Below are 57,671 nucleotides of genomic sequence, written 5' to 3' on the forward strand. Positions count from 1 at the left end.
TATTGGTCCCACGAACCTTCAGGTCCATTAGGAATAACTACTTTGTTTGCCGAAGTCCAAGGTCCATCGGGAGAATCAGCATAAGAAACCGCCACAGGACAAAAATCACCTCGTAAACCGCTAGCTTCCATAAATGCTTGGTAATACAAATAATATTTTCCTTTGAACTTCAAAATGTCTGATGTAGTTACCGAGCGCCAACCCGCTTGAGGTTTTGGAGGACGCGCTACTGCAATCCCTTGTTCTTCCCAAGTAAATCCGTCCTTGCTAGTGGCATACCAAATATCCGCCAAATCCCAATCGGAAGATGGAATAACGTCTGTAGCTTCTTTAGCTCTCGACATTCCAACTGCTTTTACTGCTGTCTTGCGACCTGTATACCAAACGTAATACTTACCATTTTCGAAAATAACTTTGGATGGGTCACGTCGTGTAATCGTTCCGTCTCCGCCATTATAATCAAACCCTTTTAATTCGGTGTATTTAAATTGTGTGTACAATTCATTTTGTTCTGGCCGAATGGCTTCGTATGCGTCATAATTACGCGCTACTGCTGCACTCAAAGGGCGATTGGGTTTTTCTTTAGGAATAAAATATGGGAATTCTTCGGTTGTAACTTGCGATTTTTCTTTCCCGTTTTTTTCCTGTGCTTGGATTTGCCCTATATATAGAACGAAACCAATTGCTACTAAAAATATATTTTTCATCTGTTTTTCAAATTACTTTTTATCTTTTCGATTTAGCCTTATTAATAAATTCTAACTTTTCATAGTCATTTCCTGGAATCCACGCAAAACCTTCGGGAGTCCAATCTACACCAGCAGTCCATGCTTTTCCGCCAAATTCATAGGCACCCAAATCTGGTGCAGCTCCTATAAATCCGTCCGTTATTTTTTTGATTTTATTGGCTTTATCAATTATTGGAGAATCTTTTAAAGGCATAAAAAGAGTATTCTTTTCGATCGAAAATGGCAAAGTAGAAAACTGAACATTGTTTTTGAAATCATTGTCTGCTTCTGTTCCTTCAAACTCTTTTTCGTCTACTCTATATTTAGTTCCATCACCAGAATGCCACCAAGGACGTACATCTGAAATATTGTTGTACAAGGTATTTTCTGCTACATTGGTTTGGACACCGTCTCTTTTTGGTACCCAACTATCAATAAGGGCTTGTTCTGCATGACCTACATTCCAAAAAGTATTGTTGTAAATTTCATTTTTAACGGCATTCCAATTCAAATGCAAACCACCCCATTCTATATCCCAAACTACATTGTGGTGCACAATATATCCCGCTGCATTGTTGTCAAGATAAATACCCACTGCTTTTTTACCCGCATGTTTTGCGCCATACGCATCATGAAACCAGTTGTGATGTACTTCCACATTTACAGGAATACTTCTTCCGGTGACATAAAACAATCCTCCATCGGCTCCCGAAATCAAACATTTTTGAACGTGATTATACCCAAACTCACTATCATCACCCGTAACTTTCACTCCATCACGAGCGGAACCATAGAAGGAATTTTTTAAAATTTTATTTCTTGCACCACTACTATTCAGCAGTTGCGCATGAATACCAATAGTATTGAAATATTGAATGATATTATTTTCGATTCTGTTATCCTCAGCATCTTTACTTACTATAATACCGTTCACAGTCCCACTTTCTAAAACACATTTTTCAATGGTGTTATTAGACCCATTTAAGATTTGAATGGCGGCGTCACTTAATGCTGCACCGCTTAAATTGGTAATCAATTTATCAGATCCGTGTTTGACCATGCAGTTGGTTATTTCATTATGATTTCCTTTGATGGTAATCATTCCTCCAAAAAAATTAAGCTTATTAAAATGAATGTAATCTCTGGTAATTTCGGACGTATTTACACGAGCAGTAACTTCTACCAAGTCATTATTTGGATTTTTACCTTCGGGAGCATACAAGTAAAGTTCTTTTTTTTGAGTGTCATAATACCATTCTTTTGGTGCATCAAGCGCTTCTAATTTATTCATTAGATAAAAAATACCTCGATGACCATTCTCTGTACGCGTCGGGCTATGGGTGTCTCCAAAAGGCCATCTATCTGGCAATGTTTCAAAATGAATTCGATTCAAATCTTTTTCATAGTTGGTAATGGTACGTTCCCAACTGCAACCGCTATGCGCACCTAGGTAATGAATAGTTCCGCCAGTCCAATCGATATTCGGAATTTCGTTATTAGAAATATAAGACATAGAATACGTCCCTTTGGTCATATCGATGTATTTGGCATCCAACGTATATTCATCATTGTCAGTGTCATTTGGCCAACGAGCCAATTGCATTTTTTTCGAATTAAAAAAGACATTATTCCCGTCTCCTAATCCTAAATTGACACCCGATTTTTTATAAATATTTCCAGAATATTTTTCCCAACCCGAAACTTGATCGGTTGCCGAAACAATGACAATATCATTTTCGAAAGAGGTAAACAAAATTGGTTTGGATGCAGTACCTGAATTCTTCGGTACAATATTTTCACGATAAGTGCCTTTGTGAATGTAGCAAACATCTCCTTTGACCATAATTGCAGCTGCCTGAGATATGGTTTTGAAAGGATTTGATACGGAACCATTTCCAAGAGATTTATTGGTACAATCTACATGGTATTCTTTTGCAGTAACATTAAATGCTATTGCAAAAAGCAGGAACAAAAATTGATAGTTTTTTTTCATTTTAGAAATTATAAAGGTTGGTTGGAAAGTTAAAATTCAAAAGTTAAATCTATAATTATAGGCTCGTCATCATTACCGAAAATATTTTCGGGATTTCCTTGCGGACCTGTTCTCTCTGCTTCTTGGAATTTGGTACCTATAGCAGGAATATTTTTTACAAACGATATATCTCCCACAGGAAAATCTTTGACTGTTGCTCCTTTTTGTGGGTCTACTGGTTGTTTTGGTGTCAACATTCGTAAAAAAGTTGCATCAGATTTGCAATAAACCGTAAAACCATTGTTGTTGTTTCCTTTTAGTTTCATCCAATATAAACTAGAGAAGAATCCTTTGAATTCAGGATATACAAAACCCGATTCACCCGTAACGGTATTGTTATAGTCGTTTTCCCAAACGTTGAATTTAGTTCCTTTCATCCTGTTTCGCCAAACTCGGTAAGGACCATCACCCAACCATTTCATGCCGTTGACTTCTTGTTCAGGAAAAGAAAATGAAATACCCATATAACCCGTTACTTTCTTCTGACTTCTCATTTCGACTTTCAAATCAACCAAACCATTCGGGTGTATTGTCCACTTTATATAATCTTGCGTCGTTTCGGTATTTTCATCCCATTTATAGTACTTTTTATTCTTTTTAAACAAAGCGATAACTTCTGTTTTAGTATCAGACTTTTTCACAAAAACCGTATCGATTTTCCCTTTATGACCTAAAATAATTGGCCCTTCGTTTAACGGAATTAGCTTTCCATTAGCAATCACTTCTTGCAATAAACCGGTAGTTTTAGAAAATTTAAAAGTCTTATTATTAGCAGTTACCAGAATCTGTTCGTTTTTAATTTCAGAAGAAACGATTCCTTTAATTTCTGCAATACTTCTTTCTGAATTTAATTTTTCAGGCGTTTTTACAGGATACGACCAGGTGAATAGTTCCTTTCCGTGTGGATCTGTCGCTGTTAAATAAAGTGCATCAGCCGATTTCCAATTTTGTGGTTTTTCTACTGAGAAAGTACCTTTTTCGTTAGGTTCTAGATTTGGTAATTTTACATTACTTTGTGACAATACTTTAAATTCAATTTTTTCATTTGGACCATTAAACTGCACCCATTTAGCCGTCATCACACATTCGTTAAGATTGGTAAAGTGGTACCTGTTTTCCACCTGAAAAATCCCTGAAAAATCATCTCGTATAAAACGGTCTGCAATTGCTATTGGCGACCAAACTTCTTTAATGGTGAAGTAACTACCTTCTTTTTCTCCATAAGGACCTACAATTCCGTCGGGTGCGTGATTTCCATCAAAATCAATTTCGTTATTTTTGTCGGTTCGAATGACTCCTTCATCTGCAAAATCCCATAAAAAACCTCCAGCTGCCAATGGCATATTCCACATTTGTTTCCAATAATCATCCAAACCAGCTCCGTGACCGCCATCATATAAACCGTGTAAAAACTCCGTTGGAAAATAAATTTTGTCCTTTGCAGGGCCATCATAAGCAAAAACATGATAGTTAGGATAGTGCATCGTATTTGTTTTTCTGAAGATATTCCAAGGATGTATTACCTCTCTTTTTTGAATGTCCCATTTTGCAAAATCATTGTCTAATGCTGTGTTCCAACCGGTTTCATTTCCATTTGCCCACAATACAATCGAAGGATGATTTACATCTCGAACTAGCATTTCTTTGATGATTTTTTGTCCTACTTTCGTATCCAAATAGGGGGTATGCCAAGTACACATTTCATCAATTACAAACAAACCTAGCGAATCACAGACCTGCAAGAAGTGTTTGTCTGGCGGATAATGCGACATACGAACCGCGTTCATATTCATATCCTTCATCATTTTAACGTGCTCAATACTCAACTCTTTTGAAGTGGTTCTACCCGAAGTTGGATAAAAAGAATGTCTGTTTACGCCTTTGAATTTTATCTGTTTTCCATTCACATAAATTCCGTCACTTTCACGGACTTCGATTGTTCGAAAGCCAATTTTTTCAATTTTAGTATGTAAGGTAGCTCCATTTTTATCTAACAAACTCATTTGAAGTTGGTACATCCTTGGTTTCTCTGGATTCCACGATTTTATGTTAACTGCTTTAGTTGAAATAGTCCAATTACCATTCTCTTTTTTGAAATCAGTAATGGTCAAATCTTGCAGTTTTTTTCCTGAAATATCAGCAAGAACAACACTTACTTTCTCTGCCTTTTTCGAAGAAATTACCAGCGCTGTCTTTATTTCACCATTTGCTTTTGCATCAATAGCCACTCTTTCAATATGGTCTTTTGGTAGTACTTCAAGAGAAACGGGCCTGAAAATTCCACCAAAAATCCAAAAATCTGCATCTCGTTCAGCAGCGTTAATTGATTTATTGGCAGAGACTTTATTCACTTTTACTTCCAAAAGATTTTCCGCACCATATTTTACCAAATTGGTAATCGAATATTTGAATTCATAAAAAGCTCCTTGATGAATTTCGCCCGCCAGTTTGCCATTTATTTTCACTTCGGCATCAGTCATTACACCTTCAAAAACGATTTTAAGCTCTTTGTTTTTCCATTCCTTCGGAACCAAAAATTGGTGTTTATACAATCCGTATTCATCATGTATTTTTCGGTCTGTATCTCTTTTGTCGTGTCCATAGTTATAGGCTCCAAAACCTTGTAATTCCCAACAAGAGGGAACGCCTATTTTTGCCCATTTACCACTTTGCATTCCATCCGAACAATAAAAATCCCATAGTACCATATCGTCTTTACCCGTTCCAGACAGGTATTTTATGGTTGTTTGTGTATTTTCAGCAGTTTGTTGTGCCTTCGCATTCGAGAAAAAAAGCAAACTAACGAAACAGCTAATTGCAAAAATTTTATATATTTTCATATTTTAGTTTTCTTAAATGTTGGGAATTAAAATTCAAAAGTCAGGTCGATAGTAATAGGCTCATCATCATTACCGAAAAAATGTTCCGAGTTTCCGTGTGGCCCCATCGTATCTGGATCTTGAAACTTTGTACCAATTCCCGGAATATTTTTTACGAATGAAATATCACCTACGGGGAATTTAGGACTCAATCTTCCATTTTTATCTTCCTGCGGTTTATCTGGAGTTAGCATTCGTAAATAAGTGTGCGTCGAATGACAATAGACCGTAAAACCATTATCGTCTTTCCCTTTTAATTTTGTCCAGTAGACACTAGAGAAAAATCCTTTAAATTCAGGATATACAAAACCAGATTCTCCAGTTATGGTATTATTATAATCATTTTCCCAAACCTGAAATTTAGTTCCTTTCATGCGGTTTCGCCACACACGATAAGGACCATCGCCAAGCCATTTCATTCCTGCGACTTCTTTTTCTGGAAACGAAAATGTAATTCCTCTATACTCTTTTAAGTTTCTAAAACCTTTAAATTCCACTTTTACATCCAGTAATCCATTGGAATGCACGGTCCATTTAATGATGTCTTTGCCATATTCTTTAATGGTTGACCAAGATGGGGATTTGACTGCTTTTTCAAAAGTGACTGTAATTTCTACTTTATCTTTTAGATTTTGAACCGTAACATTTTCTATTTTGTCTTTTTGACTTAAAATAATTGGACCATTGTTTAGCGGAATAACCTTAGAACCTTTCATTACTTTTTGAAGTAAGCCAGTCGTTTCAGAGAAAACATAGGTCATTTTATTAGCCACAACTTTTATCGAATTATCTTTAGTTTCGGACAATAAATTTCCACCAACTGCATAATCAATTAAAGGCGAATTCAGCTGTTTTGGTGTTGAAACAGGATAAGTCCAAGTAAAAATTTCTTTACCGTAAGGGTCTGTTGCGGTCAAATGTAGTGCGTCTGCCGATTTCCAATTTTGAGGTAGTTCAACCGTAAACTTCCCTTTTTCAGCTGGATTTAGACTTGGCATTTTTACAATTCCTTCTGCCATTACTTTTGGTCTTGATTTTCCTTCTGGCCCATCAAATTTCAACCACTTTGCAGTCATTTTACATTGGTCCAAATTGGTGTAGTGGTACCTGTTTTCTAATCTAAAAACGCCATTAAAATCATTGGTAATAAATCTATCTTCGATATAAATTGGCGACCAAATCTCTTTAATTGTAAAATAACTCGCTTCTTTTTCGCCATAAGGGCCTACAATTCCGTCAGCGGCTTTATTTCCTTGCAAATCAATTTCGTTATTTCTATCTGTTCTTTCGATTCCTTCATCTGCAAAATCCCAAAGAAATCCTCCTGCGCTTAAGGGAGTATTCCACATTAGATTCCAATAATCATCCAAACCAGCTCCATGTCCGCCATCGTATAACCCGTGTAGAAATTCGGTTGGAAACAAAATTTTCTCCATCGAATAGGAATCGTTTACCAAAGAATGGTAAGGGCTGTAATGAATCGTATTTGTTTTTTTGAAGATGCTCCAAGGGTGAATAACCTCACGTTTTTGAATATCCCATTTTGTATAGTCATCATCAACTTCTGTGTTCCAACCTTGCTCATTACCATTTGCCCAAAGTAAAATGGACGGGTGATTTACATCACGAACGACAGTCTCTTTTACTAGTTTACGGGCTACTTTTGTGTCCAATATTGGGTTGTGCCAAGTACAAACTTCATCAATAACAAACAATCCCAAAGAGTCACATACTTCTAGAAAATGAACATCTGGCGGATAATGAGACATACGCACCGCATTCATATTCATATCTTTCATCATTTTTACATCATCAATACTAATCTTTTTTGAAGTGGTACGTCCCGAAGAAGGATGAAACGAGTGGCGATTGACACCTTTAAATTTAATTCGCTCGCCATTTACATAAATACCATCCCCTTCAACAATTTTTACCGTTCTAAAACCAATTCGTTTGCTTACAGCATGTAGAACTTGTTTCTTATTATTAAGGATTTCAATATTTAAAGTGTATAAATTGGGGAACTCTGGATTCCAAGTTTTTATCCCGTTGGCCTTGGTTGTCACCGTCCATTTGTCTTTTGATTGCGTTGCTTTTTCAACCTTTAAATCTTGAATTTTTTTTCCATTACTATCCGATAAGAACATTTGAACTGAACTAGCTTTTTGAGAGGTAGTAAAAAGATCGGCAGCAATAGTTCCGTCTGCTTTTGCATCAATAGCCACACGTTCTATGTTATCTTTTGGAAAAACTTGCAAGTACACAGGTCTGTATATTCCACCAAAAACCCAAAAATCAGCTTCACGTTCTGCAAAATTGATGGATGCATTAGCCGATACTTTGTTTACTTTTACTTCCAAGACATTGTCTTTTCCATATTTTAATAATTTGCTAATAGCATATTTAAATTCATAGAAGGCACCTTGGTGAATTTCTCCAGCTAACTTTCCATTGATTTTAACTTCGGCATCGGTCATTACGCCTTCAAATACGATTTGTACCTCTTTATTATTCCAGTCTTTCGGAACTTTAAAGGTGTGTTTGTACAAGCCAAATTCCTTTGCTCTTTTATCTGAATCGTCACTACCATAATTATAGGTTCCAAATCCTTTTTGCTCCCAACAAGATGGTACTCCAATTGACGTCCATTTGCCACTTTTTCTTCCATCTGAACAAAAGAAATCCCAATCTACTAAATGATCTTTATCGGTACCTGATAAATAATGAATCTCAGTTTTTTGATTTTTAGAAATAGGTAGATTCTGAGCCAGTGATGCATAGCTATTCAGAATTAAAATTAGGAACAATGCTGTAAACTTTTGCATGTGGAGTTGGTTTTTGGTTAACTTTTAGAAGGGTTTAAATCGAAATAACTTCCAAATAAGAAATATTATTTATATATGAATACTTCAAATGTATCTAATTAATAATCTTTATGTAACTTTAACCACTCTTTAACAGTAGCTATAACGGTTAAAGTTGTAAATAAAACATTGAAATACAGTTATTTAAATGAAAGATACTAGCTTAACCAAAAACCAAAAGCAAGACCTTGTTAACCAAATAAAGCAAAGTAAAACCTTTAAAAATGCTCCTACAAGTAGTGCTTTACTACAGTATTTATTTGAGGCTACCGAAAATGAAACTTCACTTAAAGAAGCTACTATTGATATTGAGTTTTTTGGAGGTTCGCAAAACTCAGATAAAAACAATCCGCGTGTACGCGTGAATGTGTACAATTTGCGCAAGAAAATAGTAAGCTATTATGAGGATGAAGGCCGAGACGAAATCTATCATTTAATCATTGATAAAGGTCAATATCAAGTTCGATTTTATAAAAAAGAAACAGCGGTAAAACGTAAAATAAATTGGGCGGTGGCGATTCCTTATATAGGGTTGTTTCTTGCTCTTTTTATTTTAGTCCTAACAAAAATCCCAAATTCGAAACCTGATTTATGGAAATCTTTTTTGGACAATAACACGATTACAAATTTGTTTATTGGTGACCATTTTGGAATCACAGGCAATACAATAACAAACGGTAAAGGTTGGACTAGAGATTTCAATATAAATAGTCAAAAAGAATTTTATCAGCTTATTGATAAATATCCTAATTTAAAAAATGAAATTACACCCTCTGATTATTCGTATAGCACCAAAATGGGCGTTTTGGCAACCCAACAAATGGAGCGTTTTTATCGAAATTACGATCACGATTTTACCATCCGTTTTACCACCCAAAGTTCGATTGTAGAGATCAAGGAAGGGAACGCCATTTATGTGGGGCCAACGAAAAATAACAGCCCATTCATTCCGTTTTTTAATGAAGCGAATCCTTATTTCAAATTAAAAGAGGATGTTTTATACTTTTCCAGTCATCCTAGTTTGGAGAGCAAGCGGTTTGATTTGACTTCGCCCAAAGACACGGTAGAATATGCGATTGTTTCAAAATATCCCACAATAAACAACACGGAACATTTTGTGTTTTTCTCCCAACATGATATAGGTGTGAGTGCCACAGTGGAATATTTTACCAACCCTGAAAATATGGAGGCGTTTTCGAACCGTTACCTCAAAGGCAAAAAACACTTTACAGCTGTTTTTAAAGTCAAAGGTCAAAACCGCACCAACACTAATATAAAACTAGAAATGGCCGTACCTTTTTAAAGATACGACCATTTTTATTAGTTTATTTTACTACTATTATTTTCCTTTTGGATGAACACGGTAAGGCTTTGCATTTCCGGGAGGTATAATTTTGATGGATTCTATTTCCATTTCTGATGGCAGTATGAAGGCATTTAAAATTACTTCTTTACCGTACTCTGGTGGAATTGGAATTTTTATAGCCAAAGTTTGGAATTCAGTATTTTCTTTTTTCACTACGTAGGTATCAATTTCGTTTCCTAACATTGTTAACTTCAAAGTAGCTTCGTTTGTTTTTAATTTCATATTAACCTCAGCATCCCAAGTATTGACGTAAAAACCGGGATCTGTAAAAGTCATTTTAAATTCTATTCCGGAATCCTCTTTTTTAGATTTAGGATTTGCAGTTTGCAAGAAGCTTTTGTCGTCATAAATAGCATCCCAATTTTTGAATCTATTAGGGTCTTTTGCATTAAAATAGGCCGATTTATTGTCCACATTTACTTCTGGAACAACACCAGCTTTTACTTTTACTTTTCCTTTAGCTAAAATCTTTTCAGAAGAATTACCCACCATGATTTCAAATTTCCCATCGCTTACTTCAAAACGTTTGTTGTCTACATTGTAATAATTAAAGGCTGCATAGGGTACATTTAAAGTTACATTTTTAGTTTCTCCTGCTTTAAGATGGATTCTCTCAAATCCTTTTAAAGATTTTAATGGTGCTAGTTTATTTTTACTTAAATCTCTGATATACAGTTGTACAACTTCATCACCATCGATTTTTCCAGAATTGGTTACGCTTACAGTAACAGCAACGCTCTCATTGACAGCTAAAGTTGTTTTATCTAATTTTAGCTCTTTAATATCAAAAGACGTATAACTCAAACCATAACCAAATGGGTATAAAGGTTTGTTCTTGAAAAACATGTACGTACGTCCTTTTCTAAGATCGTAATCGTGTATGTTTGGCAAATCATTATCCGACTCATACCAAGTCGAGTTTAATTTTCCCCCCGGATTGTATTTTCCCCAAAGTACATTGGCAATTGCCGTTCCTTGCTCTTGACCGTTTGGCCACGCACAAATTATTCCGGGAACCTCTTTCTGAGAAGGACCAATCGTGGTAGCACCACTCGGAATCAAAATAACTACTGTATTTTTGTTTACTTTCAAAACGGCTTCAATCAATCTTTGTTGCGCACCAGGTAATGCCAAGGTTAAACGGTCTGTATTTTCGGTCGATGTTTTTTCGTCGTTTCCAACAAAAATTATAGCAACCTCAGATTTTTTGGCCGCTTCAACTGCTTCTTTGATTTTTGCTTCATCAAATGGTTCAATAATCCCACAACCTTCAGCATAATTAATTTGTGCAGTAGTGCTATTTTTTATTCCAGCCAATGGACTGATTTTACTTTTAGGAAATCCAGAATAAATTCCCAACCAAGCTTGGTTTGCAAATGGTCCTAAAACTGCAATTGATTTTACATCTTTTTTAAGGGGTAAAATATTGTCATTTTTTAATAAAACGATGGCTTGCTCTGCTGCTTTGAGTGCCAATTTTTTATGCGTGTCGCTTTCTAAAACAGATTGCGGTATTTTTGAATATGGATTTAGTTCTGGTTTATCAAAATCACCGGTTAAAAAACGAAGTCTCAAAAGTCGAGCAACCGATACATCAAGTTCAGCCTCTGTAAGTAAGCCTTGCTCAATTGCAGGTTTTAAATTTTGTATCATTAGTGATGCCTTAGGTCGAAAACATTCCTGATCGGTACCTGATTTAATAGCCAAAGCGGATGCCTCAGGAAATGATTTAACATATTTCTGATTGTTGAACATACCCGAAGCCGCATTCCAATCGGCCACTACATAGCCTTTAAAGCCCCATTCATTTCTTAAAACATCGGTTAATAACCATTTGCTTCCAGAACTAGGAACTCCATTCAACCCATTTAGTGCTGACATAATTCCACCAGCTTCTTCATCGGCAATACAAGTTTTATAGGCAGGCATATAGAATTCTCTCAAATCTTTTTCGCTGATATTAGATTGAATTCGCTCTCTGTTTTTCTCAACATTATTTGCAATAAAGTGTTTGACCGTAGTTACTGTTTTTAGGTATTTTTTGTCATTTCCTTGCATTCCTCTAATGTACATTCGAGCCATTTCGGACATTAAAAACGGATCTTCGCTATAACATTCTTCGTTGCGTCCCCATCTAGGATCTCTTCCTAAATTTACCGTTGGCGAAAACATCATCACTTCTTTTTGGCCATTATTTTTCAAGGCACGTGCTTCGTTTGAAATAGCGGTAGCCACATCAAACATCAAGTTTGGATTCCAAGTGGCACCCATGGCAATGTTTTGCGGAAAAGACGTGCAATTCCATGCAATAACACCGTGCAATGCTTCGCCATACCATATATAAGCAGGGATGCCCAATCGGTCTATAGCGGGAATATCAGAACTGCATTGACTAATTTTTTCTTCGAGAGTCATTTTGGATAATAAATCTTTGACTCTATCTTCAGTAGGAGCATTTGGATTTTTCCAAGTTTGCGCATTGCTTCCAGCAGAAAAGAGGAAAAGCGCAACAATAATTTTGCTTAGTTGATTCATAATTTATTTATGTGATTTTTTGATTGGTTTGTAATCTAGTCCGTTTAATTTGAAAGTTATTGCCTTTTAGCTACAACGCTAAATTGTAAACTGATTAGACTATAATAGTTGAAATTCATGGTTGGTATGTTTTAGTTATTACACTACAAGGATAGTCGTTCCATTTTGAATGAATATCATAAAACAACTCAAAAACTGTTGCAATCACTGTAACTTTAACCGTTAAAATGATAGCTTAAATCACTAATAAACACAGTGTTAATTCAAGTAACTACAGACTTTAAATTGTAGGCTTCCATTCTTTCTAAAAAAGCCTTATTTTTGACCTTATGATGTCCGAAAAAGAAAAAATAGCGATACAAGATGCCTTAGAGAAAATAGGAAAACATTCTTTGTTTGCTAATTCTTCCGTGTACACAAGGCTATTGAATTATTTGGTCGAAAAAGCACTTATTAATGAAGATGTTAAAGAGTTTACAATCGGTTTGGACCTTTTTTCTAAAAATTATAGTCTTGACAAAAATGATGGTACGGTTCGCTCGTATGTATATAATTTGCGAAAAAAATTAGATGAATTTTATTCGAAAGAAGGAGCTGATGAATCCATTATTTTTAAAATAAACAAAGGACAGTACAATTTAAATTTCATTAGTCAAGAAACATTTTCGAAACAAAAAAAAACAACTAAAGCTACCGTTACCATTCCGCTTCAATACCTCAAAGTTATCGGACTTGCAATAATTATAATTGGAATAATAATAGGAGCAGGATTTTATTTCGCTAATAAACCTGCCTCTCTTTGGGAGCTTTATTTTGACTCGACTGCAAAAAATTTAGTAGTAGTTTCGGATCAATATGTAGTGCATGAAAAACTGAGTGACGGTAGGGTTCATGGTGTAATTTACGCCAATATCAATAACGGAAATGAGTTTGTTGATTACACAACTACAACACCTATCAATAACCTACAAATGACGGATTATACTTTGATGTCCAAAATGGCACCTTATTGTATTAAATCTATTGCAGACTGGTTTTCGAATTATAACAGCGATTTTGATCTAAAGCTAGAAAGCGAGCTCAATTATGATGATATTACTCAAAACAACATCTTGTTTATTGGACAGTTTAAAACAATGAACATGTCTAAGACCTTCTTTTTGAAAGACAGTAAAGCTTTCAAAATATTTAATGATGGTTTTGAATATAGCACCAACGGAAAGACCATTTTGTATGATACACAACAAGATAAAAGCAGCAAAAAAGAATATGCTATGGTTTCGTGTATTAGTTTGAGCAAAGGAAAAACGGCTCTGTATTTTGTGTCCAATAATGATATTGGTGTGATGGCTACGGTCAAGCAATTTACAGACAAAGAATATTTAGATGATTTTCAAAAACAGTTGGGAAATAAGGCCAACTATTTTAACGCCTTGTTTGAAGTTAGTGGATTACAACGTACCGATGTAAGTTGCAAAATGGTAGCGCTAGAAGTGATTAAGTAAACCTAGAAATGGGCCGTACCTTTTGATGATACGACCATTTTTTATAACTATAATACTACCCTACTTTCTAGCAATTATCTCGTCCAATTTTTCAGCAACCCCTTTGTTGTTGTCCTTTTGATTTTTCATGTACCCTTTTAAGGCAATGGCTAATTTCTTGGCCACATCGCTGTATTTCGGGTCGTTGATAAAATTGGTTCTTTCATTTGGATCTGCTTGAATATCTAGCAACCACGGCACTTCTTTCTGAGTAGCTAATAGTTTGTATTGGCTCGTAACCGCCCCGTAGAAACCTAATTTCACAAAAGTTACATCCGTCCAATTGGTTGGTTTTTCATTTAATAAAGGCACCAAATCTCTACCTTCGACTTTTGGACAATCGACTCCTAATAAATCTAAGAAAGTTGGCATCCAGTCGGTAGTATTTCCTGCTTCATTTACCACTTTTCCTCTCGGAACAACTGGTGCTTTACCTTCGCTGCCTTGTGCGATGATAAACGGAATCTTGGATGATGCTTCGTGAAAAGTTCCTTTGTTTACGCGACCATGTTCTCCTAATAAATCCCCGTGATCGGAAGAGAACATGATAATTGTATTTTCGAAAACACCATCGTCTTTTAGTTTTTGAACAATACGTCCCACATTATCATCAATCAATTTCACCATTCCAAGGTATTGCTCGATTTCGCCTTTTAGTTTTGCTTGATTTTTGGTCTTTGCATCTGGTTTTTGCCATGACGGAAAATCAGGGTTTTCTTTTTCTACATATGCCATTTTGTAAGTAGCTGGCAATTGTGTAACTGTTCCCTTGTACATAGTATCATAGGGCGCACGCACAACGTCAGGCGTGTGTGGATCGGGAATACTTACCACCAAATAGAATGGTTTATTTTTATTAGTATCAATAAATTCCAAAGCTCTGTCGGTCAAAAAATCGGTGGTGTGTTTGACGTTTTTAGACTTATTATCTTGAAATAAAGGTTGACCGTATTTATCATTTCCAATTAAAGTTACGTTTTTGCTTGCGAAATACGGATTGCCGTTGGCATCAATTCCTTTGTACTTATCGTGTCCGCCATTGAACATAAACTTTTTATCTTGAAATCCGTAGGTATCGTTGGGTGCTCCTACTGGAAACGGTGACCACCATTCGTCATGGTCTTTGTCCCCTGATTCATCACGACTCTCGGCCAAATGCCATTTACCCGCATAACCTGTCCTATAGCCCGCTTTGGATAAAACGTCTGCAATGGTAGTTACCTCTGGCTTTAGGTATTTCCCATCTCCGTTTTTGTTCGAATTATTCGGTATACCCAAGGTCACAGGATAAAGCCCCGTAAACATCGAGCTACGCGACGCCGAGCAAACGGGCGCACTACAATACATTCGATTAAAAATAGTTCCGTTTTTGGCCAAAGCATCCAAGTTTGGTGTTTCGGCATAAGCTTTTTCGCCCCATAACAACGCTTGGTCTTTCCCTAATTGTTCTCTATAAGCACCCAAGGTTCTAAAGTTGTGTTCATCGGTAATAATCCAAATTAAGTTGGGCTTTTTATTGGATTGGGCTTGAGTTTTAATGTTTGGCAACGAAATAGCCGTTGCCAGCAGTATTAGTTCAAAAAGATTAATTTTCATGTGGTTTGGTTGCGTTAAGCTTATTCTATTATTAGTTTTTTTACTGTTTTTTGTCCTTCTAATGCAATGGAAACAAAATAGATTCCAGCACTCAAGTCGGAAACATTAATTTTGGATTCCAACGCATTACTTTGTACCGACTTCAATAAAGCCCCTAGAGTATTATAAATATTTATTTCACTATTAATTGGTGCCGTCACAGTCACTGAAGTTGAGGCAGGATTTGGAACTACCGAAATATTTTTATCTGAATTAAAATTTTCTGTTGATAAGTTCGAACAGTTATAGTTAAAACCAAAACTAAAATCATCTCCAAAAAGCATAGAAGGATATCCTTCAGCACTATGTAAATTTACGCTACATGTTGCAATAGGATCTGTAAAACCTATTCCGCTAATATTGGTCATTTTTAAATAGAATTTCCCACCCAATGGATCCTCCCTAGTTCCAGTTGCGAGAATAGTTCCGTTTTCGAACTGTTGCTGTTGGGTCACATTATTAACAGAACGATGGCCTATAACAGCAATTGAAGGACCAATTTTTAACTTGGGATCATTATCATAAAGTGGTAAACTATTCAAAGGGCTTTGATCTCTATAAGATTGGGGATAAAACTGAAAATCACTTTCTAATTGCGCTGTATTACTTTTATAAGTGGCTACCACATCATCAATTGTGATGTCTTTGTAGTACCCTTTTACATAATTGGGATCACTATCTAACAAATTAGATCCAATATCAGCATCCAAGAATCCAGTAGGGGCATATACTGCAAAGGCAGAACCTATTGAACGAATGTTTTTTGCCACTACTCTACCGTTAATTCTAGTATGCGGCTGGAACAATATTGCATTTCTCCCATCTTCTGATGTTATTGCTTCTGCATAAATATCATTTATAACACCTAAATTTTGGTCAATATTTGCTGGTAAAAGTGCAATTGTAGCACCAGATTCTAATCGTAAAGTAGAGCCACCTACTGCTCTCATATTTTTAAACGAAATATTTCTACAAGATTGTGCTTGGACTAAGCCATAACCTGGATGAGCATTCAAAATTTCCAAATCTTTCAATTCGCCATTAAGTGGTGACCAACTCACACCCGTTGGAATATCATGCATGGCTGGACTACCATCAGAATTAAAAACTTGAGTTCCCGAATTAGTATAGAGTTCAATTGAATAATATCCATTAAAAGTTGGTGCGAATACTATTCCTGCTATTTTGGTTCCATTATCTACAATTGAGAAATTAGAAACCGAAAAATCTTGAACCTGTGAAATTCCAAAAGCCTTAAAATTCCCCGTTGCTCCATCGGCATTTATACTAACTTTCTCATTGACACCACAATTACTACAACCCACTTTTACGTTCGAAATGATGTTTGTACTCCCATCATCAATAATTCTACCAAGATTAAAAATGGTAACTGATAAACCTGTATTTCCATTTGAAAAAAAAGATTTTATGACTGCTCCTTTGTCAAATAATAAAAAAACATTCGATTTAAGATATACATTTTTAAACCTATAATCACCAGAATTCACATAAACGGTTCCTCCTCCTGAATTGGCTGAAACCTCATCAATTAGTGATTGAAGTGCACTTGTTCGATCACTTTCAACATTAGTACCTGGAGACAATGTTCTAGTAAAACCTGAAACTGTTCCTGTAAAAACGTATGGTACTAAAGGGGCTTGTGCCGAAACTACGGAGCAATTCCAAAGCAATAGAAACAACATCGTTGCTACTTGTGATTTAAAAAATTTATTTTTCATAATCTTTTTTATTATGTAAGGTGAATTCAAGTCAATAAATAATTCTTTTAAAATCCATTATTCTTTTTTCCTTGTTTCCCTTGTTTTTCTTTAGGTTCCCATTTTTTTTTCTTCTCCTTGACTTTCTCTAAGCAATCTTCACTTCTCTCAACTTTAGCTTTATCACAACCATTTACTCCCATATTTTTATAGGTATAATTTCCTGCCATCAAAAACTCAGAATTGGTTTTGGTGATTTTGCCAATATGGATCTCATAACAACCACCATCACTTCCATTTTTACAACCACTGGCCAGAGTCGCATTGGTTCGAATTACACCAATAGATCTACCTGGAGTACTTTCAAAATCTGGATTCTGACATTTGGTTTGTAATTCTATGCGCTCAGCACAATCAAAATAGATAAAATCTTTAGATTTTACTTGGGCTCCTTTCCCACCCGTAACAGTAATATCACCTATGTAAGAACGACTATCAAAAGTCCCTATATTATCTACTCCAGTTTCTTTTTTATCTTCGAATCCTGCTGCGATTTGCACTGCAAAAGAGGAATTGATTGCCGTTATTCCTTCTACATCAACACGACCTTGATCTACTCTGTGAGGAGAAACATTTACTGCCGCATCACCATTTTTAATTCTAATATTTCGTCCAACAATATCATCAACTGTTAATACATTCTCTTTACCGGTTTCACCACTTCCTGTCTCTACGCGCATGGTTACACCACCTACACCTTCAAGATTTTTACATAAAATAGATTTCCCTGCTTGTATTTGAATTACACCATATCCTACATGGCTATCAACCAATAAAATATTCTTTACTATACCTAGTCGCGCAACTTCGGTACGGTCTTTACTGTCTGGTAAATTCAACGCAATACAAGAGAAAGGCGTGTAAGAATCTGTGATTTTAAATCCTGAAAATTTAAAATTACGCACATTACAACCCGTGATAATTTTCATTCTATACTCTCCTTTTGGAAAATTGGCAGAAAACCAAGTTGCTTGATTTTCGCTGTCTTCATCAGTATTGGTAATGGCTACATTTTCTACTAAAAACTCTTTACCAACTTCGAAGATAGTACTGCTTACTTTTTTAGCATTTTTATCGAAATAAGGTTCAATCATCACGTCTTTATCGATTTTGATATGAATGTTTGATTTTAGTACTATATCAATCAAGTAATAGGTTCCTTTTTTAATCTGAATAATTCCACCGCCAGATTTGGACAAAGCAGTTATTTTAGAATTCAGCAATTCGCTATCTGTACCGTCTTTTCTCCCTGTCAATTTAAGTTCTGTTGTTTTATTCGGGATTTTATTGGTATAAAATCGACTTTCATTGTCTGTTAAACGATCTTGTGCTATTCCAACAAAAGCTGTTAAAAATAGTAGTATTAGTGTTAGATTTTTCATGTTTATTTTTAGTTTGTCAGTATGTTTTTTATTTAAAATGTTGCTTCTAATTCTACATCCAAGAAGCGGAAACTACCCAATTCCACTTTTATATCTAAAGTTCCGTTTTTGGTTTCCCATTTTTCGCCATTCAATATATCGGTTATTTTCACGGGTTTGATTCCGTTGAAAGTTAGATTTGCTAAACGATCTTGTGGATTAATGTACCCACTGTCGATTATCGTTAGTCGTAAATGTTTTGGTGCTGTTTGAGCAACAACCCATGCCACTTCTCCAGAAACCGTAATTGGTAACAATTTTGCACTGTCTTGAATGTCTTTTTCTACTACTTTATAATAGTCATTCGCAGCCATTTTTTGTTTTCCATCTGATGAAATATAATCTTTTCCATCGGTTATATACTCCTTTAAAATGTTTTTATAGAAAGGATGCATGTGGTCGGTCATTTTTCCTCTTGGCGCATTTTTTTGTGCAAGAGCGCCTTCTTGTGGAGGTACAATCAAAACCATGCCGTTTTTATAAGGAGCTAAAAAGTTCAAATGCCTGTCGGTTACTCCTGCAGCATATCTTGAAAAATCCCAAGGCGCAACTTGTGCTCCAGGCCAGCTCCCATTCATTCTACTAAAAACGGCTGGATTTTTTTCTTCGAAAGTTTTATCAAAATAGGTGGTATATTTTACACTACTACCCTCGTGTAAAAAGTGTTCGTTTGGTTCTGTCATGCCTAAATGTACTGGCGAAAAACTCAAAATCTCATTGCTTTTTGGCACATACAAAGCGCCTTTGGCAACCATATCCCAAAGCACACTCATATAATCTTGGTCAATAGGAAAATTATCCAAATAAGTTGTTCCATATGACAAATGGTAAATCAACATTCGCAAATAATGATTGGGAACAGTTTGAAAAGAATGTTCTCTCTGACGGTCAAAACTCGTATTATCTCTTACTGCACGTGCTCCCCAACTGTTGGTGGCACCACTTGTCCACATTCCTAATCGGCCAGAAATACTCAATTCCATGGTTTTATCTGTGGTTTCTTCCATTGCTGGTACAAAGACATCTGCAAACTCGCCAGAAAGCAAAGGAGCCCATTCTTTTTGATAAATTGTTCCTAACCAATAGACATTTTTAGAACGAATGAATAAATTCGTGTTTTTTCCTTGCGCGTATTTCGCCAAAGGATAAATCAAATTATTCAAAGCGTATTGAAAATCTTTGCTGTGGTCTTCTAATTCGGGATAAATCAGTACGGTCTTTTTTCCTTTTGCTAAATCAATTAATTTCTTGGTCGTTTCTGGAGCAAAAAAGTAAGGATCGTTTCCATGACCACCCCAAGTAGCAAGACCTGGACTGTTTTCGTATTCTTTGGCAAAAATAGAAAGTACTTCCCCTTGTGTTAATGTATATTTTTTACGTCGGTCTCTTTTGTCTCTGTAACTAGCGTTTGAAATCGTATCTCTTTTCCAACTTTCGGGAGATTGCACGTTGGTCATGTGTTTCGACGATAAAAACACAGGACTGGCATAATTTGCTTTTACATTATCCGAAACCGATTTGGCTATTGGCGTTTTAAACGATTCAGACATAAAATAAACGGGCTCTGGTTTTCTCTCCCAAGCAAGCGGTTTGAACTTTTTTACTTGTTCGCCTAGTAGTTCTCTATTTTTTAGAATAGTTGCAATTTTCCCTGTCGGATTCAATTTTTCGTATTCTTTTTTCCAACTCTCCTCTTCGGTATTGATGATATGAATGCAACTCCCACCACTTTGACTACTTGCCAAAATGATTTTACCAGTGGTCTGGTCTTTCCACATATCATTAAATGATTGTTTAGATACTAAAACCTCTGGTTTTTTCATGTCTAAATTTTGATTGACAAGAAAAATTCTATCGGCAGCCAATATAAAATACTGTGCGTTTTTGCCAGTTCCTATTTTCTCACCTTGCACGACTAAATAGCCCGTTGGAATTCCTTTGAGTTTTATCGAATTGGTTTTTCCTGTTTCTGGACTGTAAATCCCGAAACTAGCATCGTTGGTATGCGCTGAGTTTCCAAGCAAAATTTCTTTTTTTCCGTTTTCATCCATATCGATTACACGACATTCCCCCACTGGTCTTGGAATTGTTATTTTATCCTTTCGAAAAGGCAAATCTTCCAAAGCTTTGAACAAATACATCGATCCTGATGAACTCATGTGATTGTTGACACCGATAATCGCTAAAACTTCTGTTCCATCGGCTTGCGGAATCACACGTATAAAATTTGGGGTATGCGTTCCGTTTGGTGGTGGCGTTCCCTCTGATTTTCCGAAATTCTTTTCTTGTGAATACGTACTCGATTTGAGTTCTTTGATTTGTTTTCCAACCGCATTTAGGTAATAAATACTTTTATCAAATCCGCCGCAAACCACATAAGGCTGCTTGTCTTTTTTGATGACGCAAACTGCATACATCGGCGTATCGTCTTTTTTGAATTGCCACAATATTTTTCCATCACTGTTTAGGCAATATAGTGTTCCATCAGCATTCGCTACCAGGATTTCATCTTTTCCATCGGCAGTCAAATCTTGACACCAGATGTCTTGATTTAGAAAACCAGACAAGGCATTTTTCCACAAAATTTTACCATCATAGGAAACTCCCATAACTGTTCCTTCATAACTACTAGCAACAATAAATGATTCTTTTTTGTTGAGTGCCGTGCGTACTTTGGTGATGGTGTAGCCAGTTTCTATGCTGAAAACTGCTTTGGGAGGAGCACTAGAAAATTCTTTTGCGTTTAAGGAAGACCCTTGTAAAACCCCTACTAACACTAGTAAAAAAAGAGCGTAATTGATTTTCATTGATTCGGAAAATTTGGTTAATGGTATAATAATATTAGAATCAAATATAATTAGTTTAAAATAAGGTTATGTATGTATCCGTTTTTTAAATGTCTTTGTCGGTAATTGTATTAATGACAAAAAAAGGGACTGTCCCGAAGAATAATTCCTTTCAAAATAATCAAATTTTGAAAAATAGTTTTAGTATTTATAATGTATTAGAGTACTTTTTAGTTATTAGTAATTCTTATCCTCTAAAACTACAACCCCAAATAAAAGTAGCAAATAAATCGAAAATCAGAAAGTGTCAATGCTGTAATACGGGCAATTTACACACCATTCTACTGTTTGACCAACGAGCACCACCTGCTTGGTATCTTGGCGGTAGCCAAAATCACCTGCCTGCAAAAACTAGTTTTATGGGTAGGGCACGTATGTAATGATGTGAAGGAAAACACAATAAAACCAGCCTAATTTAAGGCTCAAAAAAAGAGGACGTTTTGTCCTCCTAAATTACCTAAACTTGTTTATCGATATCCCCATAGTGGCGGAAGTAGAGCGGTGAGCCTGTCCTGAGCGATAACTGAAGGGTTTAACCGCGGTTTCATTAGTACGTATGTTCGTTATCGCTCGGCTGTTGGCTTTTCAAGCCCAACGAAACCATTACTGTTGTGTGATGGTTTTTTATTTACTCCTATTTATAAAGCTTTAACTATATTTTTACATATTTATTTAAAAATTATATATTAAAAGTTACATATTCGTTTAAAAATTATATATTTGTAATCTAATTAAACAACCTTAATTATTATGATTTCAAATTTCACTAACCAAAACCAAGTTTTCATTAAAAGAAGAACTGCTAAAGATTCTGAATGTCAAATCGATTTACATAAAGAATTACCTCTTATATTTAAAGCGTTTAAAATTGCTTCTTCTGCTTTTGAAAAAGAAGTTTCTCAAACTCCAATTGAGGCTAGGGGAAGAGGTTTTGAAGCTTCATTATTAAACTCTAAAATGATTCATAGTATTCAAACTACTTTTCCAAACAATTGGAAATATGGAAAATATAAAAGATTTATTTTGCGTGTAAATAAATATTCTATTCTTTTTAAGAAGTTGGATAATAAAAATATGCCAATGAATATAAATACTAATTTTTCAAAAGCTATTTCAAATCAATTTACAATGTCGTTATTTGATGAAGGAACAACATCTATAGACCCTATTTTATTTTTTGGATATAAAAAAGATAGATTAGGTAATATAGCAGAGCCAAAACTAATTTATATTGACGACAATACTTTACAATGGGTAATAACAGAAGAAAACGTAGATTTATTTTCAACTAATAAAATAATTCCTGTTGAAACTATTGAAAAAGTAAAGCCAAAAATCAAGATTATTTCTCCGCTTAAGAAAGCTGGAAATCAATAATTTTTATTTAAGAATCTATTTATTAAGAATTTAAAAACTTTTTTATGAGTTTTAATTATCGACAATTAATTTTTGCAAGAGAATATAGAGGATTGACACAATCTGAATTAGCTTCAAATATTGTTGGTCTTTCACAATCAAATTTATCTAAATATGAAAAAGGATTTGGATTACTTGCAGATGAAATGGTTTTAAAAATAATTAAATTTTTGGGGTTTCCTGAAAGTTGGTTACAACATAATATTTCTAATTTGCCTGAAAATGCACATTATAGAAAACGTACAACGATTACAAAAAAAGTAAAAACGGAAATTGAATACAGCATTCGATTGATAGGCTATTTAGTTGACCAAATGTCAGATTCTATTGAATGGCCTGAATTTCGTTTGACACCTCTTAATATTGAGGAAGGTTATACTCCCGAAACAATAGCTAAAAGCACAAGAAAAATTTTAAAAATTACTCCAAATGAGCCGTTAAAGTCAATTTTCACATTATTCGAAAATTTTGGTGTAATTGTAATTGAATTTGAGATAACAGAAAAATTTGATGGTGTCTCTTTTATTACAGATAAAGGAAATCCTGTAATAGTAATAAATAAATCATTTAGTAACGATAGAAAAAGATTTACTCTAGCTCACGAATTGGGTCATTTAATGATGCACGATTTTCCAATTCCTGATAAAAGGAATGTTGAAAAAATTAAAGAAGATGAAGCAAATAGATTTGCTTCAGAATTTTTAATGCCTGCTGAATTTATTAAAAACTCATTGTTCAATTTGAGATTGTCAAGTTTAGGTCAACTAAAAAGTTACTGGCTTACTTCTATGGCTTCTTTAATCAGAAGAGCAAGAGATTTAAATTGTATTAATGAGGATAAGTATATTTATTTATCTATTGAGTTAAGTAGGGACGGTAAAAGGAAAAATGAAGATGGTTTTGTTTATATTGATGAACCTTCACTTTTTATTGAAGCATATAAGTTGCATAAAAATGAACTTGAATATTCTGATGTAGATTTAAGTAATGCTTTTAGTATTCCTGTCGATGTCATTGAAAGATTTTGTAAAACATCTCGATTGAGAATTATAAAATAAATTTTAGATTCTCTTTAACCAGAATCTTGAGCGAAACTATCACACAACGTGTTTGTATATGATTAGTGGCGTGTTTCAGTACCTAATTTAGCAAATTAGAACCGAATAGAAAATCAGCAATGATTTTCGTAAGCAAGCTAAAACCAGCCATTAATTATACACGGTGTTTTGCAACGTACTTCATTCATTATAAATCATTTACTAACAATCGAAATTCCTCAATCTTATATAATCCAGATTGAATTATTTTTTTGTCAAATCCCCAATTTCGTGTAATCTCTTTTTTTATTTCGTAATCAGTCTTTTTCATTCTTGGGTCAAAAACAATTTCATCAATCAAGTCAATTGGGTCAATGTCAAACTTAAATACATTACCGTTTGCTAATGGGTCTTGATTTCCGTTATACATCAGACGTACTTCATTTTCGTGCCTGAAAGCCCATCTTTTAAAATAGAAAGTTGATGCTTGTCCTTTTCCACTTTGGTCATATAATTTTCCGCTCATTCTATCTCTGTCAGACAACATTTCCACCAATTTCTTTTTTCCTTGGTATTGTACTTTTCCTATAAATGATTTTAAATTGTATTCGTTTCCATTCATTTTATGATGAACTCCACCTAATTGAAAAAGTGGTTCAAATAGTTTTCGCATTGTAGTTTTTACTTTTACTCCATCTTTATCAGGTGAGTAAATTCTCCACATTGCATCACTTTCTTTCGTTCTTGACCAACATTGACCATAGAAACTGTTTCTACTTTCAATATTAAATTCCATTCCGTTTGGGAAAATACCAGTAGCATTTAATATAAAATTTTCAAATGGGTCTTCCCAAAGGTTTGGTTTGACTAATGCTAATTTTCTTTCTTCAAAAAGTTCTCTTAATCTACTAAAACTAAAAATTCGATAAACGCTTTTGTCAAGTTCTTCGTCTGTTAGAAATATTAAATTATCATTCATTCTGGTCGGTTTCTGGGTATGTTGCACAACTTGTATATATGTCTGATATCGTCAGACATATCTCCCCGAATACGGGTGTATATGTCTGACAAACGTCAGTCATTATTTATTAGGCCAATATATAGATAATTCTTTACAAATCATCAGAAGCACTTTTAATATATAACAAGCTTTTTATGATAAAATAAAAGTCTGTTTTGGGTGGTTTTGCTTGAGGGGAAGTTCCGAAGGGTCGGAAGAAAAGCCCACAAACACGTGCAGCGATAGCGGAAGTTGTTGAGGAGAGTAATGTCCCGAAGCTTCGGGATTACGGAGGGGCACGCCCAAAGGATTCTATTTATAAAAATTCTGCTTTTCATAAAATCAAAAAAGCCGATAGTTTATGATAAACTATCGGCTTCAAATTATTTAGTTAGTATTCCTTTGGCAAAACCACTACCGTGGCAGGAACTCCAAAAAGTATTTTCATCGTAGGGGTCAAATTCAAAACCTGTCATTTTATCAACTTGGCCTAAACCATAATTGTATTTTGTCCAATTTTGTCCGTTGTCGTTAGAAATATAAATACCACTATTTATTTCTTTTATAACTTTGGATGGCGCTACCACAACTGCGATCGTTTTTGAATTTAATGGTGAAACTTTGACCATTTTGATATGTGGCATATCAAAAATTTTCTCCCAGGTTTTCCCTTCATTAGCGCTTCTATACACTCCACCTTCGTTAATTGCGGCTTGACCTTCACCACAAGCGATGTAAATGATTCCGTTTTTATCAACTTCGACAAAATTGATGCTTTTTATTTCATTTGGTATTTTCACCTTTTCCCAAGATTCGCCATCGTTGGGACTTCTATACAAACCACCAACCGACTTTTCGAAACTTCTACCCAAGGCTGCGAATATGTTTTTATAATTATTGTCATAGGTCATTTGATTAACATTTGGACGATCTGGTAAACCTGTATTATTTATTTTCCAAGTTTTACCGCCATCGGTACTTAAATGAATACCAAAATCGGTAAAATCGGTCATTCTTAAATAACCATTAGGCATCCAGTGGCTGGTGTGCCAACCTCTTTGTATGTGCGACGGTACGGTAAACAACATTCGGTTTGAATCTTTTTTATCGATAATGTGACTGAATAAAAACAGTACTCCATTTGGATTGAATTTTACCATCGGTTTCTCAGAAACGGTAAACCAAGTTTTACCTGCATCTGTTGACTTTCTTAAAGCTCCTGCGTGGTTTTGCCTATTCGGTAAAATGTAATAGGTATTGGCGTCATTTGGGTCAATTGATATTTCTGGAGCACTAGTCGCTCGATGGTCTTTCTCGGTCAACTCTTGTGTTTGTCCTTCGATTTGCTCTAAAGCTACAGCCCCTTTATAAGCTTTATCACCATCAGTTGTTGTTCTCCAAATTCCGTGTTCTTCAGAGGCGAATAGGTATTGTCCTTTCATTCCTGTTTTTACATTCAAACCAAATCCAGGTAAATTACTATTTCCGCGTCCAACCCAATGATTACTTCCCGGACTAGTTTCGATATCATCTCTTTGTTGCCAAGTTGTTCCGTTATCAACACTTATAAATAATTGCTGATCATAAACGGTGAACACCTCCCCTTTTCCATTTATTTGTAAATCTCTATACGCCTTTGAACTTCCGTAGGTGTTTGCTGCAGCTTCTAAATGTGAAAAACTCATGTTACCTCCTGACGGATTATTGCGAGTATCCCAATAGGCTTTATCGACGTTTTTCTTCCAATAATCTCCTGCTCGAGCAGAAACAATCCATGATTTTCCTCCATCTTCTGTTTTCATTAATTCCGCAGGTCCAAAACTAATGTCGTGTTTTAAGTTATTTGAAACATAAACGATATCTGGATTTAACGGATTTACCGCCAAACGATTGTAAACAGGCATAGTGGCAGTAGGAAGCTCCGGATATTGCGCTTGTACTTCTTTGGCAGAATTTCCAAACCAATAAGCAATCGTCTTATAATAAAAGCTCTTTGAAGAATAATCAGTGATTTTACTCATATCAAAAGCTAAATTCCCAGTCATGGACGTCCATTTTTCTCCGTTGTCTAGGGATTTGTAAACTCCACCCTCGGTTTTTATACTTTTTCCAGCACCTTCATAATGTGTTTGCATCAGTAAAAACAACCTGAAATCATTCTTCGTTTTATTATAATAACTTTGTAAATCTCTCCCATCATTATACGGTAAACCTGTCTTCTTTTCTTGCCAAGAAAGACCTTTATCTTTTGAAGTGTAAAAACCAAAATTGGTTAGAACATACAATTTATTGGAATCCCTAGGATCAATAATAATTCTTAATACATCTAAATCTTTAGAGATATTGTCCATGATTTTTGTCCAAGTTTTTCCAGCATCAGTGGTTTTGTATATATAACCGTATTCGGTATTTCTATATTTAGTTCCATTTGGTTCTTTCAAACTTCTATGTACCCCTTTAATTTTCCAATGCTGGCCTGTTCCTATATACCAAGTTTTTTCATCTTTTGGGTCTAAAGCTAAAGCGCCGAATTTTTTCTTAGTAGGGAAATTTTCTATTTCTTCCCAACTTCTACCTCTATTATGGGTGGTGAAAATAGTCCCTACATTTCCAATCATAATTCCATAGTCAGGGTTCTTAGGAGAGAAATCAGTTCTAAAAGGTTTTATTTCACTTCCTAATCCATCAAAATCGTTCAAAGTTGTCCAAGAATCTCCTTTGTTCCAAGTTCCATAACCATTACCCATGTCATAACTCAAAAACATGACGTTACTATCGTAGGGATGAATGTTTAAATCTTCACTGTAACCCGATGTTCCTGGCCCAATAACAGTCCATTTTAGTTTAGGATCACTTTTGACTTTTTCGGTTTGTAAGGTTTTGAAATAGGTACTGTTTTGAGCAAATCCTATTATTTGAAATAAGACTGCAATTAATAAAAATGTTTTTTTCATTGATAGATAATAGATTAATTTTATAATTATAAAAAGTCAATTGGCCTTCTTTACCCAAACAATCTTTTTTTTAATAGCCTTCACCAAAAGGCATTGATTTGACGGACCATTTTTACAACAAAGCTTTAGACTACAACATGCCTTATTTTAAATAGATAGTACACTAATACCTTTACTCTGCATCTTGCATAAAAATTAGCTCCTTCTGGTATTCACTTTCGAAAAATGGCTGGTATTTATACTGTATACCAGGAGTTTTTGAATTGCGATTCATATATTCAAGGTTAAAAAATTTAAGGTCTTTTACATGTGAAATATAATTTTCTAAAACTTCCACAATGCGGTAGGTTAAGGCTGTTTCATCCCAACGGTACCAATCTTTAAATTTACCCGAACCATTTTGTTCTATCCTCTTTTCTATTTCTACGGCTTTTTTGGCATGCTCCAAAGCGGCATAAGCAGCTAATTGACTTTGGTGATAATCTTTGTTTGCATAGTAGTTTAATGACTTTGAAAAATCAGCAGCCATTGCTGTTAAATTGTACATTTTTTCTGTTGGAAGCGCCATGTCAATAGTATAAAAATTTAATTTACTTCCTGTTAATTCCCCTTTAGCATCCAACGTACGTTGAACCGAAACAGCCCATTTATCTGTAGCTGAATCGTAGAGTTTAGCATAAGCCTCCATAGCAAAATTCATTTTCGATTTAAAATCTTTCAACTTTAGATACTCCTTTTTGCCATCGCCAGGAAACTCTTTATCAAAAAATTTATCGTCCATTTCTTTTTGATATGCCATGTTTAATAATCGTTCAACATAATAAAAATACCACTCATCACCTGGTTTACGTTCTGGATCTCCCAAATCAAACTGATTCGAAAAAAAGTCTTTGTAGGTTTGACTGATTGAAGCGGAATTTGTATTGTACATTTTCTTTGCATACCAATCAAAGTAATAATCGCCTGTTGCCTGATTTTTATACGAATCAAAATCATTCATATAATTGACCATTTGCTGCACACCAAATATTTTTTCTTTAAAATTTCCAACATTTAGCACAATCATATCGGTTAAATTATGGCTGACGGCTTTCGCCATTTCGCGATGTAACACATTAGGATGAATGGTGTTGATACGTAAATGTGTTCTGCGGTTATGATAGGATACGTGTTGGTACACCCCTTTCATTAGCGTACATGCATCAGCTGCTTCCCACGTCCCGTCTGGAAAGGTACCATAGCCTTGGTCTGCAAAAAGTATCATGGTGTTTTTTGGATATTTAATCAACCCTTGACGAAACATGCCCCCAAGTTCGCCCCATAAATATCCACAAACCAATGGTTCTTGATTTCCTGTAATTTCACGAATGAGGTCGTACTGCGTTTGAATCACTTCGTTTACAATTTTAGCTTTATCATTTATAGAGCTTTTATTGGACATACTAGGGTCATCATCCCAAAAAGCACGGTCGAGTAAACCTCTGAAATTTAAAGTCCAAATTACGTTTTTACCTTTTTGTCGCTCGATAGCATCCCTCCAAAATTTAACAAAATGCTCCTTTTGGGTAGACCATGAATAAGGAATGCCTTTGGGCCAAAAAAGTGGAATACTTCCAACAGGTTCTGCATGATGTTGCGCAATATACAATCCCATGTCTGAAGCTAGTTTAAGATGCGGTTCATCTGACAATATCAAAGTAGATGGAATTACCCCTGTCATTTTAAGTCGTAACATGGTTTCGTAAAACTTCTCCATGAATTCAAGATTGAAACCATATTGCAATTTTTCCATTTGAAAACCGACAATTAAATCCTCATCATTTACAAAAAACACACGATGTTTAAAAGTGTACGGTTTTGAACTAATTTTTCCCGTTTTAATTTGAATTGAGTTAGCGATCTCTGGAACTAAATCTGTAAAATAAACATAAGGATCTATTCCTAAATAATCTTCGGAAAAAGTATAGATGGCGTGTATCAATCCAAGTTCATCTGAACCATTGAATATGATTTTATTCTCTAAAATTTCAATCTGATACTTATCAAAACCCACCATATCCTTATTGATATTCAACTCAATATTGATGAGCTTTTTATATGATTTTGTAGTGCCAAATTTCAGATTAAAATCACTTTGCAAAGCCTTTGTAGCATAGCTCACCGCTTTTGAATTGCTATTATCTTGTACAGAAATATTATTATAAATTTCTATATTTTTGGCCATTATTCCATTCGCCCAAAGGAGAATGGTAAGGAAGGCAATTGTATTTCTTAATCGTAATTTCATTCTATTTCTTATTTAGAAAAAAAGCCTTCTGCTCATAGAATACAAACAAAAGGCAATTTTTATTATTTAACCGTTTTTAATAATTCATAGTATTTTGGATCCCATGCAATTGGGGTTTTCATGTCTTTGAACCATTTAGCAAACTCAGTTTTAAAACTCTTTTCGATTTCGGGATGTTGCTTGATTACGTCTTTGGATTCTGTAGGGTCAGTATCCAAATCATACAACATTGGTGGCCCAACATCCATCATTTGAACCAATTTCCATTTGCCACTACGAACCGCCCATGAGGGTGGTGCATCGTCTTTTTTGTATGGAAAATCAGTTGCTGGTCTCGCATCGGCTCCTGGCACGTGCGAACCTGCCCAGAACAAATATGGATGTACCACTTGAGTCTCTTTTTTATTAAAAACAGGCAACAAATTGGCACCGTCAAGTTGGTCTTTTTTTGAAGGTTTAATCCCTGCAGCCGCTAAACTTGTCGGTAAAATATCTAAAGACGAAATCATTTCGTTGCGAACTTGTCCTGCCTTAATCATTTTAGGCCAACGCATCATGTATTGCACATGGTACCCACCTTCCCATTGTTCTCTTTTAAAACCGTTCCATGGGGCATTGCTGCCTTTGTACCAATACGACAAACCGCCATTATCACTCAAAAAGTAAATTAAAGTATTGTCTTCTAAGTTTTTTTCTTTTAAATAATCTAATAATTTACCAACGCTATCGTCCAATGCTGATAGCATTCCTAACATAGCTTTATCTCCTTTTCCAGCAGATTCGAATTTATCGATATACTCTTTTGGTGCTTGATTTGGACCATGAACGGCATTATATGCGAGATACATAAAAAACGGTTTATCTTTTGCCGCTCCTATAAAATCAATGGCTTCATTGGTAAATTGAAACGTTAAGTAATCGTGTTTCAATACTTTTGTCTTTCCATCAAACAAAATGGGAGAATTGAAATAATCGGTTTGTGCACTATTAAAACCGTAATATTTATCAAACCCACGATCAATAGGATGCTGTCCCGGAAGCTTGTCACCAATATGCCATTTTCCGATAGCAGCAGTAGTATAGCCCGCTTCTTTAAAATAAGTTCCCATAACTTTTTCTGATGCGGGAACACCTGGCCCTCTTTGGCTATCAAAATTAGCATACGAACCAAAACGCTGTTGGTAACGCCCCGTAAGCAATCCCGAGCGCGAAGGCCCACAAACCGATGCAGTCACATAAGCGTTGGTAAACTGTGCTCCCTCCTTCCCGATTCTATCGATATTGGGTGTTTTGATTCTATTGGCGTCTTGTCCGTAAATTCCAGTTGTTGCATATCCTAAATCGTCTGCCACGATGACTATGATATTCGGCTTTTTCTCTTGTGCAAAAGCAGAATGCCCTATAAAAATAAGGCATCCAATTATGGTTTTGAATATAAGATTTGATTTTTTCACGTATCCGTTTTATTTCATTTTTACTAGAACTGTATAACTTTTGCCGAAAGGCATTTCGTCGTAATTCTAAAACTATTTAACTGTTTTCAGTTGCTCATAATAGGCCTTATCCCAAGTAATAGGTGTTGCCATATCTTTGTACCAAAAAGCAAAATCTTTGGACATTTTTTTGGCAATAGCGGTATTTTGACTGATAACGTCTTTAGTTTCTGCTGGATCTTCTTCCAAATTGTATAACATTGGTTCTCCTTCGGCCATCATTTGCACTAGTTTCCATTTGCCACTACAAACAGCCCATGAAGGCGGTGCATTGTCTTTTTCGAAATCTTCATCCATCTTCGCACCTTCCTCACGGGGTACGTGTGAACCGGCCCAAAACAGTGATTCGTGTACCACTTGTTTTTTAGGTTGATTGAAAACGGGTAATAAATTGGCACCGTCTAACTTATACGATTTTGAATTATCGATTCCGGCTGCAGCCATACTTGTAGTCAATACATCCAAAGACGAAGTCAACTCTTGTCGTACTTGACCTGCTTTTATTTTTGCTGGCCAGCGCATCATAAACTGTACGTGGCAACCACCTTCCCATTGTTCTCTTTTGAAACCTCGCCAAGGCGCATTACTACCTTTCCACCAAGTTGGCAAACCTCCGTTATCACTCATAAAGAAGATCAAGGTGTTTTCTTCCAAACCTTTATTTTTCAATTCGTCCAAAAGTTTTCCAACGCTATCATCCAAAGCGGCAACCATAGCTGCTTTTACTTGATCTGATTTTGACAAATGCTTGAATTTAGCCATATAATCATCTGGAGCTTGATTTGGTCCGTGTACTGCATTGTAGGCCAAGTACATGAAGAATGGTTTTTTCTTAGCTGAATCTATAAAACTAATCGCTTCATTAGTAAATTGAAAAGTCAAATAATCGTGTTTTTTTACTTTTTCATTTCCATCGAATAAAATAGGAGAGTTGAAATAGTCCGTTTGCGCACTATTAAAACCATAATATTTATCAAAACCACGATCCAACGGATGCTGTCCAGGTAATTTGACACCTACGTGCCATTTTCCAATCGCAGCTGTTGTATATCCTGCCTTTTTGAAATAATAACCCATCACTTTTTCAGAGGCTGGAACGGCAGATCCTTTCTGCGTATCGGTATTGGCATAGACTCCAAAACGCTCTTGGTACCTGCCCGTAAGCAAGCCCGAACGCGAAGGTCCGCATACAGATGCGGTCACGTAGGCATTGGTAAACTTAGCTCCACCGCTGGCAATTTTATCAATGTTCGGCGTTTTTACGTGTGTTCCATCACTTCCAAAAGCTCCTGTTGTAGCGTAGCCTAAATCATCGGCTACGATGACAATGATATTTGGTCGCTTCTCTTGTGCCATCAATGACTGTCCAATTAAAAGACAGCCAAAGATTGCAACTTGTATTTTGGTACTTATTTTCATTAGAGAATTACTTAGTTTCAATAGTTACTTCCGCACTTTTTAATGATTTTGAAGTCGCCTTCAATGTAATTTTACCACTTGATTTTGAAGATTTCAAAATAGCTAAACACATACCGCTAAATGCTTTACGTTTTGGTTCAATAAAAGATTCTAAACTAATTTGATTACCGTTATCTACACCAACTAATGTTCCAACTCCGTTAACGGAGAAGTTTACTAAATTATCGGCATCAGGCACTAGATTTCCGTCTTTGTCTTGAATTTTAACCGTTACATAAGCCAAATCTTGACCATCAGCAGTTATTTTTGAACGATCAACAGACAAACTGATTTTAGCTGGTTTTCCTGCTGTTCTAATCACTTCTTCGTTTACTGCTTTCCCGTTTTTATAACCAACTACTTTAATTGTTCCTGGCTCGTAAGGTACATTCCATGACAAACGGTATTTGGATTGAAAAGTTTTTGGTTCGTATCGAATAAAATTCACTTTAATCTCGGTCAAATCTTTTCCTTTTACTTTTCGACCCATTGATTTACCGTTTACAAAAAGTTCGGCTTCATCAACATTGGTATAGCAATACACCGGAATTTCTTTTCCTTCCATTCCTTTCCAATTCCAATGTGGCAATAAGTGAATCATCGGTTTTGTTGACCAATGACTTTGGTACAAAAAGAATCTGTCTTTTGGGAAACCAGCTAAATCTACTGCTCCAAAATAAGAACTGTGTGATGGCCAATCACCATTCCAATGTCCGTTGGTTGAATTATCTCTTCCTCCATAAGGTGTTGGTTCGCCTAAATAGTCAAAACCTGTCCAAATAAATTCTCCCATTACGAATGGGTTTTCTTCTTGAAAATGAAATTCAATATCTGGTGGATAAGCCCATGAAGGTCCAATTATATCGTAACTAGTTACATGTTTTGAGGCATGTTTTTCATATTTTTCAATAGGCAAATGGTAAATACCTCTACTACTTGTACAGCTTGAAGTTTCAGAACCATAAAACGGTAATTCAGGATAATTGGAACGAATTTCAGAATATTTACTTGGCTTGTAATTTACACCAGCAATGTCTACTTGTTGTGCAAAGTTATTGTCATATGGATTTGAATAATTATTCATACCCATCGTTGTTGGACGTGAAGGATCAACCTCTTTGCAGTAATCATTTAACATTTTAGCGACTTTCCAACCGTTCTTTTTATCACCTTGTTCTAATATTTCATTTCCGGTGCTCCACATAACAATTGAGGGATGATTTCTATCTCTTCTAATCATATCTTTCAAATCACGCTCTGCCCATTCATCAAAAAACATACTATATCCGTTTTCTACTTTTGGCATTTTCCACATATCAAATGATTCGTCAAGAACCAATAATCCTAACTCATCACACACCTCTAAAAACTCTGTTGAAGGTGGATTATGACTTGTACGGATAGCGTTAGTTCCCATATCTTTCATCATTTGTAACTTACGTTGATCGGCTCTTTTGTACACAGCTCCACCTAATGAACCATTGTCATGGTGCAAACACACTCCATTAAAACGTACTTTTTTATTATTTAAGAAAAACCCATCTTTTGTAAAAGCGATTGATCTTAATCCAATTTTAGTTTCGTAGGTATCTACTACTTTTCCATTTTGAGTAATGGTTGTAACCGTTTTATACAAATTTGGAGTTTCTGTATCCCATCGTTCCGGCTTTAGAATAAAACTATACAAAGCGGAAACTTTTGAAGAATTAGGTGCAATTTCAATCGTTTCATCAACTGTTGAAACTGATTTTCCAGCTGGTGAAAAATATTCGTGTTTTACAACTACCGAAACTTTTTTATTTTCTTTATTTACCACAGTCGTTTCATTTTGAACTACCGCTTTTTCTGCAGTTACCGTTGGCGTGGTAATATAACTTCCCCAATGACCAACATGTACCGTTTCATCAATTTTCATCCAAACCGAACGGTACAATCCTGCTCCTGGATACCAACGTGAAGCTAAATCTTGCGGACGTAAACGAACAGCAATTGTATTATCTGACCCATCATATTTTAGGTATTTCGAAATATCAAATTCAAAACCGATATAACCGAAAGGTCTATTTCCAACCAACTGACCGTTTACCCAAACGTGCGCATCGTACATAGCGCCTTCAAATTCAATTCGCACTACTTTTCCTTTCGCGTCTTGTGGCATTTTGAAGTTTTTACGGTACCATCCTGTTCCTGTAACAGGTAATCCACCAGTACGCGCATTGTGTTTAAAATCGAATGGACCTTCGATTGCCCAATCGTGTGGCAAACTTAAATTACGCCATTTGGAATCATTAAAATTTCCTTGCTCGGCACCATCGGCCTCTGCATTAAAAAATTTCCATGAATCATTAAAATTGATTTCTTGTGCTTGTGCTTTGGTCAGGCCACAACAAACAACTGTCATAAAGCAGACCGCTAAAAATAGTTTTTTCATCTTGAATTCCTTCAATTATGGGTTGTATAATAATTCACAAATCTAATAGATTGACTAATTGATTATTCGAACATATGTTTTTTATACTAACATAAATGGGCAAAGTGGCCAAAACCAAGCTGTTTTCAATAAAAACAAGCAGTACTATTTAATGTTTGTAATATAATTAAACTACGTATAAGTACCTACTACAATATAATGCCGTAGTTTGAAAATACATAAAAACATCTAATAAATTGATTCTAGTCTATTAACTTGAATAGACATATATATGACATTACGCCATTTAAATTTTCGACCTACTTATTCCATTCAGCCAACTACAATAAAAAAAACTAATCTTCAAATAAATACAGTGATCTAAATGAAGATTAGCCTTTAAACTATTCCTAAAAAAAATAGTAATTATTTTCTACTGAAAAATATATTTGAACTTATCGGATAACTATATTCCCTTCCAGTACAGAAGAATTTTGTCCTTCTTGTACAATAGTAACTCTTACTCTAGCTGTTTCTTCGCGCTCACAGAATTTCTTCGCATTAAATACAAGCCTAGTTTTTGCAAATGGAGCTAACGCTGGAACGACATCTTTTGCCAATTCGTTCCATTTTCCATTTTGATAAAATTCTATTTTAATTTTTGAAGTAATTGATAAAACTTGCCCAAAATTTTGTACTTCCATTTCTATTTTTAAGGCATTTTTACTTATTACATTCAAAACAGGATATTTTGCAGAAAGTGCTTGCATATTGTAATCCAACCAAGGTAGTCGAGCATATCCAAAAAGCAATTTCCCTTTTTTTGTTTTCCCTAATAATTTTGCGGCAAAATCAGCATCAGTAAGTCCATTTCCTTTAGTACTAAAGGTGATCATTAAATCTTTACCTGATTTTTCGGTTTTTTCAACCTTACTACCTCTTCCATAATTCACTTCATCTGATCCTCCAAAAATCAACGACTTCAAGTCAATGTCTTTGTGAGGATTAAAATTATCCTCAGCTTGCACTAAAACTTCTATGTTTTGTGTAGCAGGTCCTATCTTATCTTTATTCAAAATTGTCAGTAATCGACCAACAGTGACTGGAATTCCAATATTTTTCGAACTATGATTATCGTTGCCTTTATCTTCTTTCTTAATCGTATCGGCAACAGCAAAGTTAACTTGATAGGCACGACCGTATTTGTCTTGTAATACTTTCATTCGTTCAAATTTGTACCAACCTTCTACTTTTCCATTTTCATATTTGGCAATTCCTGGCATATAAGCTTCACCGGTATCCTCTTTCCAGTTAATTCCGTCTTTGGATCGCAAATAATAAGCAATACGTCCTAACCAGTCGTTTACTACCATATGATATTGGATATTGGTTCTCCAAACTACTGGGTCCTCATAATTTCCTGGATAGGGTGGATAAACACTCTTTTCGCTAACTTGTTGATAAGGTGGTAAACCCGTTTGGCTAAACCAAGTCTCTCCACCTCTACCAACCATCAAATAAGAACCATCTTCTCGTTGAGCATAAGTAAGATTGGTAATATGATCAAAAACAGGACGTTCCCGTTGATCATAAGTTAATATATTGTATTGCCATGGACCATTTATGGATGGAGCCAAATAATATCCACCATTTACAGATATAAAGTACCGACCATCTTTTAGTTCATGAATTTCAGGATTATGTCCTTTTCCAATCACATCTGAGACTTTGAATGGACCAAGGGAATTTTCTGAAATTGCATGTACAACTTCTGAATTTGGCCACTCCATATGTCCTTTAGCAGAATCTTCTCTCCAGCGGCATAAAAACTGATGGTATTTTCCATCAGTATCTTTTATAATATTACCACCCCAATACGACCAAGTAGCATCTTCAATACCGTTATCAATATATCTAGGTTTTACAGCTTTTGTACCCCAAGTAGTTGAAGTTAATTTTCCATTTGCTGGCATAGGTAAAAATAGATCCATAAACCGGCCACCAAAAACCAAACCTTTCCAATGTTCTGGCTTAGATCGCTCTACATCTTGAGCAATCATTGACAAATTAGAAAGAAAAACAATAAAAAATAAAAGTAATATTAATTGTTGTTTTTGTAAAATTGACTGTCTTTTATAGTTCATTGTACTGTTTTTTTTATTATTTGCCTAAAAATACTTGTTGTTTATGTTTTTTTAAATCTCATCTGTTTTATTTATATAAGGCCTTTCTTTTAATAAAACGTCACTAATCATAAAATAAATAAATTAACTTCCGCATTAAAAAATTTCCATGAATCATTAAAGTTGATTTCCTGTGCTTGTAGTTTGGTCAAGCCACAACAAATAATTATCATAAGGCAGACCGTTAAAAATAGTTTCTTCATCTTGAATTCCTTCAAATTATAGGTTGAATAATAATTTATAAATCTAAACGCTTACCTTAGTTTTAATTCTAACATATGTTTTTAATACTAAAACAAATGTGTAATCCTTGCGAATACTTTGTTTTTGGAGCAAAATTAATCCCAATAAGGGACTGCTTTATAGAACATTCAATTTAAACATCTTATTAATAATTATTTTGACTATTAATTACAGTGCAATCATTATAAGTTAATAAACATTTATATTATCGCTTAAATCACCATAAAATTGTAGCATCCTTTTTTAAATTAAAGTTACATACACTTTCTCCATTTTTTAAAATTTCTAAAATTGAATCTAAGGCTAGACAATTTAATACATCATATAAAACCGAAGACCTACCCAGAACAACACTTCTTTTTGTGTTATTTTTGGACTCTCCATTTTTTTTTAAAAATCTTCTGTATAGGGTAAGGTAACTTTTGACCCATCTACAGCAAGTAATCTAAATCCTTTAAATGATTTAATTGGGGTATTATTCTCAATATAAGTATTCTCTACAGTGACTTCCGATAAGTGGTTAAAAACTTCTGGATTAATTTTCATTCTTTATGGTACAAAAGCACTTTTTGGAATCTGTTTTGGAATTTAAAAATTCAACAAAATTGTCAATTTCTATAACCAACTTTTCTTAACCAAATTGAACATAAAAAGCAACATTTGACCAAATGGTTGTTTGCCTTTTCGGGTAAAATCTGTTTCATTATTTCTGTATCTCAAAATTATTTCTTTACTAAAATGACTTCTTTCAATTTCTCCATTACAAAAAGAGAGTTTTTTCTTGTTACTGGCACGCGGTGTATTTACCTATAAACAGATGGAAATCACCACTTACACACAAGTTTTATCCGAATTAAATTACTCATTTTAAACACATTAAAACCTTACATTAATGACATTACGCAGGAACTAGCAGGGAAATTAATAGGGAGGAAATATAAATAACCGCGTTGCAAACGCTACGCTTTTTGGTTATAATTTAAGTAGGTACTCGACGCAGTCACACACCAGATTTGAGGATAAACGAGTACTAGTTGAGACCCCAATTTTTTGGCTGAACATGAACATTATTGAGAAACGGTAATTCCTCTAAAGCCTTGTATATTGAGTAACTGCGGTTAGCAGTTCGGTTGTTTGTAATTTATGTCTATTCCAATTTTCGATTTAGTTCGGTTATACACTTCTTTTTTTATTCATCATTCGGTTTCAATGTTTTGTATTATATACTTTGGAAGTGATAATTCATTTTTAATCTTTTCAGTCCATTTATCATATGTGTCAAAATAAGTGCTATTTAGAATATTATTAAAAAAAAGGAAATTGTCAAAGTATTTAAGTTCTACTACAAGCTTTGGTTCAAGTTTTATTTTATTTAAAGCAGTATTATTGATTTTAGTTATTTGACCATTTAATATTTCGTCGATACTTAATTTAACGTCTTTATATTCTCTAAAATAAATAATAATTTTCCGAAGTTTAAGAGTTTCAAATGATGCCATTGCACAAGAACTTTTAAAGTCTGATGGTGGTGATGAAATTAAAGCATATGATTGAATTTCATATGGTAATTTGTCTAAAACATTTTTCAAAGATTTATCTTTATATTTCTTAAGCTTTACAATAAATTCACTTTTCAGATTAGCTAATGTATCTGATTTAATTTGAGAATTCATTTTTAAATAAATTATTAAAAATAGAATGAGAATTATATATGATTTATTCATTTTAATTGTTTTTAGAAACTTTTAAAATTCCTCTCCGGCGCGTGCAACTGACCGTCAACTACCAAATATAAGCAAGTTTATGCATTTTTAGAAAATAAAAAAAACAATTACCGCTGTTATTTCTGTCTTTTCTAAATATCTTTTATACCCAAAAAACGTCCTTATGTAGCTGCGTTAGGGATAGTCCCGAAGCGTCGGGGGAAAGCCCGAAAACTAGTGTAGCGGTAGCGGAACTAATTGAGGACTTGCAACGGATAGACCGCCACCAAAAAATAAGGCTATGCGCAAACGGCATTACCCTTATTTTTTTGGTGGAACGCCCAAATTAAAAGCGTTCTAATAGACCTTAAAATACTATTTTTGAGTTCAAAAACAGTTTTGCATTTCTATACATATAAAACTCTTTTTTTATACCTTTCCTTTTTTTAATATTGAAAATCAGACCAAATGTTTCCTAAAAAATATTTCTTCCTTTTATTGTGTTTTAGCGTATCGTTTATAGGTTGCAAACAACTGTCCAAAGATGGCGATTTCAAATACACCAACGATTTAATTCACGAAACGAGTCCGTACTTGTTGCAACACGCGCACAATCCTGTGAATTGGCGTGCCTGGAATCCTGAAACCTTGGCTTTGGCAAAAAAGGAAAACAAATTGATAATCATCTCGATTGGGTATTCGGCTTGTCACTGGTGTCACGTGATGGAGGAAGAGAGTTTTGAAAATGAAGCCGTTGCCAAAATTATGAATGACCATTTTATTTGCATCAAAGTCGATCGTGAAGAACGTCCTGATATTGATCAAATCTACATGAATGCGGTTCAATTAATGACAGGAAGCGGCGGATGGCCTTTGAATTGCATTGCTCTGCCTGATGGAAGACCTATTTTTGGTGGCACCTATTTCCCGAAAGACGATTGGATAAAAGTCCTGACCAAGGTTTCGGACTTCTATAAAAATGACCCTGAAAAAGCCGCTGAATATGCGGATAAATTAACCCAAGGCATCAAAGAATCGGAGCAAATTATTTTCAATCCTTCCAAAGAAGCGTTTAGTGCTACCGAACTTACTACTGCTCTAAAAAATTGGCAAAAAAATATTGATATTACCAATGGTGGATTGGTGGGTGACCAAAAATTTCCGATGCCCAAAGCGATGCATTTCTTGTTGCGTTATGGTTTCCAGAAGAAAGACGCACAATGGCAAAAACAACTGACTACTACTCTTAACGCCATGACCAACGGTGGATTGTACGACCAAATAGGTGGCGGTTTTTCGCGCTATACGGTAGATTCCAAATGGCATATTCCGCATTTTGAGAAAATGTTGTATGATAATGCACAATTGGTAACTTTGTATGCCGATGCGTATTTGGCAACCAAAAACCCTAGTTACAAACAAACGATTGAAGAAACCTTGACCTTTGTAGAACGAGAATTAATGGCCGAAAATGGTGCTTTTTACTCTTCGCTAGATGCGGATAGCAAGGACAGCAAAAACAAACTCGAAGAAGGTGCGTTTTATGCTTGGACAATCGCTGAATTGAAATCAGAACTGAAATCGGATTTTGACTTATTCAAAGACTATTACAACATAAACAGCACTGGATTGTGGGAAAAAGATAAATACGTTCTTGTGAAAACCCAAACTGATGAAGCGTTTACTAAGTCGCAAAAGATTGCTTTGGGAGCTTTACAATTCAAAATCAAAGATTGGAAAAAAACATTGCTAAAGGCAAGAAGCAAAAGAAGCCGTCCGCATCTGGATGACAAAACCTTAACGTCATGGAATGCCTTGATGATTAAGGGGTATGTGCAAGCGTACAAAGCCTTGAAAAACCCGCATTACTTGGAAATGGCGCTAAAAAATGCCGAATTTATCCGCACGACTCAGCTCCAGAAAGACGGTAATTTGTATCACAATTACAAAGATGGAAAAAGTTCTATCACTGGATTCGCTGAAGATTATGCTGCTGTAATTGATGCTTACATCGCTTTGTACCAGGTTTCGCTGGATGAAAAATGGCTGAATCAAGCACATGATTTAATGCAATACAGCATCGCTCATTTCTTTGACACAAAAACACATATGTTTTATTTTACGGCCAACGATAGCCCGAATATCATCACTCGAAAAATGGAAGTGAGCGACAACGCTATTCCGAGTTCCAACTCAGTTTTGGCTGGTTCTTTGTTTCAGTTAGGGCATTATTTCTCTGATGCGAAATATAGTGGCATCGCGAAACAAATGCTGAACAACGTCAAAAAAGAGGCTATCGCCTACCCGACTGCTTATTACAATTGGCTAGACTTGATGCTCAACTATACCGATAATTATTATGAAGTTGCTGTTGCTGGCCCAGCTGCCAAACAAAAAATGAATGCGCTTCAGAGTTATTATTTACCGAATGTATTGTATGCTGGCACGACCAAAGACAGTAAATTACCCCTGTTGGAAAGCCGATACATGCCTGATGAAACCTATATTTATGTTTGCGTAGAAGGTGCTTGTAAACTTCCTGAAACAGATGTGGTGAAGACGGTCGAAAAGTTGAAGTAACGAACTCTATAATTGCGTTAGGGATAGCAGTCAATGTTATTAAATCAAGAACGAACTAAAAATTGATTTCAGATTTTAGAGTAACGATTCTCGATTTCAGATTGGCGAGACGGCTAAAAAACAAGTGAAATTTTTATTTACTAACAACAAATCTGAAAAGCTTTATAAGTTCACTTTCGATCTAGTCAAATTCGTTAATCTTCATTTAAAAATCTCTTTATTTAATACTATTGTGCTTGAAATCAACATTATTAAGTAAGGAGATTCACTTTTTTATTTTCACGCAGATTGGGCAGATTGGGCAAATTTTCTTCTATTATTATCAGCTAAAATCTGCATGCTATTTTATTTTACAATCCTTTACTTAATAACATGGCGCTACCATTGATATCATATTCCAAATAATTGAACTACCAATACTTAAAACACACCCCTAACCCCTCTCAAGAGGGGAATTAGAAGTACATACATTCAGCTAACGTTATTTTATATTATATTTTTTGTGAAAAAATTATATCTCGAAATTGAAATAGCACTATTTTACAAATAATGTTGATAGTGTATAATTTTACTTTTAATTCTTCCGTTTTGAAATGCTTGCTATTCCCTTTAAGAAATTAAGACAATTTAGCCTTAATGTTTCTTAATATCTAAATGGTTTATTATTAAAAAGCATTGCCTTTTTGTTGGTAAATTCAGAGACAGAATGGTGTATTTTACCACTACCTCTAAGGATTCGGAACCATTAATTTGTTGGTGGATATTTCGCCACTTGGAATGGGCCAAATGTAGTTGCTGCTGCTCACCAAAACTAAGGGTGCAGTCCCAATGGCGCCTTTTTTGGCTGGGATGGTTTGTAGATTACGCTGCAGGTCCATCAAGCGCATGCCTTCGCCTAGGAACTCAATGCGTCTTTCGTTCCAGAGGGTGGCGATTAAAGCGGCTTGAGTGTCGATGGCGTTGGTTGGAAAAACGTAGCTAGGGTTGGAACGGTTGCGAACGGCTGTGAGGACATTGGCAGCGGTGGTCAAATCGTTGTTCTTGGCCTTGGCTTCGGCATAATTGAGCAACACCTCAGCATAGCGGATTACAGGTACATAATCGCGAAAGGGCGCTGTTGAAATATTGAATTTCTTTAGTATTTTTTGGTTGGCGCTGTTGGTTGCAATTAGCGTCGCGCGAGCATCGGCTGTGGTGTTGAGCGCAGGATCTTTGGCGATACCGTCTGTAGCCAAAACAATGATAGGTTGCCCTACGTAATTAAAAGCCAAGGAACTTTGTGAAGCCGGAGTTTCAGTAGTACTATTGGCAAACGGAATCGAAAACAGTGCTTCATTGCCCGTGTAACTGCCTGTGAATATAACATTGAAACTGGACTCCAATTGATGTGTTATTGTTCCTGATGTGTACTGATAGGGTGCCGTGAGGGAAACGATTTTTTTTGCTTCATCTATCACCTTATCATACTTTTGTTGTACCAAATACACTCGAGTTTTTAGAGCAATGGCGGTGCTTTTTTTGGCTCTTGAAACGTTGAGTAAACTGCTGCTGTAGGAGTCAGGCAAATCGGTTTCGGCTTGGTCTAAATCGTCTACAATTTGCTTGTAAATGACATCGATACTGGAACGTGCCAAATCGTTGTTTCCTGCTTCGGTTACAGGTGTTAATCGCAAGGGTACACCGAGTCCGTTTTTGTCTAGTGCGTAGGGTTTGGCATAGGTTTGCACCAAACTAAGGTAGCATAAGGCACGTACAAAGCGGGCTTCGGCACGGTAGTTTTTGGCTACTGCATCGGTCACTACGGTGGTGGTATTGAGCTTGTCTATCAATATATTGGACGCATTGATGGCGGTATAACAAACGGACCAAACGTTGTTTACAAAATCATTGGTAGAGCCCACGTTTTGATTCCACACTGCCGAACCTGCTGCTGCGTTTCCGTCGTTTTGTCCAAATTCATCTGCTCGTTGTTCGTTAAAAACAATGTAGCGGCCTCCGTAAAAGCTTTGATTTTGTAGCAATTTGTACAAATAATTGACTTGTGCTGCCATTTTTCCGGCGGTGCTGTAGGCATCATCTTCGGCAATACTGGTTTTGGGAGTGGTGTCCAATAAATCTTTTTCGCAGCTTGAAAAGCTAAAAAAGAGAAGAGCAACCATGGGAATAATTATATATTTTTTCATTATTTTCTACTCTAAATTAAGAACTAAAATCCAACATTGATTCCAAAGGTGCCTACTTGCGCATTGGGTGGCACGTTTTGGTCTTTACCCGAATTGATAGAGTTTCCGTTGATGGAAACCTCTGGGTCTGCACCTCGGTATTTGGTCCAGGTATACACATTGGCGGCTTGCAAATACAAATAGATAGACGATAGGCTATTGCGCAAAAAGGTTTTCTGGATTGGAATGTGATACCCAACTGAAATGTTCTTCAATTTAATATAAGAACCGTCTTCTACTTTTGAGGTAGCGGTAAACGAAAATCCTGCCGAAACGTTGTCTCCATAATACAGTTTTTGAATGTCGGTGATTTGCCCTGGAGTGGTCCAACGGTTTTTGATGAATTCGCCATTATTGAAATAACGTTGGTCTGAATTTGTGGCTCTGGTCCCATTGTATAACTTGCTACCCGAAACAAAGGTGAAGTTGACATTCATATCAAAATTCTTGTATTTGAAGCTGTTGTTCAACCCTCCAAAAACTTTGGGTAAGGACGGCCCCTGAATCACACCATCGGTATAATTGTCAATCGCGGGCGCGGCTGTACCGTCTAGGAACGTCCATTTTGGAGAACCGATGTGGTTGTACTGCACTTCTTGCCCTTTGCTATTGATAAAAACCATTTGACCGTTGTCTGGATTTACACCTTTGGTAGGAACGGCAAAAATAGACCCTACAGAATAGCCTACTCTGGTCATGTTTTGTACGCCAAAAACACTGGGAACAAAAACATCACTTGCCAAAGAGGTTACTTCGTTTTTAAGGGTCGAAAGATTTAAGGAGGCGTTCCATTTAAAATCGGACTTGTCTAAAACTAGCGCGTTGATGCCTAGTTCAAATCCTTTATTGTACATGCCACCAATGTTAGCATTGATGTAATTGTTTGGAATTCCAGCAGACAAAGCTTGTGGTGCTTTGAGAATCAAATCTTTGATGGTGTTTTTGTAATAATCAAATTCTACTGTGATGCGGTTGTCTAGCAGGGCAAAATTTAATCCTAAATCTAATTTGGTGCTTGTTTCCCATTTTAAATTGGGGTTGGCTGTTTGCGAATATCCTAATGTTGGACTTCCGGCGTAGGTACCCGAACTGTAGGTTCCGATGGAGGGATAATCCCCTATTTCACTATTTCCTACGACACCGTAACTGGTACGAAATTTCAATGAATTGATTACTTTGCTTACCGCCATTTGTTGGTAAAACCGCTCCTGACTAACGGCCCAACTTACAGAACCACTACCAAAATTTCCGTATTTATTACCGTCTGCCAAAGCAGATAGTCCATCTCTTCGGGCATTGATACTCACAAAATAACGTTTGTCGAAATTGTAATTGATGTTCGAAAAATAAGAGGCGAGACCGTTCTCCCCATATAGATTCCCAATAGGAGAAATATTGATGAAACCACCTTGGTAATTGCTATAGGAAGGGTCGGTTATATTGCTTTGCGTTGCTCCCCAACTGTCGGTTGTCGTTTTTATTTGTTCTTGTCCCAAAAGCATATTAAAATGATTTTTGCTCGAAAAATCTTTGGTATAAGTCAACGTATTAATCCAATCTTTGCGCAGGTATTTACTTTGAATATTGGTCGCCACACCATTGGAAGAAGCGCCACCCCCGTGAACGGGATTCAGAAATGATTTGTTGGTTACTTGTAAATTATTCAACCCATAACTAGTTTTGAATTTTAGGTATTCGTTTATATCTATTTCGGCGTAAACGTTCCCTAGTAGTGCATTGTTTTGAGACGAATTGATGTCTAAGTCTTGCACCATGGCCAAATTATACGCATTGATTGTACCTATAAGCAGAGGCACATTGGCACCATAACCTACGCTAGTTCCGTTTTGAACACTATAGGAACCATCGTTGTTGTACACGGGTACATTGGGTGGTAACACATACGTCATTCTACCAATGGGTTCATTGGTAATATACTCGGTATTGTAGGCCGAGGAAGCCGTTGTATTGCTGGATATAGCGCCTGTATTCGGGCTCGTATTCATACCGTTACTATAGGAAAGTGTTGCTCCTACTTTCAGGTAATGGTTGACTTTGTGGTTGATGTTCAGTCTCGAAAAATAGCGTTCAAAACTATTGTTTCGAATAAAACTATTTTGATTGCTATAGCCTACCGAAAAGTAATAATCTGTAGTTTCATTGGCTCCCGAAATATTCAAATTGTGATTGTTTGAAAATCCTGATCGGTAAGCCACATCATACCAATTGGTATCTACAACGCTGCCGTCTGGATTATAGGACAGAAAATATCCAGGGGCTTTTCCAGCATTGACCATGGCTTCGTTTTTTATCATGACATAGTCTTCAGCACCCAATAATTTAGGTAAATTATAAGGCGTGTTCACACTGTACCAAGAGTCATAATTGAATTTGGTCTTGCCAATTTTTCCTTTTTTGGTCGTGATTACAATTACACCATTTGCTGCTCGTGAACCATATATTGCCGAGGCCGAAGCATCTTTTAAAACATCAATAGTCTGAATATCATTTGGATTAATATCCGAAAGCGGATTGTTTCCTGTCATCCCTCCTATCGAACCCACAAACACACTCACGCCATCGACAACCACAAGCGGAAAAAGTCCCGAAGTAATGGTATTCAGTCCTCGTATGCGCATCACTGGGGTAGAATTGAGTACACCACTTGATTGCAAAACATCAATTCCTGTGGCTTGCCCTCCTAGTAATTGGTCAAAACTAGTAGTGGGTCTATTCTGAATTTGTTTGGCCGAAATAGAAGCTACAGCACCTGAAATTTCTGTTTTCTTTTGGATGATATAGCCACTCGAAACTACAACCTCATCAAGTGAATTATTGTTACTTTCAAGTAAAATAGTAACAAACTCAGCCGAATTTAGTGACACTTCTTTGGCCGTATAGCCTTCCAAATGAATCTTTAATCGCAATGGGAAGGAAGGTTTTGTTCGAATAGAAAAAATTCCGTTACTATTGGTCAAAGCAGCATCTTTGGTCCCGACAACGGTGATTAAAACGGACTCTAATGGTGTATTTTCTTTGTTTGTTATACTTCCTTTAATGACATTATCTTGTGCAAAAACGACTGCTGTGCCACTAAAGAGAAAAAGAAGAACAAGAACGAACATAGATCTAGGATCTAAAATGGTTTGGAATGCTTTCATTTTATACTAATGAAAAAGGGGTTGGTTATTTTTTTTGGTTTGGTCCAAAAAAAAAGCTTCAAAATCTTTTTACAGTTTTTGAAGCTTTTGATTTGAAAGTAAATGTAATTTATTTTTTAGATACAACTTTAAATAAATCGTGTGTATTGTTATTATTTACTACCAAAATATATTTAATACCGCTGTTTTTTATTTCGATACAATTTCTCACGTCTTTATCTGCAAAAAATCCAGACATTTTATTCGAAACATAACTAAATTTATTCTTTGCGTTTTTCTTCAAAAAGTAGCCCAAACCAGCATCTGATCGTGTAGTTTCAATTTCAGACTGGTAATTATTCCCTGCCATCACTAAATCTTTTTTTCCATCACCGTCAAAATCATCGTAAATAATACTGTTGATTGGAGCCGTTTGCACTTGATTCGAAAAGGGTTCGAAAACAAAATTTTCTCCTCCATTATTTATGAAAATTCCAGATCTGAACTCGGTTACCGTATAATGCAGAGCCGAATTAATACTCTCGCCTACGATTCCTTTTAAATCTGCGTCTGCAAAGTTTTTGTAGCTCGTAATTTTATTTTTCAAATGTGGCATTTGCTGAGCCGTACAGCCTTTTCCGCGTACGGGTACTTGGGTGTTATTGTACTCATTGGCCAGAAAAATATCCTCTACGCCATCATAATCAAAGTCATGCGTGTACACATGGAACGGCTTTTTGGCAGTAGCATGAAATTTATAATTCAGTCCCAAATTCCCTGCAACCAAATCAAGGTCGCCATCATTGTCTATATCCGCTACTAGAAGTTTATTCCACCAACCTTTGCTATCGGCTAGTGCTTTATAATCGTTGGTCGGCACTAAGAATCCGCCTTTGTTCAGGAACACTTCTATCCCCATCCATTCGCCACAAACCACCAAATCTAGTTTTTTGTCATTATTAATATCAAACCAAACTGCATCAGTTACCATTCCGATTGTTTGCAAAGTACCTGCTTTGGTTGGTGTTTCATTTGTGAAGACACCTTTATTATTGATCAATAAATAACTATTCGGTGCATAAGGATATTTATTTGGAACCACTCTCCCACCTACAAACAAATCCATGTCACCATCATTGTCATAATCAGCGGCAACTACTACAGAGCCTGCAGCAAATAGTTCAGGCAAATTTTTGACAGCGCGATTAAATTGTCCTTTTCCGTCGTTCAGGTACAAACGATCTTGCAGTAATTTGGGTGTTTTATCAAATTCATAACTTCCACTCACCACATATAAATCTTGATCGCCATCATTGTCAGCATCAAAAAAGCATGAGCCTACATCTTCAAATTGCTTGTCGTTGTTAAAATCTGCAACGTTAAGAGCCGAAAATCCGCCTGTGCTTGTGCCTAAAAGCAATTGCCCAGCTTGACCGTGACCACCGCCTAGGTAGACATCTTCGATTCCGTCTTTGTTGACATCCGCTTTGGCTACTGCAGGACCTGTCTGCGATAGTTTATGTGGCAACAAAATTTGATCTTTGTAATCATTTGTTTTTGGATCAGTATGCTTGTAGCTAAAAGGCATTTTTTCGAATAAAATAGCGCTCGCGACAGCTTTGGTCGTTCCTGCAACAGCATCTTGATACTTCACAGCCAATTGCTGACTGTTTTTTGGTGCTTTAATGATTTGCTTTTTACCATCCGACCAAATAACTTCAAGATAATCAATAGTTTCCTCTTTCTTAAAACCAAAATGCAATTGATTGGAAACTGCAGACAAAAATCCTTTGGTATTAATTAATTGACGGGTTTGTTTTTCGCCCGATTTCAAGACTAAATTTACAGTTGTTCCAACCCCAAAAGGATTGGTTGCAGGTCCTTTGAAATTAATTTCTAAAAACTCCCCTTTATCCAATTCTCTCGAATTATTTTTTAGCAAAGTCGCTGCTTCATTGATATTATTAACAACTAAATCCAAATCTCCATCATTGTCCAAATCGGCATAAGCAGCACCATTCGAAAAAGTATTGGTTCCCGTACTCCATTTTTTCGAACTATCTTCAAATGTCAAGTCTCCTTTATTTCGATAAAAATAATTAGTTAATTTTTGCTGTGGCAACATTTGTGCAAATCCCAAGAAATCTTCTTTGGTTGGTTTTCGATTATTAGCTCTTAAAATGGCTAAAATTTCATTGTTCTTATCCTTGTCAATTACATCTCTATAAACACCGTTGGTCACATAAACATCATTGAACCCATCCAAATCAAAATCGGCTGACAAAATAGACCAACTCCAATCGGTATTGGCGATTCCAGCCATTTTACTAATTTCGCTAAACGTTCCATTACCATTATTCAGTTGCAACATATTGTGCATGTATTGGTGGTGGTACCCTTCATCAACCATTTGATCGAAATTTTCTTTAGAGGTCATTCCCATCGTGGTTTTGGATCGAATGTAATCTTCGGGATTCATATCCAACGTCATGATATCCAAGTAACCATCATTGTTGATATCGGCAATATCACCGCCCATACTATTGAAAGACATATGCTTAACCACAGCCTCACGCTGATCGGTAAACGTTCCGTTTTTGTTGTTTAGATAAACAAAATCAGGAATATTAAAATCGTTACATACATATATATCCAAATACCCATCATTGTTCAAATCTCCAATTGTTGGGTTGAGTCCGAATCCAGTATCAGGACCAATTCCTGCTTTTATAGAGACATCAGTAAAATGTCCTTTACCATCATTTTCATACAGGCGGTCACTTCCTTTTTTGGTGATTGTATTTGGATTTGTTTTTAAGCTCTTGAAATCACCCAACTCTGGTTTGCTAGTCATATCGGGCGTATTCGATACAAATAAATCCAAATCATTGTCATTATCATAATCAAAAAACACCGAATTGATTCCGCGGTTGGCATCTGCAATTCCGAACTCTGCTGCTTTTTCGGTAAAAGTCATATTACCGTTGTTGATGTACAACATATTGGCAAACTTATTATCAGAGTCGTCCCAACCCCCTCTTGTGATATAAATATCCATGAAACCATCATTGTTAACATCGGCCACTGTTACTCCTGCATCAAAACCCACTCTTTTGGTAATTCCCGCTTTTGTAGTTATGTCTTCAAATTTGAAGTCACCTTTGTTCAGGTACAATTTGTTGTCGTGTGTATTTGAGGTAAAGAACAAATCAATTAGTCCGTCATTGTTAAAATCGGCAGTAGCCACACCGCCACCGATGTACATGTAGTTGTACTGAAAATAATTTAGATCAAGATCTTCTTTGAGTTCGTTTACAAAAGCAACACCCGATTCTTCGGGAGTAATTGTTGAAAAAAGTATCGAATCATCATCTGAATTGGCGTCTTTGTTTTTGCAAGATTGTAAAAACGAGAGCAATAAAACACCTAGAGTTAGGTATATGAATGAAGTTGATCTAAACATATGGTTTAATAAAAAAGTTAGTTTTATAATAGACTTTAAAAATACAATAATTAGAATAAACAGAGGGATAAATTGTAAACAAAAAACGGTACTACCAAAGAGGTAATACCGTTTTTAAATTTAGAATAAAAATTAATTAAATTATTTTAAACTTGGATACAAATCTACTTCAGACTGCGGTATTGGCGCAAAGTAATTTGTATTTGCTAAAGACCCTAAAATTGCATTGACAGGTTTGGTTAAGGCTTGTGGAGTTTTACTTCCGTCAGCATTATATTTTGTACCAATAGTTACCTGCGGATCCCTTGCTGTACCTCCTAGAGCTTCGGCAACTTTTTCTCGTCTAACCAAATCATTCCAACGTACATACTCTCCAGCAAATTCCCATTTACGCTCCGTATAAGCAAGTTCAACAATATTCCCTGATACTACATCAATGAGAGGCGCAGGTGTATTAATTGGTAAATTATTAGCTCTTCTACGTACTTTATTCAATGACTCCCATGCAGCAGATGGGATTGCGCCTCCAGCTGCACCCGATGCTTCTGCATAAATCAAATGTACTTCGGCCATTCTCATCCAATAATCACTTCTAGAAGTATAAAAGTTTACACCAGCGTTTTCAGCTAAAGGCCCCACTACTTTTTTGAAAATTGGAGTTTGCACATCTTTCGACTCTCTCCAACTCCAAGTCTTAGCCGGAGCGGCTACAGCTGCTGCAGTTGGTTTACCATCTGCATTCAATGGTAATGTTTCATAATAGGTTGCATCTCTTCTATAAGTATTAAAATTTGAGTAGTTGGTACCTTTATCGAAATCTTCGTAAAAACGAACTTCAGCAAAAGTTTCTCCCCAACCAAAAATATCACCTGGAATTCCTAGCATACCATATTTAGCATTTTGTAACCCACAAGGCTGACAAAACTCTACTGTAAATACAGATTCTGTATTGTTTTTACCTGCTTCACTCCAAAGAGAATTCAAATCTGAAACCATTGCAAATCCATAAGAAGCTTGATTTGTTATTACCGTGTTAGCACTAGCTGCTGCTGCTGCATTTTTTGTTACATCTTTCACAGGGAATCCTGCCCAATCCAAATACAAACGAGCTAAAATTGCTCTAACAGAACCTTTGTTTGGTCTAGCCGAACCTACAGTAGTTTTTGTCGGCAATAATGATTCTGCCAATAATAAATCTTTTTCAATTTGTTTATACACGTCTACGGTAGGAGACAAAACTGGGTTTTCACTCAATTTAGTATCCAATTTGATAACTATTTTACCATGAATACGCACTAAATGATGGAACATAATTGCTCTCAAAAAATACGTCTCACCAAGTAAAACATCTTTACGTGCCTGACTTGGAGCTGGTAAAGTTGAAGCAGCCGTGTTTTCTAAAACTGTATTTGCTGAACGAATTAAACCATAAACATTTCTCCAAGTGTCTAACGTTCTAGTGTTATAAGGTGTTAAACTACGTTGATCATATTCTCTAAAATCTGCTTTATTACTTAATGGATGTGTTGTGATATCATCACCTCCCCAACCACTTACGTAAAAAGTCGACATTTGTGCAGCATCTCTAAACTTACCATACATACCCGTAACAGCCAATTCCATTTCATTTATTGTAGAATAAGGAACTACAATGAATTGTGATTCTCCTGGAGTTTCATTTAAGTCAAACTGCTCACAACTGTTAAATGATGCGATGGACACTAGAGATACCAAAAAAGCTCCAGTAAAGCGTTTTAATATTTTATATTTTGATTTCATACTTTCTATAATTTTTTAAACAAATGATTACTACTACAATTGAAATTTAAGTCCCAATGTATATGTTCTTGGAGTTGGAAATGCTCCTGCATTAATACCTGCTGTAACATCTGAAGTACCTTGCTCAGACCTAGTAGTTGTATTTTCTGGGTCGTAGCCTGAATATTTAGTAATCAAGAATAAATTTTGTCCTGACGCATATACTTTAAGTGAAGTATTTTTAAAACCAGCAAAGTCTTTAAATGTATATCCAATATTTAAGTTACTTAATCTTATAAAGTTTCCATTTTCTAAAAATTTAGAAGAATTTGCAAAAATTGAATTAGTAGGTACATCTGTTTGATTTGTTGAAGTCCATTGGTTTACTTGTTCTGAAGACAAGAAACTTCTAGCATCTCCAGCACCACCGTTAATACCTGCTTGTGTCATATTGTAAATATCTGCACCAGAAACACTTTGAATAAAAATGTTACAATTCCAGTTTTTATAGCTCAAAGTGTTGTTCCAACCTATAAAAGTTGTTGGCGTACCGTTACCAATAGCACCAAAGGCAACATTATTATCAGCATCAAGTACATATTTTGCTTGACCAGGAACACCTGCGGCAGTACCTGTAGTTTTACTTACTGGAATAACATCGCCTGTTTTCCAAGTACCTAAAAAGGTTGCACCATACAATTGTCCTAAAGACTGCCCTAATTCAATAACATTTAACACTCTAGATTGTCCACCTGGTGCAATAAAGGTTCCGTCGATTTTAGTTTTACCATCACTCAATTTTTCTACTTTGTTTTTAACATACGAAACAGAAACATTTGAATTCCAAGTAAAATCCTCATTTTTAAATAGGTCATACCCCAAATTAACGTCTATACCTTTATTACTTACTTCACCAACATTACTAGTTATAAATCCACGTGCTGCACCACCAGCTCCTCCTCCTCCATCTAATCCGGATAAAGGGTTATTTAGTAATAAATCGGTAGTTAACTTTTTATAGATATCAACACTTAAATTACCTCTTCTATCTTGGAACCCCAAATCAATACCAAAGTTTGATTGCGATGTTGTTTCCCAATTCAGTTCTTTATTTCCGTAATTCAACAAATAAACACCTGGAGTTGCTGTTGTTCCATCAAAAGAATAAGAAACATTATTATATTTTGTATCAGTTGCATAGGCACCAATATTTTGATTACCAACTTGTCCCCAACCTAATCTTAATTTCAAAGAATTAACGACACTTTCCGTTGGTAAAAATTCATCAAGGCTATATCCTACAGCTGCTGAAGGAAAGTATCCTACTCTATTATCTTTTACAAAAACCGAAGAAGCATCACGTCTTGTAGTCAAAGTAACGGACAAATTGTCATTGAAGATATATTCACCACGAAGCATAAAAGACTGAAGTTCTTGTTGTGCAAAATTACTAGCGTAATTTTTACTAGATGCATCAGCAAATTGAGCAAAATAGTAGCCTACTGGACCTTTAATATTTAATCCAGAAAATGAATTGATGTAGTTTTTAGAGTTATTATACTCTTGAACACCTGTAATTTTCAAGTCATGTTTCCCAAATTCTTTATGCCATGTCAAAATATTAGACATTTGATACGAAGTAAATTTGTTTGTATTAAAACCCGCAGATGGGAGGTTATTATTATTCTCAACAAAATAGTTTTGAGTACTATTGTTATTAATCGCAGATCCAAGAACTAAACTGTAAGTAAAATCTTTTGATATATCATAACTTAAGTTAAAAGTAGCATTCAACACATCTTGAATTTGTTGAAAATCACTATTATTTAAAGTATAAACAGGGTTTTGGTTCAAAGAAGCTACACTCCTTATAGAACGCAAATTGTATTCTCCGTTTGTATTGTAAACAGGAGTAGTTGGATCCCATGTCAAAGCCTTGTAGATAATACTACCTTGTGTAGTACCAAAAGTTTCAAAGTTATTATGGTTTTGAAAACGGTTTACAAATAGGTTGAGCCCTACTTTTAACTTATCATTTACTTGAGCTTCAACATTTGAACGTGCAGCAAACTTTTCGGCATTTGTATTGATCACAATACCTTCAATATTATTGTAGTTACCAGAAATAAAATATCTTAATTTCCCTTCGGATCCACTTGCTGAAATTTGTAAATTTTTTGAAACTCCTGTTTTCAATATTTCTCTTTGATAATTTGTCCCGCCTTGTGCTTCAATTGCAGCAATATCTGCCGCTGTATAGAAAGCAGTACCTCTACGAGCATTTTCAATTCGAGCAAAATCCCCTACATTATCAGCCAATGTTGGTAGGTATTTTGGGATGGTTGCGATAGACGTAAAATAATCTACATTAATTTTTCCTTTACCCGAACCTTTTTTGGTAGTAATCACAATCACACCATTAGACCCTCGAACCCCGTAAACAGCAGTAGCAGAAGCATCCTTCAAAACATCCATCGAAGCAATATCGTTTGGATTTAAAGTACTTAAATCTCCTCCAATCATTCCATCGATTACAACAAGCGGATCATTACTACCTGTAATAGAGTTTACCCCTCTCACACGTACTTTAATTTCCCCTCCTGGAGCACCACTAGATCTAGAAACCATTACACCAGAGGCTCTACCTTGCAGTGCTTCTTCAACACGTACAACAGGCTGATCTGCAAATGACTTAGCAGTAACCTGACTTACAGCACCTGTAACATCTTTTTTCTTCGCTGTTCCGTATCCAATTACGACTACTTCATCTAAAGAAGCTACATCTGGTGCCAACTTAACATTAATTGTATTTGACTTTCCTACTTTAATAGATTGGGGATTATAACCTATGAATGAGATTAACAACACATCTCCTTCTTTAGCACCAATGGTAAATTTTCCATCAATATCTGTTGAAACTCCTGATTTTGTTCCTTTCTTGAGTACGTTAACCCCTGGAACTCCTTGACTAGTCTCGTCTGTCACTCGACCCGAAACTTGTTGAGCATAAAATTCTTGAACACTCATCAATGCCAAGAAAAGACCTAAGTAGGTGCTTTTTTTCAAATAAATTGAAATTCTTTTTTTCATAATTTTTAGTTGTTTTGGTTTTTAATATGGTTTTTTGTTTAATGTAGGTTATTAGTAATGGCAACTCTAGTCTTATAAAGTGCGTATTTCTTTAATTAATCAAATTAACATAAATTTAAGATATTACTTTAGCTAAAAATTACCTCTATTCAGTTCTAATTTACCCTGAAGCTATCAAGAATTAAATTAAATAAACTTTTAATCATTGATCAAAAGCAATGATTTCAATGAAAAACAAACGCATTTAACTAAAATTAATCATTTTCTATAAAACACAATTTAGATCCAAATAAGAAACAAGTTTCAATATTGAACTTTGTAAATATATAAAAAAATGTTAACACGTTGCTTCTACTTGACAAAATATTTGAAAAATCGCATAAAAAAAGTAGCAACTAACACAAATGTATTAGTTGCTACTTTTTTTAAAACTATAAAACTAGTCTCCTACCTCTGATACAACAATGACTGAATGACTTCAAAAGACAAACTTTGGTCATCATTAACAAAATATTTCAATAATGCTTCTCCCCAAATTTCACCGTCGCTATAATCTACGATAATCCAACGGTGATTGAGAATTTTAACTTTATTGATTATAAATTTATTCGTGCCTATTTGGTCTTGACCTGAATAAGGATTCCCTTTGGGATTGGAATTAAAATCCATCAACTTTTCCGTTACATGCGGAATTAATTTTTCATATAGTATCGTTTTATCCGGATTACTATTTTCAAAATAGTTTTGTGCATTTTCATTTTTATCTAATGAAAAATAGTTAGCATCAGTCAATTTAGCAGCAACAGCATTCAAGCTGTCTTTCAGTTTCTTGGTCACTCTTGTATAACGCTCTTGCTCGAATTTAACTTCTGAATTGTAATAAGCGTAAGTAAAAACATTGATAAGTACCAACAAAATAAAAACATAGAGTAATAATGATCTTTTCATTTTAAAATATAATTATAAAGTAATTTCTAAATTATCGTAAGCCAGAAAAACATTTTCTGGTAATTTTCCTTGTACCTCTTCATGAAAACCCATGATGTGGCTTATATGTGTCAAATAGGCTCTTTCTGGTTTCACCAATGCAATAAAATCCAGCGCTTCCTGCAAATTAAAATGTGAAAAATGGGGTTCTTCACGTAAAGCATTCACTACCAAAACTTTTAGGTTTTGAAGCTTATAAATTTCCTTTTCTTCAATAGTTTTCACATCTGTTAGATAAGCAAAATCATCAATTCGATACCCAAAAACCTGTAAGTCACCATGTAAGACATCTACTGGAATGATTGTTTTATTCCCTAAAACAAAAGGATAACCATTCGTTACTTCAAAGGTTTTAACAGAAGGAGCCCCCGGGTATTTATTTTCGGTTTGAAAAACATAATCAAAACGTTTTTTAATATTCTCGATAACCCTTGGATGCCCATAAAAAGGCATTTCACCTTGTCTAAAGTTAAAAGGACGAATATCATCAATACCTGCCGTATGATCAGCATGTTCATGTGTAAAAAGAATCCCATCTACTTTTTTACAGTTGGCTCTTAACATTTGTTGTCTAAAATCAGGACCACAATCCACTACATACGAGTGCTCTCCCCATTGA

30 protein-coding genes (2 of these 30 cut by a window edge) are annotated in these 57,671 nt (G+C 35.5%); 5 read left to right on the top strand and 25 right to left on the bottom strand.

Annotated elements, in window-relative coordinates:
• The 4 genes in view from ABZP37_RS15700 to ABZP37_RS15715 are tightly spaced (at most 29 nt apart) and all read right to left on the bottom strand, a layout consistent with a single transcriptional unit that may run on beyond the window.
• Nucleotides 1-707, bottom strand: partial view of a family 43 glycosylhydrolase gene (locus ABZP37_RS15700; RefSeq protein ID WP_366184040.1) — the 5' portion only. It extends 586 nt beyond the left edge of the window; 707 of the gene's 1,293 nt are visible here — the first part of the coding sequence; it begins with the start codon at nucleotides 705-707; its stop codon lies off the left edge, out of view.
• Nucleotides 708-726: 19 nt separating this feature from the next.
• Nucleotides 727-2,721, bottom strand: coding sequence for a right-handed parallel beta-helix repeat-containing protein (locus ABZP37_RS15705; protein WP_366184041.1), 1,995 nt, complete (start codon nucleotides 2,719-2,721; stop codon nucleotides 727-729).
• A gap of 29 nt (nucleotides 2,722-2,750) precedes the next feature.
• A complete protein-coding gene (locus ABZP37_RS15710) occupies nucleotides 2,751-5,600 on the bottom strand; it encodes a glycoside hydrolase family 2 TIM barrel-domain containing protein (RefSeq protein WP_366184042.1) in 2,850 nt (949 codons plus the stop codon).
• Nucleotides 5,601-5,626: 26 nt separating this feature from the next.
• Complete coding sequence (locus ABZP37_RS15715; protein WP_366184043.1) at nucleotides 5,627-8,464, bottom strand: glycoside hydrolase family 2 TIM barrel-domain containing protein; 2,838 nt, start codon at nucleotides 8,462-8,464, stop codon at nucleotides 5,627-5,629.
• Nucleotides 8,465-8,651: 187 nt separating this feature from the next.
• On the opposite strand from ABZP37_RS15715, the gene ABZP37_RS15720 reads away from it, so the two are divergent.
• Nucleotides 8,652-9,806: a hypothetical protein gene (locus tag ABZP37_RS15720; protein ID WP_366184044.1), complete on the top strand. Its 1,155-nt coding sequence runs from the start codon at nucleotides 8,652-8,654 to the stop codon at nucleotides 9,804-9,806.
• A 36-nt stretch (nucleotides 9,807-9,842) separates the two neighbouring features.
• Here the strand turns inward: ABZP37_RS15720 and ABZP37_RS15725 are convergent, their stop codons facing one another.
• The gene (locus ABZP37_RS15725) at nucleotides 9,843-12,404 is read right to left on the bottom strand and encodes a glycoside hydrolase family 3 C-terminal domain-containing protein (protein ID WP_366184045.1); all 2,562 of its coding nucleotides are present in this window, start codon (nucleotides 12,402-12,404) and stop codon (nucleotides 9,843-9,845) included.
• A 329-nt stretch (nucleotides 12,405-12,733) separates the two neighbouring features.
• Between ABZP37_RS15725 and ABZP37_RS15730 the strand changes: the two genes are divergently transcribed.
• Entirely contained in the window at nucleotides 12,734-13,909 is a 1,176-nt protein-coding gene (locus ABZP37_RS15730) for a hypothetical protein (protein ID WP_366184046.1), read from the top strand.
• A 60-nt stretch (nucleotides 13,910-13,969) separates the two neighbouring features.
• Here ABZP37_RS15730 and ABZP37_RS15735 read toward each other — a convergent pair whose 3' ends face one another.
• Genes ABZP37_RS15735 through ABZP37_RS15750 form a run of 4 tightly spaced genes read right to left on the bottom strand, consistent with a single transcriptional unit; the run spans nucleotide 13,970 to nucleotide 21,589 of the window.
• On the bottom strand, nucleotides 13,970-15,544 hold the full coding sequence (locus ABZP37_RS15735) for a sulfatase-like hydrolase/transferase (RefSeq protein ID WP_366184047.1): 1,575 nt from the start codon (nucleotides 15,542-15,544) through the stop codon (nucleotides 13,970-13,972).
• 20 nt (nucleotides 15,545-15,564) lie between these two features.
• Nucleotides 15,565-17,322 carry a T9SS type A sorting domain-containing protein gene (locus ABZP37_RS15740; RefSeq protein ID WP_366184048.1) on the bottom strand — a complete coding sequence of 586 codons (1,758 nt, stop codon included), beginning with the start codon at nucleotides 17,320-17,322 and terminating at the stop codon, nucleotides 15,565-15,567.
• Nucleotides 17,323-17,369: 47 nt separating this feature from the next.
• Entirely contained in the window at nucleotides 17,370-18,743 is a 1,374-nt protein-coding gene (locus ABZP37_RS15745) for a hypothetical protein (RefSeq protein ID WP_366184049.1), read from the bottom strand.
• A gap of 32 nt (nucleotides 18,744-18,775) precedes the next feature.
• Nucleotides 18,776-21,589 carry a PQQ-binding-like beta-propeller repeat protein gene (locus tag ABZP37_RS15750; RefSeq protein ID WP_366184050.1) on the bottom strand — a complete coding sequence of 938 codons (2,814 nt, stop codon included), beginning with the start codon at nucleotides 21,587-21,589 and terminating at the stop codon, nucleotides 18,776-18,778.
• A gap of 789 nt (nucleotides 21,590-22,378) precedes the next feature.
• Here ABZP37_RS15750 and ABZP37_RS15755 point away from each other — a divergent pair.
• Together ABZP37_RS15755 and ABZP37_RS15760 are read left to right on the top strand one after the other, a co-directional pair.
• Nucleotides 22,379-23,005 carry a hypothetical protein gene (locus ABZP37_RS15755; RefSeq protein ID WP_366184051.1) on the top strand — a complete coding sequence of 209 codons (627 nt, stop codon included), beginning with the start codon at nucleotides 22,379-22,381 and terminating at the stop codon, nucleotides 23,003-23,005.
• A 44-nt stretch (nucleotides 23,006-23,049) separates the two neighbouring features.
• Nucleotides 23,050-24,102, top strand: coding sequence for an XRE family transcriptional regulator (locus ABZP37_RS15760; RefSeq protein ID WP_366184052.1), 1,053 nt, complete (start codon nucleotides 23,050-23,052; stop codon nucleotides 24,100-24,102).
• Nucleotides 24,103-24,289: 187 nt separating this feature from the next.
• Here the strand turns inward: ABZP37_RS15760 and ABZP37_RS15765 are convergent, their stop codons facing one another.
• The 9 genes from ABZP37_RS15765 to ABZP37_RS15805 all read right to left on the bottom strand — a co-directional run bounded on the left by ABZP37_RS15765 (nucleotide 24,290) and on the right by ABZP37_RS15805 (nucleotide 39,833).
• Nucleotides 24,290-25,060 carry a DUF2971 domain-containing protein gene (locus ABZP37_RS15765; RefSeq protein WP_366184053.1) on the bottom strand — a complete coding sequence of 257 codons (771 nt, stop codon included), beginning with the start codon at nucleotides 25,058-25,060 and terminating at the stop codon, nucleotides 24,290-24,292.
• Between the two features lie 404 nt (nucleotides 25,061-25,464).
• Complete coding sequence (locus ABZP37_RS15770; RefSeq protein ID WP_366184054.1) at nucleotides 25,465-28,035, bottom strand: hypothetical protein; 2,571 nt, start codon at nucleotides 28,033-28,035, stop codon at nucleotides 25,465-25,467.
• Nucleotides 28,036-28,207: 172 nt separating this feature from the next.
• Nucleotides 28,208-30,322, bottom strand: a complete 2,115-nt coding sequence (locus ABZP37_RS15775) for a glycosyl hydrolase 115 family protein (protein WP_366184055.1) — start codon at nucleotides 30,320-30,322, stop codon at nucleotides 28,208-28,210.
• Nucleotides 30,323-30,384: 62 nt separating this feature from the next.
• Entirely contained in the window at nucleotides 30,385-31,776 is a 1,392-nt protein-coding gene (locus tag ABZP37_RS15780) for a sulfatase-like hydrolase/transferase (protein ID WP_366184056.1), read from the bottom strand.
• Nucleotides 31,777-31,848: 72 nt separating this feature from the next.
• A complete protein-coding gene (locus ABZP37_RS15785; protein ID WP_366184057.1) occupies nucleotides 31,849-33,234 on the bottom strand; it encodes a sulfatase-like hydrolase/transferase in 1,386 nt (461 codons plus the stop codon).
• 7 nt (nucleotides 33,235-33,241) lie between these two features.
• A complete protein-coding gene (locus ABZP37_RS15790) occupies nucleotides 33,242-35,704 on the bottom strand; it encodes a glycoside hydrolase family 2 TIM barrel-domain containing protein (RefSeq protein WP_366184058.1) in 2,463 nt (820 codons plus the stop codon).
• Between the two features lie 434 nt (nucleotides 35,705-36,138).
• Nucleotides 36,139-37,827: a glycoside hydrolase family protein gene (locus ABZP37_RS15795; protein WP_366184059.1), complete on the bottom strand. Its 1,689-nt coding sequence runs from the start codon at nucleotides 37,825-37,827 to the stop codon at nucleotides 36,139-36,141.
• Between the two features lie 672 nt (nucleotides 37,828-38,499).
• Nucleotides 38,500-38,655 carry a hypothetical protein gene (locus tag ABZP37_RS15800; protein ID WP_366184060.1) on the bottom strand — a complete coding sequence of 52 codons (156 nt, stop codon included), beginning with the start codon at nucleotides 38,653-38,655 and terminating at the stop codon, nucleotides 38,500-38,502.
• Between the two features lie 650 nt (nucleotides 38,656-39,305).
• On the bottom strand, nucleotides 39,306-39,833 hold the full coding sequence (locus ABZP37_RS15805; RefSeq protein ID WP_366184061.1) for a hypothetical protein: 528 nt from the start codon (nucleotides 39,831-39,833) through the stop codon (nucleotides 39,306-39,308).
• Between the two features lie 447 nt (nucleotides 39,834-40,280).
• Between ABZP37_RS15805 and ABZP37_RS15810 the strand changes: the two genes are divergently transcribed.
• On the top strand, nucleotides 40,281-42,392 hold the full coding sequence (locus ABZP37_RS15810; protein WP_366184062.1) for a thioredoxin domain-containing protein: 2,112 nt from the start codon (nucleotides 40,281-40,283) through the stop codon (nucleotides 42,390-42,392).
• A 728-nt stretch (nucleotides 42,393-43,120) separates the two neighbouring features.
• On the opposite strand, the gene ABZP37_RS15815 is transcribed toward ABZP37_RS15810, so the two are convergent.
• From ABZP37_RS15815 to ABZP37_RS15845, 7 genes are all read right to left on the bottom strand, one after another.
• Complete coding sequence (locus ABZP37_RS15815; RefSeq protein WP_366184063.1) at nucleotides 43,121-44,551, bottom strand: RagB/SusD family nutrient uptake outer membrane protein; 1,431 nt, start codon at nucleotides 44,549-44,551, stop codon at nucleotides 43,121-43,123.
• A gap of 47 nt (nucleotides 44,552-44,598) precedes the next feature.
• Nucleotides 44,599-47,775 (bottom strand): SusC/RagA family TonB-linked outer membrane protein, encoded by a 3,177-nt coding sequence (locus ABZP37_RS15820; protein WP_366184064.1) that lies wholly within the window; start codon nucleotides 47,773-47,775, stop codon nucleotides 44,599-44,601.
• Between the two features lie 109 nt (nucleotides 47,776-47,884).
• Complete coding sequence (locus ABZP37_RS15825; protein WP_366184065.1) at nucleotides 47,885-51,217, bottom strand: VCBS repeat-containing protein; 3,333 nt, start codon at nucleotides 51,215-51,217, stop codon at nucleotides 47,885-47,887.
• 141 nt (nucleotides 51,218-51,358) lie between these two features.
• Complete coding sequence (locus tag ABZP37_RS15830) at nucleotides 51,359-52,996, bottom strand: RagB/SusD family nutrient uptake outer membrane protein (RefSeq protein WP_366184066.1); 1,638 nt, start codon at nucleotides 52,994-52,996, stop codon at nucleotides 51,359-51,361.
• Nucleotides 52,997-53,029: 33 nt separating this feature from the next.
• A complete protein-coding gene (locus ABZP37_RS15835) occupies nucleotides 53,030-56,065 on the bottom strand; it encodes a SusC/RagA family TonB-linked outer membrane protein (RefSeq protein WP_366184067.1) in 3,036 nt (1,011 codons plus the stop codon).
• Between the two features lie 447 nt (nucleotides 56,066-56,512).
• A complete protein-coding gene (locus ABZP37_RS15840; RefSeq protein WP_366184068.1) occupies nucleotides 56,513-57,013 on the bottom strand; it encodes a hypothetical protein in 501 nt (166 codons plus the stop codon).
• A 12-nt stretch (nucleotides 57,014-57,025) separates the two neighbouring features.
• Nucleotides 57,026-57,671: the 3' portion of an MBL fold metallo-hydrolase gene (locus tag ABZP37_RS15845; protein WP_366184069.1), read on the bottom strand. The gene runs 119 nt beyond the window's last position; 646 of the gene's 765 nt are visible here — the last part of the coding sequence; its start codon lies beyond the right edge, outside the window; the stop codon is at nucleotides 57,026-57,028.

It is taken from the genome of Flavobacterium ovatum (genome assembly GCF_040703125.1).
GTDB lineage: Bacteria > Bacteroidota > Bacteroidia > Flavobacteriales > Flavobacteriaceae > Flavobacterium > Flavobacterium ovatum.

Bases quoted from the DNA above. Each gene is read 5' to 3' on its own strand.
- ABZP37_RS15770 (WP_366184054.1), bottom strand. From the start codon at position 28,035: ATGAAAAAAACATTTTTATTAATTGCAGTCTTATTTCAAATAATAGGA.
- ABZP37_RS15835 (WP_366184067.1), bottom strand. From the start codon at position 56,065: ATGAAAAAAAGAATTTCAATTTATTTGAAAAAAAGCACCTACTTAGGT.
- ABZP37_RS15720 (WP_366184044.1), top strand. From the start codon at position 8,652: ATGAAAGATACTAGCTTAACCAAAAACCAAAAGCAAGACCTTGTTAAC.
- ABZP37_RS15710 (WP_366184042.1), bottom strand. From the start codon at position 5,600: ATGAAAATATATAAAATTTTTGCAATTAGCTGTTTCGTTAGTTTGCTT.
- ABZP37_RS15795 (WP_366184059.1), bottom strand. From the start codon at position 37,827: ATGAACTATAAAAGACAGTCAATTTTACAAAAACAACAATTAATATTA.
- ABZP37_RS15790 (WP_366184058.1), bottom strand. From the start codon at position 35,704: ATGAAAAAACTATTTTTAGCGGTCTGCTTTATGACAGTTGTTTGTTGT.
- ABZP37_RS15765 (WP_366184053.1), bottom strand. From the start codon at position 25,060: ATGAATGATAATTTAATATTTCTAACAGACGAAGAACTTGACAAAAGC.
- ABZP37_RS15755 (WP_366184051.1), top strand. From the start codon at position 22,379: ATGATTTCAAATTTCACTAACCAAAACCAAGTTTTCATTAAAAGAAGA.
- ABZP37_RS15820 (WP_366184064.1), bottom strand. From the start codon at position 47,775: ATGAAAGCATTCCAAACCATTTTAGATCCTAGATCTATGTTCGTTCTT.
- ABZP37_RS15810 (WP_366184062.1), top strand. From the start codon at position 40,281: ATGTTTCCTAAAAAATATTTCTTCCTTTTATTGTGTTTTAGCGTATCG.
- ABZP37_RS15800 (WP_366184060.1), bottom strand. From the start codon at position 38,655: ATGAAAATTAATCCAGAAGTTTTTAACCACTTATCGGAAGTCACTGTA.
- ABZP37_RS15775 (WP_366184055.1), bottom strand. From the start codon at position 30,322: ATGAAATTACGATTAAGAAATACAATTGCCTTCCTTACCATTCTCCTT.
- ABZP37_RS15705 (WP_366184041.1), bottom strand. From the start codon at position 2,721: ATGAAAAAAAACTATCAATTTTTGTTCCTGCTTTTTGCAATAGCATTT.
- ABZP37_RS15750 (WP_366184050.1), bottom strand. From the start codon at position 21,589: ATGAAAATCAATTACGCTCTTTTTTTACTAGTGTTAGTAGGGGTTTTA.
- ABZP37_RS15840 (WP_366184068.1), bottom strand. From the start codon at position 57,013: ATGAAAAGATCATTATTACTCTATGTTTTTATTTTGTTGGTACTTATC.
- ABZP37_RS15735 (WP_366184047.1), bottom strand. From the start codon at position 15,544: ATGAAAATTAATCTTTTTGAACTAATACTGCTGGCAACGGCTATTTCG.
- ABZP37_RS15830 (WP_366184066.1), bottom strand. From the start codon at position 52,996: ATGAAATCAAAATATAAAATATTAAAACGCTTTACTGGAGCTTTTTTG.
- ABZP37_RS15740 (WP_366184048.1), bottom strand. From the start codon at position 17,322: ATGAAAAATAAATTTTTTAAATCACAAGTAGCAACGATGTTGTTTCTA.
- ABZP37_RS15745 (WP_366184049.1), bottom strand. From the start codon at position 18,743: ATGAAAAATCTAACACTAATACTACTATTTTTAACAGCTTTTGTTGGA.
- ABZP37_RS15815 (WP_366184063.1), bottom strand. From the start codon at position 44,551: ATGGTTGCTCTTCTCTTTTTTAGCTTTTCAAGCTGCGAAAAAGATTTA.
- ABZP37_RS15715 (WP_366184043.1), bottom strand. From the start codon at position 8,464: ATGCAAAAGTTTACAGCATTGTTCCTAATTTTAATTCTGAATAGCTAT.
- ABZP37_RS15730 (WP_366184046.1), top strand. From the start codon at position 12,734: ATGATGTCCGAAAAAGAAAAAATAGCGATACAAGATGCCTTAGAGAAA.
- ABZP37_RS15825 (WP_366184065.1), bottom strand. From the start codon at position 51,217: ATGTTTAGATCAACTTCATTCATATACCTAACTCTAGGTGTTTTATTG.
- ABZP37_RS15805 (WP_366184061.1), bottom strand. From the start codon at position 39,833: ATGAATAAATCATATATAATTCTCATTCTATTTTTAATAATTTATTTA.
- ABZP37_RS15725 (WP_366184045.1), bottom strand. From the start codon at position 12,404: ATGAATCAACTAAGCAAAATTATTGTTGCGCTTTTCCTCTTTTCTGCT.
- ABZP37_RS15760 (WP_366184052.1), top strand. From the start codon at position 23,050: ATGAGTTTTAATTATCGACAATTAATTTTTGCAAGAGAATATAGAGGA.
- ABZP37_RS15785 (WP_366184057.1), bottom strand. From the start codon at position 33,234: ATGAAAATAAGTACCAAAATACAAGTTGCAATCTTTGGCTGTCTTTTA.